The organism is Noviherbaspirillum sp. ST9 (genome assembly GCF_048799745.1).
Lineage (GTDB): Bacteria > Pseudomonadota > Gammaproteobacteria > Burkholderiales > Burkholderiaceae_D > Noviherbaspirillum.
In genome coordinates, this window is record NZ_JBLWFR010000007.1 from 280306 (window position 1) to 337976 (window position 57671).

Genomic DNA, 57671 nt, shown 5'->3' on the forward strand with positions numbered 1-57671 from the left:
ACCTCGTCAACAAGGGATCACGCGAAATCGCGGCCGGCAACTCGGACCTGTCCGCGCGGACCGAATCGCAGGCCAGCTCGCTGGAGGAAACCGCTTCGTCGATGGAAGAGCTGACCAGCACCGTGCGCCAGAATGCCGACAATGCGCATGAGGCGAACCAGCTCGTGATCGCCACATCCACTATCGCAGTCAAGGGTGGAGAGGCCGTCAGCAAGGTGGTCGAGACCATGGCCTCCATCCGCGAAAGCTCCAGCAGGATTTCCGACATCATCAGTGTGATCGACGGCATCGCATTCCAGACGAATATCCTCGCCCTTAACGCCGCCGTGGAAGCTGCGCGCGCCGGGGAACAGGGCCGCGGATTTGCCGTCGTCGCGGCGGAAGTGCGGACGCTCGCCCAGCGTTCGGCGGGCGCGGCGAAGGAAATCAAGGAACTCATCAACGACTCGGTGCAGAAGGTCGAGTCAGGCGGAATCATGGTGGACGACGCCGGCAAGACCATGGCAGAGATCGTCTCGTCCGTGCAGCATGTCACCAGCATCATGAACGAGATTACTTCCGCCAGCCGCGAGCAGAGCGCAGGCATCGAGCAGGTGAACCAGGCCATCACGCAGATGGACGAGATCACGCAGCAAAATGCGGCGCTGGTGGAGCAGTCCGCCGCGGCGGCCGAGACGCTGCGCGAACAGGCGCAGAAGCAGGCCCAGCTGGTCAGCACCTTCAAGCTGGTTTCCGGCGGAGCACCGGCACTGAAGGTCGTGGCGCCGCCCCCCCTGCCCGTGCAGGCAAGGAATGGACGCCAGCGGATCAAGGCTATAGCGAACGCGCGATGATTTCCTTCATGATTTCATTGGCGCCGCCGTAAATCCGCTGGACGCGGGCATCCGCATACATCTGGGCGATCGGATACTCGAGCATGTAGCCGTATCCGCCGAAGAGTTGCAGGCAGTTGTCGATCACCTTGCACTGCAGGTCGGAGATCCAGTATTTCGCCATGGACGCCAGCACGGTGTCCATGCGTCCTTCCAGCATGTCGACCACGCAGCGGTCGACGAAGGTACGCGCAATGGTGGCCTCGGTCTTCGCTTCGGCCAGCACGAAACGCGTGTTCTGCATATCGATGAGTGCCTGTCCGAATGCCTTGCGCTCGCGCGTGTGCTCGATGGTCAGCCGCAGCGCGCGTTCGATGGACGCCACGCCGGAGACGCCGATAATCGTGCGCTCGTAGGGCAGTTCATTCATCAGCTGCGCAAAACCCTTTCCTTCCGCGCCACCCAGCACGCCATCCGGCGCCACTCGCGCGTTGTCGAAGAACAGTTCGCAGGTGTCCTGTCCTTTCTGGCCGATCTTTTCGAGAATGCGGCCGACGCGGAAGCCCTTGCAATCGCGCGTTTCCAGCAGCATCAGCGAAATGCCCTTGGCGCCGGCCTCGGGTTCGGTCTTGGCCACGACCAGGATCAGGTCGGCAAGATAGCCGTTGGAGATGAAGGTCTTGGAACCATTCAGCAGGTACCCGTCGCCGTCCTGCACGGCCGTCGTGCGGATGCTCTTCAGGTCGGAGCCCGCACCCGGCTCGGACATGGCGATGGCCGCGATCATCTCGCCGCTGGCGAGCCTGGGCAGGTATTTTTTCTTCTGTTCTTCGGTCCCCTGGTGCAGCAGGTAGTTGGCGACAATCGCGTGCACATGCAGGCCGAAAGACACGTCGCCGGCATAGGCCAGTTCTTCAAACAGCACGCACTCATGGGCAAAGGTGCCGCCGCTGCCGCCGTACTCTTCGGGGATGTCCGCCAGCAGCATGCCGAGATTGCCAGCCTTGCGCCATACATCGCGATCGACGTGCTGCTGCTTGCGCCACCTTTCCTGCTGGGGAACGATTTCCGCGTCGACGAAGCGGCGCACGGCATCGCGAAATCCTTCGATTTCCGGATTGGTCCAGGGTGAGGTATAGGTCATTGGCAACCTTCCTTAACCGGCACGATACATCGTGACCACACATGCGCCGCCGAGGCCGAGGTTGTGCTGCAGCGCAACCCGCGCGCCGTCGACTTGGCGCGCGTCGGCCGTCCCCCGCAGCTGGTGCGTCAGCTCGTAGCATTGGGCCAAGCCGGTAGCACCGAGTGGATGACCTTTCGACAGGAGCCCGCCGGACGGGTTGGTGACGACCTTGCCGCCGTAAGTGTTGTCGCCATCTTCGACGAACTTCTGCGCGCCACCCTCCGGGCAAAGGCCGAGGGCTTCGTAGGTGATCAGTTCGTTCTGCGCAAAGCAGTCGTGCAACTCGACCACGTCAAGGCCGTCGGGGCCGATGCCAGCCTGTTCGTACACAAGGGATGCCGCCTCCTTCGCCATGTCGAATCCGACCACGCGCATCATGTCGCGCGAATCGAAGGTGCTTGGCTTGTCCGTGGTCATCGCCTGTGCGGCGATGTGAACGCGCATATCCATGCCGCGCGACTTGGCGAACTTTTCGGAAACCAGCACGGCGGCGGCGGCACCACAAGTCGGCGGGCAAGCCATGGAACGCGTCATCGCGCCCGGCCAGATCATCGGCGCGTTCATCACATCCTCCGTGGTCAGCACCTGCCTGAACAGCGCGAGGGGATTGTTGGCCGCGTGCCGGCTGGCCTTGGCGCGGATCTTGGCAAAGGTTTCGAGGCGTGTCCCGTACTTCTCCATGTGGCTCAGACCCGCGCCGCCGAAATATCGCAATGCGAGCGGAATCTCGGGCATGCCCACCAGCTCGTCGGTAATGGCATCGAAGGCGTCGAAGGGCGAAGGCCTGTCCTTGAAGACCGAGCTGAGCGCACCTGGCGTCATCTGCTCGAAGCCCAGCACCAGCACGCAGTCCGCCGCACCGCTGGCGACAGCCTGCCGCGCGAGGAACAAGGCGGTCGAACCGGTCGAGCAGTTATTGTTGACGTTGACGATGGGAATGCCGGTCATGCCGACGGCATACAGCGCCTTCTGGCCGCTGGTCGAGTCGCCGTACACATACCCGGCATACGCCTGCTGCACATCTTCGTACGCGATGCCCGCATCGGCCAAGGCCAGGCGCGCGGCGCTGGCGCCCATCTGGTCATAGGGCGCGCTTGCACCCGGCTTGGCGAAGGGGATCATTCCGACGCCTGAAACGAAGACTTTGCCGCCCATCGTGCACTCCATTGTCATGAAAAACTTTTATTATAGGTCGCATGACCTAAACTTGAAGATTACAGGGCGTGCAATTCTTCTGTCAATGCACGTGCGATAATCCCGCGTCCGTTTTTGGCCTTCCTCCCATGTCACCCGCGCTCAAGACTTCGCTGCAACGCAAAACTTCCAGCACCACGGAAAAGGGCTATGCGCGCGCCAACGACATCCTGCAGGCGGCGCGCGAGATCTTCGCGTCGGAAGGCTATGGCGGGCTCTCCATGCGGCGCGTCGCGGCGCAGGTCGGGGCCAGCCTGAGCAATGTCCAGCATTACTACAAGAGCAAGGACATGCTGGTCGAGGCGCTGCTGCTCGATTCGCTCAACCATTTCCAGGAAAGGATCGACAGCATCGCCGCGGCGATGCAGGACGCGTCGCGCGTCGAGCAGTTGCTGGCGACGGTCGACATGTTCCTCGAAGAACTCGGCAATCCTGTTATCCGGGGCATGTTCTTCGAATTCTGGGCGCTGGCGACGCGCAATACCTTTGCCTCCACGCTGATGGAGCGCATGCAGTCGCGTGAACGGAAGTCGATTTACAAGCTGATCCAGGGCCTGTCGCCGGCCATTTCCGACGAAGAGTACGTCCTGCGCGCGGCGCTGATCGTGGCACAGGTGGAAGGACTGATGCTTTTCCGGGTCCGAAACCGCCCCACACGGCCCGAACTGGAAGGGCTGGAAAACGCAGCAAGACAGGCAATTCTCCGACTCGCAATGCAGCAATAACCGCGTCTCATTTCGGAAAACTTGCTTCACATCAAACGCGGGGCAGCAAGGGGGGCTACACTGCCAAGCATGGCCGGGAGACATCGGCTGTGTTGGAGATGATCATGACCAAACCCGAGACGCTGTTCGAACAGGCAAGCTACGACCTGAACAAATTCCGTGAACGCCGCATGGCCGAACGGCGTGCGGTCGCCAGGGACACCCCGGATCGGCGCCAGCAGGCCAGCGCCCCGCAACCTGATGACACCCAGAACGAGTCCGGCCGGCAGACCTCCTGACGCTCTCCGGTCGGCGCTATCACCGATGCCGATTCTTTCCCGCATTCGCACTGCGTTCCTTGCCGGCCTGCTTGTTGCCGCATCCGCGTTCGCCGCGGACCAACCCGCTCCTCTACGCGTCGAAGCGGAAATGCTCGATGGAAGCCGGTATGTCCTGGACGACAGCCGCGGCTTCATCACGCTGCTGTCGTTCTGGTCACCGGATTCGCTCGCTTCCCGCAAGTGCCTCGGCGAACTGCAACGCTTTCATCAGGACTACGAAAGCCGTGGCGTGAAGGTCGTTGCCATATCCACCGTGAATGATGCCGCCATGCTGCGGGCCTTCACCGCCAAGCGGAAGCTCAGCCTGCCGGTCGCCATGCTCGGCGAAAACAACCTCGGTGCGATCCCCGAAGACCAGTTACCCATCGTGCTTGTCCTTGACCGCGACGGAAAGGTGGTCGCATCGCGCGCCGGCCTCTTCTCGTATCGCATGCTGGAAGTGCTGGCCGTGCCGCCGCTGATGAAGCCGGTATCAGGAACCACGCCGCAATAAAGCCCGCTTCGCCGAGCGCGCTGCCTCGAGTACGCGCACGAAGGCGCGCTCTCCGCCGCTCAGGCTCTCCTCCTTCGACGCCTTCTCGAACAGGGCGGAAACGCGATGCCGCCACGCTGCGGCCGCATTTGACATCGCCAGCCGGGGACGAAGCAGGAAATGCAGCCGGGACCGGTACACGACGACATGGTGCAGGCTGCGCGCGTGCGCGCCGAGCGCGAACTTGTAGTCGTATTCGTTCCACATGAAGTTGTATTCCTTGCAGCCGCGCGCGATGCACTCGCAGATCGTCAGGTAGCAGCACAGGATGCCCGCCGAGTACTCGTTGTAGCGCGGGTCGTGCGAGATCACCTTGAAGAAGTAATGGCTGCCGGCAAAGTAGCCGATGCTGCCGGCCACCACGCGTCCGTCGATTCGCATGGCGAGCACCATTCCGCACTGCCGCACCAGCGCCATGACCTTTTCCACCTCGTCGTCGAGCCCGTACCGCATGTTCTTGCCGGCGATGCGCACGCGGTTCAGATCAATGATCGCACGCATGTCGGCCTCGCTCGCGTCCGCCTTTTCAGCGACTTCCACCTGCAGGGAGGGATGGTCACGTTTGAGCTTGTCCATGTAGCGGCGCAGGTTGCGGCGCATGTTCTTGCCTAGACTGGCGACGTAGTCGTCGGCTGTGGCGGGCAGCGGCAGGACGATGTTCGCCGTGCAGGCGTATTGCTGGAGCGGACGGGGCATGACCCGGACCTGGGAGTCGACGGCGTGCAGGCAAATGGCGCTCACCGAACGCCAGATGGAAAAGAGGTGGCCCGCGAAGCGTTCGAGCTCGGCTTCGTCGACCGTCATGCCTTCATTGATGACGTGCACCGTGTTGCCGTCCCTGCGCAACAGAAAGACAGCCAGCAGGCGATCCTTGCGTCGCGCCAGATAGGTGTGCGTGACATCCCGCAGCCCGCCATAGACCTGCAAATGCGCAAACGTCGAATGGATATTGCTGTAGAGGGATTGCATGGCCGCGTCGACATGCGTCGCCGGCGCGCCGGCATGCACCTCCACAAGGACGTCGTCGCTTTCGCTTGCCTCGCCAAGCAGCGTCCCTGCCGGAAATATCGCCTGCAGCGCGGCGCCTGACTCGTTCAAATCGTTCAACCCGGGAATGACAGCCTCCACCAGTTCGATGACTCGATTCGAGACTAGCATTCCCGCGGCGGGATAGAGATCCTTTTCGCCGCGCCTTTGTGCTGTGCCAATAGCCGGCCTGAACCAGCGCAACAGAATTGCGACCTGACAAGACGCCGAGGGAAATTCAGCGCGACGCGGACGCCGCGTTCGTCAACACGGCACGGCTTTTGAGGAAAGCGGCGACCTGCTCCGGCGGACGCGGTTCGGCGAAGTAAAAGCCCTGCATGATGTCGCAACCGGCATTGCGCAGGAAGACAAGTTGCGCCTCGGTCTCGACCCCTTCGGCGACGACGGACAAACCGAGGCTGTGGGCCATCGCAATGATGGCTGTGGTGATCGCTTCGTCGTCGCCATCGCCGGGGATATCGCGCACGAAGGTGCGGTCGATCTTGACCTGGTCGATGGGGAAGCGCTTGAGGTAGGCCATCGACGAATAACCGGTGCCGAAATCGTCGATCGACAGGCGGATGCCTTCCTTCTGCAGCCGGTTGAGCAGGTCGACGTTGTCATGGACGTTATCCATCAGCACCGTTTCCGTGATCTCCAGTTCCAGCTGGCTGGGTGGAATGTCGACCTCGCGCAACGCGCCGATGATGTCGTGCATCAGGTGCGGATCGCGTGTCTGGCGCGCCGACAGGTTGACCGACACGGGGATAGCGCCGAGGCCGGCGTCGCGCCACGCCGCCACCTGCCGGCAGGCGGTACGCAGCACCCAGCGCCCGATCGGCACGATCAGCCCGCTGTCTTCCGCAATCGGGATAAATTCCGTCGGACTGATGAGGCCAAGCTCGGGATGTTTCCAACGCAGCAGCGCCTCCAGTCCCACGAGCCTGCCATCGCGCAGGTTCACCTGCGGCTGGTAGTACAGCATCAGTTCGTCGCGTTCGATCGCCTTGCGCAGGCTGGTTTCGAGCGACAGGCGTTTCTGCACGCGCTTGTCCAGTTCCGGATGGAACTGCTCGAAGGCGTTCTTGCCGCGCCCCTTGGCCTGGTACATCGCGGTGTCGGCGTTCCGGGTCAGTGTTTCGAGATCCGATGCATCGTCCGGATAGATGCTGATGCCGACGCTCGCGGTAACGTAGATTTCGTGAATGTCCACGTCGAACGGCGCTGCCAGCACATCGAGAATTTTTTCCGCGACGCCGGCGGCGCCGGTCGTCGCCGACGGCTCGAGGATGATCGCGAACTCGTCGCCGCCGATGCGGCAGATCACGTCGCCACCACGCAGGCATTCCATCAGGCGTTTCGCCACCAGCCGGAGCAAGGTGTCGCCGCTGTGGTGTCCAAGCGTGTCGTTGACGATCTTGAAGTTGTCCAGGTCGAGCAGCAGCAAGCCGACGTTGCCGCCGAACTGGTCAACCTTGTCCAGCGCTGTGGCGAGGTATTCATTGAACGCATGCCGATTCGGCAGGCCGGTCACCGAATCGATGTGGGCGAGATAATCGAGGTGCGCTTCCGCACTCTTGACGGCCCGGCGCATGCGCGCGACAAGCAGGTAGGCGACCGCTAGCGAACCCATCGCGATGGCCAGTGTCAGTCCAGCATACCCGACCAGACGGGCATAAAGCTGCTCGAGGCTGGCGCGAATGACGACCAGCCCGATCTCGCGGCCGTCGATCTCCACCTGTCGCACCACTTCAAGATCCTTGACGCCGAAACGATGTCCGTCGTTGACGAGCCGCGGCCACGGCGCGGAAATCTGCGCAACGCCTTCGCGGCGATATGAGGCAAGCAGCTTGCGCTCGTGCGTGAACAGCCCCGCAGCCTCGATGCTGGGTGACGCGCCGAGGACGGCCAACGTTTCATTGCTGGCCTTGCTGTCGTTGAACAGGAGTGCCGCCCCGCTGTTCTCGCCGACGATCCTCGCCTGCACCTTCATGTCCTCGAGCAGATCGCCGCGGAGTGAAAAAAACTGGAACAGGATCAGCAGGAAACTCGCGACCAGCAAGGCGGCGCCGGCCGTCGCCAGGTTGGCCAGGTCCATCCAGCGGCCCAGCCGCGGCGGACGAGAATATTGCGGCACACTCATTGTACGGTCCTTGCCAGCCGCAGCAGCTTGGAACTCAGCGTCAGCCGCGCCTGCCTTGCCGCGCGCGTGTCGACGTCGAACACGATGCGGTTGTTGTCCACAGCCAGGGCAACGATGCTGCCGTCGTGGCCGATCTCTTCATCATCGGAAATCGTCAGCACGCTGGCTTCGCCGAGTCCCTTCTTGATCTGCACCCAGCGTTCGCGGTCGCTGCCGTCGACGAACAGCACATGGCACGTCCGCAGCGAATCGAGCGCCGCGAGATGGCGCACCGCTACGCGCCGCCCCCTGACCGTCTTTTCGCCGAAGCCGCTGAGCGACTGGCGAAGCACACTCGCCGGGTTAATGCAGATGTTCAAGCTTCCTCCCTCGTAGGCGGTGTCGGCCGGCCATTCGGTAAAGAGCGCAAAGTTGTACACGAACGCCGCCTTCAATTCATATTCCGGCACCGGTTGCGCGGCAGCGTCAAGCGGCAACAGGAGTGCCACCGCCAGCAGGCGCAGGGTGGAGCGCAGCATGCGAATCACCAGATCGGACATCAGAACGCGTAACTCAACTTGAGCCTGCCGGTACGCCCGTTTTGCACGATGGCGTCCTGCACATGTTCGGCCGCGCCCGGATCGGCATAGCGGCGGTCGAACAGGTTATAGAGACTGAGCGACAGCTCCAGCCCCGGTGCGAGGCGAATCGCGGACAGGGTGAGGTTGCCGATCCAGTAGCCCGCCGTCTCGGCGCGCAAGGTATTGCGCTGTCCCACATACTGCGCTTCGGCGCCGGCCCGCCAGCCAATGCGCGGCAAGGGTGCGCTGAGGTTGAACTTGGCCAGGTGCCGCGGTGCATTCGCCAGTGTCGCCCCGGTGGCTTCATCCTTCGCCTGTTGCCAGCTATAGCTGGACCGCAGGCGGGCGCCGCCCGTCCATGCTTTCTCCAGTTCGAGTTCGATGCCGCGTGCCACGGCGCGATCGAGGTTCTGGAATATCAGCAAGCCGTCAGACGGATCCAGTGTTTGCGTAATCAGGTGCGAGACCGTGTTGCGGAATACCGATGCCGTGACGCGTGCTTCGGTCGAAAAATGATGCTCGGCACTCAACTCCTCGGTGCGGATGCGTTCTGACCTCAGCGAAGGATTCGACTTCTGCCCTCCCGGCCCGCGCAGGTCATAGTAGAGCTCGTAGGCATTCGGGGCGCGGAAGGCCGTGCCCGCCATCGCCTTCAATGTGGTCGACGCGTTTGCCTTGTAGATCAATGCCACGCGCGGATTGACGCTGCCGTCACCGGTGGAGGAGTCGTGGTCGTAACGGGCGCCGGCATTCAGCAGCATGTCCTGCCGCAGCGTGAACTCGTCCTGCAGGTACAGGCCGAGCCGGTTGCCGGAACGCCGGTCGTCGAGCCTGGACACGAAGGGCGCGGCATCGAAGTTGAACTGCCGGCGGCGGTAATCGCGCTGGACGTCGGCGCCCATCACGAGCTTGTGTCCGTCCGCGCGCGTGGTCACGAGCTTGGTCTCCGCGCCCCACCATGCGGCGCGCGATCCGTCGCGGTTGACGGTCAGCGGCGGATAGTCATAAACATAATCGCCAAGGTAGTCGTAGCGCCCCCAGTACAGCCGCGCGCTCAGTTCCGTATCCGGCGCAAGTTGCGTGCGGTGGGCAGCATCGATATAGCTCTGTGTGTCGACCGTGTGCGACCGCGGGTCGTTGAACACCTGGCGGAAGGAAGCCGTCGGGACGCCCTTCGTCCGCTCGCTGTGCGCGACGGCGACGCTCCACGGTCCGAGAGACGCCTTCATCAGCAGGTTTTGCGCGCGGTCGTGGTCCAGCCTGCGCGCGACGCCATTGTTGGTTGCCGGCGTATCGAAATCCGGAAAATAGAGGTCCGGTCCATCTTCGCGGAAGCTGCTTGCCGAGAACAGCCATTCCACGCCGCTGTCATGCCGCATGCCGTAGCTGGCGCGCGCCTTGCGCATGCCGTGGCTGCCGGTTTCGACGGAGGCCTGTGCGCCGCTCAAGTCGCGCCCTTTCTTCGTGATGATGTTGATCACACCGAAGAACGCATTGGCGCCGTACACCGACGACCCAGGTCCCGGCACAAACTCCACGCGTTCGATCAGGTCCACGTCGAGCACAAACTCCGTGCCGATGGATGCCTGGTCGTACACGGCATCGTTGTTGCGGTTGCCGTCTACCAGCAACAGGAAACGGGAGTTGTAATCGCCGGGCCGCAGGAATCCTCGCGCGCCGAGGTAGGCATAGTTGCGGTCATTGCTCACGTAGAGCCCGCGCATGCTGCGCAGGATGTCGGCCACCGTGCGCCAGCCAAACGCCTTGATGTCAGCGGATGTCACAACGGACACAGCGGACGGCGCCTCGCTGAACTTCTGGACGAACCTGGAAGCGGTGTAAACCTCGAGGGTTAGCAACTGCTCGATGGGCAGGGCCGCGAGATCCACCTCTCCGTTCGCGGCATGGCCGACCGCAGGGATGGAAAAGGCAGACGCAATTGCACAAAGGCATGCAACACGCGATGTTGTGCGTACAAACTGATTGGGCATGGTACTTACCCTGGCTCCGCGGGCCTTTTGTCGAGGCCCTGTAATAATGGAAGCAACCCATCGAGGAGTTGCCCTCATCCCCGGCGTATGTCCCCCCGGCCAGAAGATGATTTAGATCAATATTCTAACTCGTCCGTCTGCTCTGAAGGACAACTAAAAGGCGTATTGACAACGCTTGTATACACCACGCCGGAAAGCGATGACACTTTGCTCACATCTCGTACCCGGGAGGGCAGAGATTCCGTGATGCCTATAAAATAAGATGACCGTCTTGCAATCCGGAACCACGCCAGCGCGGACATCTGCTTCCGGCATTGCGCCCCCGTTTCAAGAATCCGGCTCCTCCAGCGGGTTTCCATTTTTTCATTGCGAGAAAGACATGACCTTTGTTCGTCGATATGCGCCAGTGGCGGCGCTTGTGACCATGCTGCTCGGCGTTGCCAGTTGCGGAGAGAAGAACGCCGCAGCGCAAGCGCCGGCCCCCGGCATGCCGCCGCCCGAAGTGTCTGTCGTTACTGTCGCAACAGAACGCATCGTCATGACAACCGAACTCCCCGGCCGCATTGAGGCGACCCGCGTGGCGCAGGTGCGCGCGCGTGTCCCGGGCATTGTGCAGAAGCGGGTGTTCCAGGAAGGCAGCGAAGTCAAGGCAGGCGACATCCTGTTCCGCATCGACCCTGCCCCATTCCAGGCCACCTTCAGCAGTACGCAGGCGGCGGTCGCGAAAGCAGAGGCCAACCTGGCGCAAGCCAACCTGAAGGCACAGCGCTACAAACCCCTGGTCGAGACCAATGCGATCAGCAAGCAGGAATATGACGACGCACTGACCGCGCAGAAACAGGCGACCGCCGAACTTGCCGCCGCCAAGGCCGCGCAGGAGACAGCGCGCCTGAACCTTGGTTATGCGACCGTCACCGCCCCGATCTCCGGCCGCATCGGCCGTGCGCAGGTTACAGAGGGCGCGCTCGTCGGCCAGGGCGAAGCGACGCCGCTGGCAACGATCCAGCAACTCGATCCGGTCTTCGTGAACCTGACGCAGTCAAGCGCGGAGCTGCTGCAATTGCGTCGTGCACTGGCCAGCGGCCGTCTCAAGAGCGTCGGCAAGGACAAGGCCAAAGTCATGCTGGTGACGGAGGATGGCCGCAGCTATCCGCACGAAGGCAAGCTGCTCTTCTCCGACGTAGCCGTCGACGAGAGCACCGGTGCCGTGACCCTGCGTGCCGAGTTCCCGAATCCCGAACGCATGCTGCTGCCCGGTCTTTATGTGCGCGCGCGGCTGGAACAGGCGGTCAGCGAAAACGCGATCGTCGTCCCGCAACAGGCAGTACAGCGCGACGCCAGCGGCGCATCGGTGCTGCTGGTCGGCACGGACGGCAAGGTGGCATTGCAGCCGGTCAAGGCCGAGAGCGCACATGGCGACAAGTGGGTCATCAGCGAAGGACTCAAGGCCGGCGACAAGGTGATCGCCGAAGGATTCCAGAAGGCCAAGCCCGGCGCAGTCGTCAAGCCGGTGCCCTGGAAGGCCGCCGCCCCCGCCACAGCCGCAGCGCCCGCGCAGCCGGAACAAAAATCCAAGTAAGGACGCTCCCACATGGCCAAGTTCTTCATCGATCGCCCGGTCTTCGCCTGGGTCATCGCGCTCTTCATCCTGCTGGCCGGCACGCTGTCCGTCTTGCGGCTGCCGGTCGCCCAGTATCCGACCATCGCGCCGCCGTCGATCCAGATCAATGCGACCTATCCCGGCGCAACCGCCCAGACGCTGGATGAAAGCATCATCAGCCTGATCGAACAGGAGATGAACGGCGCGGAAGGCCTGCAGTACATGGAGTCGCAAAGCCAGGCGAACGGCTCCGCACAGGTCACCGTGACCTTCCTGCCCGGCACCAACGCCGACCTCGCCGCCGTGGACGTGCAGAACCGCCTGAAACGCGTCGAGCCGCGCCTGCCGCAGGCGGTGACGCAACAGGGTGTGCAGGTGACCAAGGCACGCAGCAACTTCCTGCTCTTCACGACCCTGTCGTCGACCGACGGCCGGCTCGATCCGGTGGCGCTGGGCGACTATCTGTCGCGCAATGTGCTCAATGAGCTAAAGCGCGTGCCGGGCGTCGGCCAGGCGCAGCTGTTCGGTACCGAGCGCGCGATGCGCGTGTGGATCGATCCGGCGAAACTGGTCGGCCTCAAGCTCACGCCGGCCGACGTCACCGCTGCCATCCGCGCACAGAATGCGCAGGTCGCTTCGGGCACGCTCGGCGACCTGCCCAATGCCAACACGCAGCAAATCACTGCGCCGATCGTCGTGACGGGGCAGCTGTCCACGCCCGAGGAATTCGGCAACATCGTGCTGCGCGCAACGCCCGGCGGCGCGACGGTGCGGCTGCGCGACGTGGCACGCATCGAGATTGGCGGCCAGGTGTATGCCACCTCTGCCCGCCTGAACGGCAAGCCGACGGCCGCCGTCGGCGTCCAGCTTTCCCCGACCGCCAATGCACTCGCAACAGCCAAGGCAGTGCGCCAGCGCATGGACGAGCTGTCGAAGTATTTCCCTGCAGGCGTGAAATACGACATCCCCTACGACACCTCGCGCTTCATCCAGATTTCCATCGAGGAAGTGGTGAAGACGCTGCTCGAAGCCATCCTGCTGGTGTTCCTGGTCATGTATCTGTTCCTGCAGAACATCCGCTACACCCTGATCCCGACCATCGTGGTGCCTGTCGCGTTGATGGGCACGTTCGCGACCATGCTGCTGTTCGGCTTCTCGATCAATGTGCTGACCATGTTCGGCATGGTGCTGGCCATCGGCATTCTCGTGGACGATGCGATCGTGGTGGTGGAAAACGTCGAGCGCATCATGAGCGAGGAAGGCTTGTCGCCGCGTGAGGCGACGCGCAAGGCAATGGGACAGATCACCGGCGCCATCATCGGCATCACGCTGGTGCTGATCGCGGTGTTCATCCCGATGGCCTTGTTTGGCGGCGCGGTCGGCGCGATCTACCGCCAGTTCTCGCTGTCCATGGTGTCGTCGATGGTGTTCTCGGCGCTGATGGCGCTGTCGCTGACGCCGGCACTGTGCGCGACCCTGCTCAAGCCGGTGGAAGCCGGCCACCATCATGCGAAGACGGGTTTCTTCGGCGCGTTCAACCGCATCTTCCACAGCACTGCGACCGGCTACCAGGGCTGGGTGGGAAGGATGCTCACGCGCGCCGGCCGCTGGCTGCTGGTGTACGGACTGATCGTCGCCTGCGTCGCCCTGCTCTATGTACGCATGCCGTCCGCCTTCCTGCCGCAAGAAGACCAGGGCTACCTGATCACCAACATCCAGCTGCCGCCGGGCGCCAGCACCAACCGCACGCTGCAGGTGATCGAGCAGATCGAAAACTTCTACCTGCAGCAGCCGAGCGTGGCACGCGTGGTGGCCGTGGCCGGCTTCAGCTTCTCCGGCAGCGGCCAGAACGCAGCACTGGTCTTCACGCCGCTGAAGGACTGGAGCGAGCGCGGCCCGGACCAGTCGGCCACCGCAATCGCGGGCCGGGCCTTCGGCGCCTTCTCGCAGATCAAGGATGCGATCGTGTTCCCGCTGAGCCCGCCGCCGATTCCGGAACTGGGCAACGCAACCGGTTTCACCATGCGCCTGCAGGACCGCGGCGGTGTCGGGCATGACGCATTGCTGGCGGCGCGCAACCAGTTGCTCGGCATGGCCGGCAAGAGCCAGGTGGTCCAGGGCGTGCGTCCGGACGGACTGGAACCGACGCCGCAGCTGCAGCTCTCGATTGATCGCGACAAGGCAAATGCCCTCGGCGTGACCTTCGCCGACATCAACACGACGCTGTCCACCGCACTGGGCTCGGCTTACGTAAACGACTTCCCGAACCAGGGACGGCAGCAGCGCGTCGTCGTGCAGGCCGACATCCCGCAGCGCATGCAGCCGGACGACCTGATGAAGCTGTATGTGCGCAATACCAAGGGCGACATGGTGCCCTTCTCCGCCTTCATGAGTTCGAAGTGGATCGTCGGACCGGTACAGCTGTTCCGCTACAACGGCTATCCATCGATGCGCATTTCCGGCAACGCAGCCCAAGGCCGAAGCACCGGCGAGGCCATGGAAGAAATGGAAAAACTGGTTGCCCAGCTGCCGCAGGGCATCGGCATGGAATGGACCGGCCAGTCGCTGGAGGAAAAGACCTCCGGCGCGCAGGCCCCCGCCCTGTTTGCGCTCTCCTTGCTGGCGGTATTCCTCGTGCTTGCCGCGCTCTACGAGAGTACGACGATCCCGATCGCGGTACTGCTGGTGGTGCCGCTGGGCGTGCTCGGCGCGCTGCTTGGCGCGACAATGCGCGGCATGCCGAACGACGTGTACTTCAAGGTCGGCCTGATCGCCATCATCGGCCTGTCGGCCAAGAACGCGATCCTGATCGTGGAATTCGCGAAGGACCTGCAGGCGCAGGGCAAGGGCCTCGTCGAGGCCACTCTGGAAGCGGTGCATTTGCGCTTCCGCCCGATCATCATGACCTCGCTCGCCTTCATCCTCGGCGTGCTGCCGCTGGTCATCGCTTCCGGTGCGGGGTCCGCAAGCCAGCGCGCGATCGGTACCGGCGTGATGGGCGGCATGATCACCGCTACCGTCCTTGCCGTGTTCCTGGTGCCGGTGTTCTTCGTCGTCATCCGCAACATCTTCAAGGGCAGCGAACGGCAGCAAAAATTCTACAGAGAGCACCTCCAACAGCAAGAGGGAAACAAGGCATGACCAGGAAACGCGTACTCTCCCTGATGAGCGCCGGCCTCCTGTCGGCCTGCTCGCTCGCCCCGACCTACGAGCGCCCGGAAGCGCCGGTGTCAGCGGCATACCCGACGGCGACGGAAGCCGGCAATGCAAGCGCTACCGGCTGGCGCGACTTCTTCCCGGACCAGCGCCTGCAGAGCCTGATCGAAGCGGCACTGGCCAACAACCGCGACCTGCGCATCGCCGCCCTGCGGATCGAGGAAGCGCGCGCGCTGTACAACGTGCAGTCCGCCGACCTGCTGCCGAACTTCAATGTCACGGCCTCCGGCTCCCGCGTTCGCACACCGGGCAGCGTGTCGCCGACGGGTGTGACGTCGGTCAACAGTACCTATCAGATCGGTCTCGGCCTGTCCGCTTTCGAACTGGATTTCTTCGGCCGCGTGCGCAGCCTGAATGATGCCGCGCTGGCGCAATACCTTGCCACCGAAGAGGCAAGCCGCGCGGCGCGGATCTCCCTGGTCGCGGAAGTCGCCAAGGCCTATCTCGCCGAGCGCGCATTCGATGAACAGGTCGACCTTGCCCGCCAGACCTACGAGAGCCGCGAGTCCGCGTACAAGCTCGCGAAGCAGCGCTTCGACGTCGGCGCATCGTCCGCCCTCGACCTGCGCCAGAACGAAACACTGGTGCAGTCCGCGCGCGCCTCCCTGGCCACGTTGACGCGCCAGCGCGCGCAGGCATCGAATGCACTCGCGCTGCTCGTCGGCAAACCTCTCACAGACTTGCCGGCGGCGCACACACTGTCGGAGCAGAACATCGTCACCGAAATCCCCGCCGGCCTGCCCTCCGACCTGCTCGAGCTGCGGCCCGACATCCATGCGGCGGAACAACGCCTGCGCGCGGCGAACGCCAATATCGGCGCCGCACGCGCCGCATTCTTCCCGCGCATCTCGCTGACTGCGGCGACAGGCACGGCGAGCGGCGACCTGTCGGGATTGTTCGAATCGGGATCACGCAGCTGGTCCTTCGTGCCGCAACTGGCGTTGCCCCTCTTCGACGCAGGGCGCAACAGCGCCAGCCTCAGCCTGGCGGAAGTGCGCAAGAATGTGGCAGTGGCGGAATACGAGCGATCCATCCAGAGCGCCTTCCGCGAGGTTGCCGATGCGCTGGCGGGCCGCGCATCACTCGACGAGCAGATCGATGCGCAGCGTGCCGTGCTGGAAGCGCAGGCGGAGCGCCTGAAGCTCGCCGACCTGCGTTACCGGAATGGCGTGGCAAGCTCGCTTGACGTACTGGACGCGCAACGCGAATTGTTTTCCGCGCAGCAGGCGCTGGTGCAGGCGCGCCTGCTGCGCCTGACGAATGCGGTGGACTTGTACCGTGCGCTGGGCGGGGGCTTGGTTGAGGCGTCGACCAAGTAAAGGTTAGCGGATCAGTGGCTTGAGCAAGGCCATGGTCCGCACCGTAGCGCCGCGATGCTGGCGCGCGAATCCTGCCGCCTGCTCGCCCATGCGTTTGCGTTCATCCTCGTGTGTCAGCAGGCGCGAGGCCGCATGAACCATCTCGGCTGCGGTTTCCACGCGCAAGGCTGCGCCGGCAGCAATTGCCTCTTCACTCACCACGCTGAAATTGAAGGTGTGCGGTCCGATCAGCACAGGCTTTCCGACCGCGCAGGCCTCGATCAGGTTTTGGCCGCCCAGGGGCAACAGGCTGCCGCCGATAAATGCAAGATCGCATGCCGTGTAGTAGGCGAACATTTCGCCCATCGAGTCGCCCAGCACCACACGTACATCATCCGGCAATACCGCATTGAGCATGGACCGACGGTGCAATGACAGCCCGCGTGCGGCCACCTTCGCTGCCACTTCGTCAAAGCGTTGCGGATGCCGCGGAACAATGACAACCAGCGCTCGATCGAGCCCGCTGCCGTTCAACGCGTCGAGGATCAGGTCTTCTTCCCCTTCCCGCGTGCTCGCACAAAGCAGGACCGGGCGGCTTCCCATCATCGCGCGCAACGCGGCTCCCGTGGAAAGCGCCTGTTCCGGCGGCGCCACATCGAACTTGATGCTTCCCGTCACGCTGACGTTCGGCGCACCGAAGCGGCGCAGGCGTTCCGCATCCGCTTCCGTCTGCGCAGCGACGCAGGAGAAACCCTCGGCCGCCTCCGACATCAGGGCCGAGAGGCGTTGTGCCTTGGCCAGGGAACGTTCGGAAAGACGGGCATTGACGAGTGCAACCGGCACTTGATGCTTCACGCATTGCGCGATCAGGTTCGGCCACACTTCCGTCTCCATGAGGATGCAGATGCGCGGCTTGAAGTGCCTCAGGAAACGGCCGACCATGAAGCCCGTGTCATAGGGCAGGTAGCACTGCACGAGCCTGTCGCCGTGCTTCTGGAACAGGGACTTTCCGGTCGCCCTCCCCGTTGGCGTCATGTGGGTCAGCAGGATGGCGTGGTCCGGGTATTCGCACAGCAAGGCGTCGACCAACGGCTCCGCGGCACGTGTTTCCCCGACGGATACCGCGTGTAGCCAAAGAACCTTTCTGCCTGGTTTGTTTGAGTAGAAACCGAAACGCTCCGCCATGTGTTGGCGATATCCCGGTTCCATGCGGCCGCGCCACCAGAGGCGACCGAGCACCAGCGGCAAGGCCAGCCACCATGCGAACGAATAGAGAAGTCGGATCATGCGTTCGCCGGTCCGAGCAATTGCCGGATGGCGCCGGCGACATCCTCAACCGACGGAGGAGTACCAAGGTCACCGAGGTTGATGATGTTCGGCGACCAGTTGCCTTCCGTCTTCCAGCGGGGGGAGTCGCAGTACAACTCGATGGTCGGCCGGTTGTAGGCGGCGGCAATGTGCGTGAGCCCGGTATCGACGCCAACGGCCAATGCCGCGCGCTGTGCCAGGAGGACGGCCTCCATCATGGGTAGCCTTGGCAGAACGCGCGCATTCGGCATTTGCGCCGCAAGCGCTTCGGCAGCCTGTTTCTCGGCGTCGCTGCCCCAGGGCAGCAGCACGGCCAGCCCACGCTCCGCCAAGACGCGTGCGAGGGCAACCCAACGTTCGGAAGCCCATTGCTTCGAGGGCCGGGCCGTTGCATGAAAGAATGCCGCATACGGTTCCGCCGGCACCCAGGCGGGAAGCTGTGGCATGTCCGGCGCGCGCAGGCTGAAATCGGCAGGATGGTCGATGGCATAGCCGAGGGCGGCAGCGGCGACGAGGCGTCCGCGAAGCACCGCATGTGTGTGACGGCCGACGGGCACGCTCATGGTATGGAAGATGCGCGATGCGCCTTCGTACCCCGACCCCTCGGTGCCGTTGGCGAGTCCGACGCGCTTGCCCCCAGGTGCAAGCCGCGCCATGCGCATCACGACGCCGGTCTTGAGCAAGCCCTGGGTATCGAACACGACATCATATTCCTCGGCGCGCAGGCGCTGGCGAAAGGTCCGCATTTCCGCGCGCGTCGACGCGGACAGCAGGCTCTTGCGCCAGCGGCGCAGTGCGTAAGGAATGATGTGGCGCACGCCGGCGTTCAGGCGCACCAGGTTCACATACGCTTCCTCGACGACCCAGTCGATCTGTGCGCCCGGGTGGGCGCGCAGGATGTCGGCAACCATCGGCATGTTATGCACGACGTCGCCGAGCGAGGACACGCGTACGATCAGGATTTTCACTGGCAGACCAATCCCTGGTCAGAACGGCAGCGCCGCGTCCGGCTTCGCCGACAGGATGGCGCTGCGGAACTCGTCCTGGATGCGCTTGAGCGCCTCGGCCGATTCACCCTCGAAGCGCATCACGACCACCGGCGTCGTGTTGGACGAACGCGCCAGGCCGAAACCGTCCGCATACTCCACACGCAAACCGTCGATCGTCACGATCTGCTCCGCATCCGGGAACGTCGCTTCCTGCTGCAGCTTGCCGATCAGCTGCACGTTCTCGCCTTCTTCCAGGTGCAGGTGCAGTTCCGGCGTGCTCGATGCCTGCGGCAGCGCATTCAGTTCCGCCGACGGGTCATCCATGCGCGTGAGCAGTTCCAGCAGGCGCGCCCCGGCATACAGTCCGTCGTCGAAGCCGTACCAGCGGTCCTTGAAGAACACATGCCCGCTCATCTCGCCGCCCAGCGGCGCCCCGGTTTCACGCAGCTTGGCCTTCACCAGCGAATGCCCGGTCTTCCACATCAGCGGCACGCCACCATGCTTCTTCACCCACGGCCCGATATGGCGCGTGCATTTGACGTCGTACAGGATTTCCTTGCCCGGATGGCGCGTCAGCACATCCTTGGCAAACAGCATCAGCTGGCGGTCCGGATAGATGATCTGGCCATCCTTGGTCACCACGCCCAGGCGGTCGCCGTCGCCGTCGAAGGCCAGGCCGATTTCGGCGTCGGTTTCCTTCAGGCAGCGGATCAGGTCCTGCAGGTTTTCCGGATGCGCCGGATCGGGATGGTGGTTGGGGAAATTACCGTCGACTTCGCAGAACAGTTCGATCACCTCGCAACCCATGGCGCGGTACAGCTCGGGCGCAAACGCGCCGGCCACGCCATTGCCGCAATCGACCGCGATCTTCATCTTGCGGCTGGTCTTCACGTCGCCTGCGATGCGCTCGATGTAGGCCTGCCTGATGTCATGCGTGCTGTAGCTGCCGTTGCCGGTGGCAAAGTCGCCGCGCACGATGGTCTGGTACAGGCCCTGGATGGCGTCGCCGTAAATCGCTTCGCTGGCCAGCACCATCTTGAAGCCGTTGTAGTCAGGCGGGTTGTGGCTGCCGGTGACCATGATGCCGGAGGTCGCTTCCAGTACCTGGGTGGCGAAATACACCATCGGCGTGGCGACCACGCCGAGGTCGATCACATTGATGCCGGCGCGCTGCAGGCCGGAGGCGAGCGCCGCGGACAGTTCCGGGCCGGACAGGCGGCCGTCGCGGCCGATGACGACGGTTTGCTCGCCCTTGGCGCGGGCGGCTGTGCCGAAGGCCTGGCCGATCTGGCGCGCCACACCGGCGTCGAGGGTCTTGCCGACGATGCCGCGAATGTCATAGGCCTTGAAGATGCTTTGCGAAATGGAGGACATGATCGATCAGGAAATAAGAATGAAAAACGTGACTGAATACGGCGCGGCGTCGACATCCGTGTCGGGCGCGCCGGACCTATTTGATTCTCTTGCCGAAAAACATCCAGCGCGGCGACCGGAAGCGCACGATGCGCGCATACAGCCACACATAACTGATGATGAACAACAGGCTCAGTATCATGAGCACCCAAGTATGGCGCCAGAATACGGTTGCCGGAACGACGGCCATCAGCGACAGCAGCCACAGGTAAGGCGACGTCAAGGCATTGCGCAGGTTCAACGCGCGTGCATCGCGTCCACCGACCGCCCACAATACCACCCTGCGGAAAATCAGGCTGTGCAGGTGGATGCCATCCGGCGTGCCGGGCGATTGTCCACGCAGGAACAGGCGGCGATAGGCTGAAAACAGCGTTTCGAATGCGGGATAGATCAGCAGCAGCACCGCATACCAGGTCGACACCTGGGGATTGCGCATCACCAGCAGTACGGACAATTCAGCGAGCATGAAGCCGAGGAAATAGGCCCCGCCGTCACCCAGGAAGATCAGCCCGACCGGATAGTTCCATACGAGGAAACCTGCTGCGGCACCGGCGACGATCAGCGCCGCCACGAGGACGAAGGTGTCATTCACCTGCAGCGCGACGTAGGCCAGCGACATCAGCATACTGATCGACACCACGGTCGCAAGGCCGTTGAAGCCGTCGATGATGTTGATGGCATTGGCGATGCCGGCGACGGCCAGCACGGTCAATGGCAGTGCGATCCACACCCAGCTGATGGTCCATTGGGAAAAGACCCAGTCGATTCGCTCGATCCTGGCATCGATCAGGAAATAGCCCATGGCCGCCGCCACCATGGTCAGCAGCAGTCGCCGCGCCGGACTGACACGCTTGGTGAAGTCCTCGACCATGCCGCCGAAAAAAGCAACCGCTGAACACAAGAGCAGCAAGAGGACCCCTTGTCCGATGGGCGGCGTACGCCACATTGCAATGGCGGCGCTCAGGATGACGGCAATGAAAATGCTCAGGCCGCCAATGCGCGGCACGGCGCGCGCATGCACCTTCTGCACGCCATCGAGGTCGTTGTCGAGCGCGGCGCGGTGCCGGATCGCGTGCCTGATGACGAACAGGGTCAGTAATGCGGAGGCGATGAAACTGATCAGAAAAGACGACATGACGTGTTGTAACGGGACGCTGCCGGCCGTTCCCGCCTGTGGCGAACCCGGACCGCGCAGGAGGCCGGGAAACGCCGGCAAAAAGAATGTGACAGTCTAAATTATTGACAGATGTTAATCACGCAATTACATGCAATTTTACGAATTTAGGACAAAGAATTACATTTTCGGCAATGCTTTGCGCCTTTCGCGGATCCGGAAGGCTTCGCGCCGGTCATCCGGAGACAGGAATCCGAACCACGAGATCGTGCCGCCGCCAACGACGGCCATTGCACAAAGCACCGCGCGCCATGGCCAACCTATTTCCGGACCGGAGAAAAAGCCTGCAAATGCAATAAAGGTGACACCCGTTAAAACCGGAACCATGACCGGCCGGGCACTGTCCGGCCCGACAAGATGCAGCAATACCAGGCAATCAACGACCACGCGTACAACCCACAGCGATGCCGCACCGACGATGCCCCACTCCACTACTGCGATATACAGGCAGAGGCCGTAAAGTGGCAGTTCCACGAGCTGCATCTTGGCAGTCAGGTGCGCCCGGCCCACGGCTTGCAGCCAAGCCTGAGGCAAGTGCGATATCGCGTACACGAAAATCCCGAGCGCAACGATCTCCACAACGCGATAGGCATTCGCCGCGAAGGCGGCATTCAGCCAGATGCGCAGGCCATCGTACGCTCCGGCGGCCGCAAGCGCGCACAGCGGAAGCATGATCGCGGAGATCAGCCGCACGCCGCGCTGGTAGAGGGCGGCAAGCGGAACGGCGGTGCGCGCATCAAGGTTCCCGGCAAACTTGGGGAACAGCACGCCCGCCAGCGCCGCGGGAATGACCATGGTCCGCAGCAGCACTTCCTGCGAAGTCACATACCAGGCAACCGAAGTGGGCGCCACCAATGCCGCGAGCACGAAACGGTCGGAATACAGCATCAGCGGCCCGATCACATTGGAAATCGTGATCCATCCGCCCTCCTGGAAGAACAGCCCCTGCGCGGCAAGCTTGGGCCGGATCGGCCCCAGCAGGATCCCGCGTTCGGCCTGGAGACAGGCCCACGCGTGAGCTGCCAATGCGAGCACGCGTCCCACGACAATCCCGATGATCATTCCGTCGAGCGTCGGCATCGTGAGTGAAGCCACCGCAGGCGCCGCATAGGTCCACGCTCCAAAAACGGTGCGCATGATGTTGACGCGCGCGAACCGATGCACGCCTTCGAGCGCGCCGCGCAACCAGTTGGTCGCGAGCGTGACAGGAATGCTGAATGAAATCCATGGCCAGCTGGCAGCCAGCTCCCGTCCGAGCACCCCTTCCGGGAGAAAAGCGGAGAACACGCCACGCGCGGCAAGAAGAAGCATCGCCATGACCATGAGCGCAGGGACGGCGCGCCACCAGAAGAAACCGCGCAGGTCCATCAACTCGGTGTCAAGCTGCCCCTGTTCGGCCGCCTGCGCAACGCGACGGGTGACCACCCTGCTTAGGCCGAAATCGAGGAAGCTGAAGTAGCCGACGAGTGCCCAGACGACGCCCAGCGCCCCCAACCGCTCCACGCCGGCAAAATGGGCGACCACCGGCACCGATACCAGCGCCACCGCCATCGGCAGTGTGTGCCCAAGCAGGTTGAAAATGAAAAAGCGCAGGGTGTGCATGTCGCGGCGCCGGCGCGTCCGATCCTACTCGTTCAGATGCCCGAGCCGCGCTGCCACATCGCGCCCTCCGAGCACCTTCCGGTAGAAATCCACGGAGATTGCCGTCATGTTTTCCCATGTGAACGCGCGGCTTTGCGCATGGCCCGCCGCCACTAGACGGCAGCGCGCCTCCGGGTCATCGAGCAGCATGCGCATGGCCTCGACGATCTGCTCCGAATTGTTGGGATCCACCTGCACCGCGCCGCTGCCTGCGACCTCGGGCATGGAGGAGATGTTGCTCGTGATGGTCGGCACGCCCGCCGCCATTCCCTCTAGAACCGGCAGCCCGAAGCCTTCGTAGAACGACACGTAGGCGAACAGCAGCGCCGACTTGAGCAAGGCATGTTTCTCGACCTCGTTCACGTAGCCGGCGAGGACGATGCGGTCGCGTACTTCCGATGCATTGATGTACTGCAGCAAGGAGTCATAGTCCCAGCCGAGCTTGCCCGCAATCACAAGCTTGAGATCGGGATGGGCGGGGGCGCAGCGTTCGAAGGCCTTTACCAGGCCCAGGATGTTCTTGCGCGGTTCGATCGTCCCGACATACAGGATGAAGCGGTCGATGCCGAAGCGACGGCGCAGTTCGCCGACGATGTTTTCATCGGCCGGTGCCTGCAGCCTCGCCAGATCTGTCCCGAGCGGAATCACGCAGCGCTCCGCCTCGCAGCCGGGGAAGAACCGCATGAAATCGTTCATCGTCGATTCCGAGATGAACAGCAGCCCTTCCACCTTGGGAAGGCGGCGGATGAAGAACTGGAAAAACACACGCTTGGCCGGGACATGCAGTTCGGGAAACAGGAAGAATGACATGTCGCACACGGTCACGATGCGCTTGAAACGTCCGAAGGACAAAAGCGGGAAACTGTAGTGCAGCGAGTGCGTGGCATCGATCCCCTTTGCCAGCGCCAGCGCGGGAATGATCACTTGTTCGAGCAAGACCCGGAACAGGAAGCGGCGGAACAGCGATGCTTTCAGCACGATCGCGCTTGCGTTCGGGATTGCCCGGACGTCGCGCAGAAGCTCGACGTCATCGTCCAGCACAAGGAAATGCAGGCGCATCTGTCCGGCCTGCGCCTGCAGGCGACGGACGTAGTTCACCGCATAAATGCCGACGCCGGTCCGCTCAAGCGGAAGCTGGGTCAAATCGATCAGAATACTTTTCATGGACGGCCGCGCGTTTCTATTTCCGATTTGTCAGCGAGGGCGCGTCGGCTGCGGGCTGTGGCGGCCGCGCGAGCGCTTGCAAGGCCTTGGAATTAACCAGCGCGCGTTCCTCGTCGAACAACCACCCCCACTTGTTGAAGTAATGGATCGCCGAGCGGATATGCCGCGACAGCAATACGCTGCTCTTGTAAGACCCCTTGTGATAGTCATGCGTGATGGTCACGGCAGGGAAATACACCGTTCTTGCAACGCGCCCCACGCGGCGGGACAGGTCCACATCCTCGAGGTACATGAAGTAGCGCTCGTCGAAACCGCCGATCTGCTTCAGCACTGACGTGCGCAGGAACATGAAGCACCCCGACAGCGCCGGCACATCCATGATGCGGTCATAGCCGCCGTCGTGCATTTCATACGCATTCAGGCGGCCGCTGAGGCGATAGACCGTGGGCAAGAACCGGCGCAGGAACAGATCGCCCGGATGCGGCAGCAACTTGCAGAGATGCTGCCTGCTGCCGTCGGGATAGCAGATGCCGGGCATGAGCATGCCGATGTCCGGATGCGCCTCCATGTAGGTGCGCAGTGCCGGAAGCACGTCCGGACCGAAGCGCACATCAGGGTTGATCACGGCGTGGTATTCGGTGCCGATCTCCTGCGCATGCGCAATCGCGAGATTATGCGCGGCGCCGAATCCCGGATTGTCAGGACGGTGAATATAGCGTGCGCCAAACTGACGCGCGACGGACAACAGCCTGTCGTCCCGCGAATTGTCGATCAACGTCAGCACCACGCCGGGCAGGGCTGCGGCACTGCCCAGGACATCCGCGATCTGTTCGGGCGGATTGTGATAGCTCACCACTGCGCAGCTAATCGACATGGGCGAGCACCTTCTTGTAAACAGCAACTGTCTCGAGAGCAAACTTCCGCCAGGTAAAGTTCCTGGCGCGATTCAGGCCTGCCTGCCCCAGGCTGGCGTGCATCGCATCATCCTCGATCAAGGCACGCATATGGCCGGCGATCGCCGAATCATCGAGCGGCTCGACGAGAATGCCGGCATGACCGACGACTTCCGGCAGCGAAGCCCGTCGCGATGCGATGACCGGCACACCGCAGGCCATCGCTTCCAATGGAGGAAGACCGAAGCCTTCATACAGGGAAGGATAGACGAACAGCCTCGCCCCCGCATACAGGGCAGGCAACTCGGCCTGGTCGACGTACCCGGGTAACCGCACTTCCCCGCGGCTGATCATGTGCCGCAGCCCTTCGGAAAAGCGTTCCATTCCCCAGCCGCGCATGCCGACGATGACCAGTGGAAAGCGCCGGCGCAGCGGCTCAGGCAACTGCTCGAATGCGGCGATCACGGTCGACAGGTTCTTGCGTGGCTCCAGCGTCCCGACGGCGAGCAGGTACTGGCCATGTGTGAGTTCGAATTTTTCCAGCACCGGCTTGCACACTTCGGCAGGTTGAGGCTGGAATTCCGGCGCCACGCCCAGCAGCACCGTCGTCACCCGGTCGCCATGGACGCCATAGTGCGTCATGACTTCACGCCGGACAAAGTCGGAGTCCACGACAATATGCGTCGCATTCTCAACGGCTTTGGGCATGAAGCGATTCATCTCGCGCAAGCGTTCCAGCGGGTGTGTCTCCGGATGACGGATCCAGGAGAGGTCGTGGACCGTGACAATCGAAGGCCCCTTGAACGGGTACGCAAGGTAGGCCGGTTCGTGGTACAGGTTGATCTTGTGCCGGCGAACGCCGGTGGAAAAGCGTGCCTGCTTGAGCAAGCGCGTGATCACGTGGGGATGCGGCATGAGGCGCTTGATCGCCTTGTTCAGCTCCCGCGCGCCCGCCGGCGCGGCTGTACGTATGGCACGATCCCAGGACGTGCCGTAGAACAGCCAGGGCTTGTTCGGAAGTATCTGCTGCAACTCCGTGATCAACCGATAGGTGTACTGCCCGACCCCGGTCAGGGGGGACAGGATCGGCACGGCATTGATGCCCACCCTTACACGGTTGAAAACGTCCATTTATCGTTCTTGTCGGTACTTGCCGCCGATGGCGACGGCGGTGTTCAGGTGGCGGTTCCGGCCGAATACATCCAGCGCAGTGTCTCTTCCAGAGGAGTGACCTGCAGGTTTGCAACCAGCGAGCGGAGCTTGTCCGGAGAACCGACCAGCGTCTTGACCTCAGATTGCCGCACGAAGGCGGGGTTGACGCGCACGTCGATGTCGTAGCCGGCGATCGTCTGCATCGTATCGAGGATAGCACGCAGGGAAAACGGCCGGCCGCTGCAGATATTCACCGTCTGGCCGGCGCAGTCCTGCTCCAGCAAGCCGCGATAGGCTTGCGCCACCATGCGGACATCGGAGAAATCGCGCTCCACATCGAGGTTGCCCAGCTCGATGACCGGTGCACTTTTCACGAAATGGGACACGATTTTTGGCACCAGGAAATGCGGCTCCTGGCCGACCCCGGTGTAATTGAACGGACGGGTGATGGCAATCGGAAGGCGATCGCTCCAGGTTCTCACCATGAATTCCATTGCCAGCTTGCTGACCGCGTAGTGGTTGACGGGTTGCGGCGGCTGGGATTCGGTGATCACGCCGGCTGTCGCGTTGCCGTAGACGTTGGCGCTGCTGGCGATCACCACGCGCCGCGGCGCAAGGCGGGCGTCCGCCATTGCCTGCAGCAGGTTGATGGTGCCGATCACGTTCACCCGGTAGAACGCGTCCGCATCGGCATGCTGCACGAAACTGATTGCCGCAAGGTGGATCAGGTAGTCGGGACGAACCCGCTCCATCACCCGACGGCAGCTGTCGGGCGACGTAATGTCCAGCGTTACCTCATGCGGACCGCGCGACGCGCCCATCAGCGCGCCGACCACGGTATATCCTGCGGCCTCGAGCTCCGCACGCACGTACTTGCCCGTAAAGCCATTGGCTCCGGTCAACAGGACACAGCCGCGCGATGCGGCATTCGCTTGATCAGAAGGAGAAGCCACGCTCGTTTCTCCGCAGGTCAGCTTGCACCATCATCTGGCACAACTGCTCCAGCGTCGTTTCAGGCGCCCATCCGAGCTTTTCCTTGGCCTTGGCCGGGTTGCCAATCAGGAGATCGACTTCTGCCGGGCGATAGTACTTGGGATTCACGCGCACCAGAGTCTTGCCGGTCGCTGCGTCGACGGCCACTTCGTCTTCGCCACGGCCGCGCCATTCGAGACGGAAGTCCGCTGCCTTGAACGCCATGCTCACGAAATCGCGTACGGTTTCGGTACGGTTAGTCGCCAGGACGAAGGTGTCCGGCTCATCCGCCTGGAGCATACGCCACATGCCTTCCACGTATTCCTTCGCGTAACCCCAGTCGCGCTTGGCATCCATGTTGCCCAGTTCCAGCACATCCATCTTGCCGAGGCGGATCTTGGCAACGGTGTCGGTGATCTTGCGGGTCACGAATTCGCGGCCTCGCAGCGGGGACTCGTGGTTGAACAGGATGCCGCTGCAACCGAAGATGTCGTAGGACTCGCGGTAGTTGACGGTGATCCAGTGGGCGTAGAGCTTCGCGACGCCATACGGGCTGCGCGGGTAGAACGGCGTGGATTCGATCTGGGGAATAGCCTGCACCTTGCCGAACATTTCGGAGGTCGATGCCTGGTAGAAGCGGACCTTCGGATCGACGATGCGGATTGCTTCCAGCAGGTTCAGCGGACCGATGCCGGTGATTTCAGCGGTCGTGACAGGCTGGTCGAAGGACACGCCGACGAAGCTTTGCGCCGCCAGGTTATACACCTCGGAAGCGCCGGTCGTTTGCAGCAGGCGGATGCTTGCACTCAGGTCGGTGAGGTCGTACTCGACCAGGTGCAGGTTCGGATCCTTGTCGATGCCGAGTTCTTCAATGCGCCAGAAATTGACCGAACTGGTGCGGCGATAGGTACCGTAGACCTTGTAGCCCTTCTTCAGCAGGAGCTCGGCAAGATAAGCACCGTCCTGCCCTGTGATTCCAGTGATGATCGCTGTTTTGGATGTAGTCATTTTGAGGAATGGTTAAGGTTGAATCTGTGATGAAATCTGGCGCTCTGAAGCACGATACTTTCCGGAAAGAACGCGGCGTGCGGCATTCGGTCAAGTTAATGGAAATACATCTTCTGGTGATAATTGAAATCAAATTAGTTCAAGAAACAGCACGGGAAGCAACGCCGCGCTGAAACTGCCGTTTAAAGCTCGTCCACGATTTCCCCGACGCGCTTGCGGAACATGCGCATGCCGACCGCACAGAACAGCACCGCCAGTAGTGCGGGACTTGCCATGCTGCCCCAGTCCGGCAATTTGGCGTGCACGAAAATGTCCTGATACGCCGTGACCACGGGCACCATCGGGTTGAGGTTGAAATAGGGAAGAATGGGTGCCGGCAGGATCGAGGCCGGGTACACCACCGGTGTCAGCCAGAACCAGAATTGCAGCAACACCGCGAAGAACTGACCTACATCACGAAAGAAAACATTCAGTACACCCACAATGATACCAAGGCCAATTGCGAACGCGACCTGTATAAGCAACACAGGAAAAACGGCCAGGAAGCTTACGCCGGGGAAGTTGCCACTGACCAGCAGGAACAGGACGAACAGCCCGAAGATGATCGCGAAATTGATCCCGGCGTTGAACACGACAATCACCGGCAGGCAGATGCGCGGGAAACTGATCTTCTTGATCAGGTTGGCATTCTCCAGGAAGACGTTTTGCGCCCGGCCGACGATCTCGGCGAACAGTCCCCACGTCAGCACCCCCGCGCACAGGTAGATGCTGTACGCGAAGCCGCTGTCCACGCCCGGCAGGCGTGCCCGCATCACCTGCGAGAAGATGACCGTGTAGACCACGATCATCGCCAGCGGATTAAGGACCGTCCATGCTGCGCCCAACAGCGAATTCCGGTAGCGCGACTGGAATTCGCGCTTGACGCTGCCTGATATGAAGCCGCGATAGCTCCACATCGAGCGCAACATGCCAACTGCCATTATTTGACCCTGCCGTAGATATCTTCGAAGCGGACGATGTCATCCTCGCCCAGATAGGAGCCGCATTGTACCTCTATCAATGCCAGCTCCGCCTCGCCCACATTGGTGAGGCGGTGCTTGTTGCCGGCGGGGATGTAGGTGGACTGATTGGCTTCCAGCTGGATGGTCTGCTCGCCATTGACGACCTCGGCCTTGCCCGACACGACAACCCAGTGTTCGCTGCGATGGTGATGCATCTGCAGGGACAGGGATGCGCCCGGCTTGACGGAAATGCGCTTGATTTTGTAGCCCGGGCAATCCTGCAGCACCGTGTACGTTCCCCACGGACGCGCCACCGTGCGATGTGTCTTGTGCGCTTCATGGCCGGAAGCCTTCAGGCGTGCCACGACTTCGCGCACTTCCTGGCTCTTGGACTTGTCGGCCACCAGCAGGGCGTCCGGCGTATCGACGACGAGGATGTTGTCCAGGCCGATGACCGCGACCAGGCGGTCTTTCGTTTCGATATGGGTATTCCGGCTGTCGATGACGATCGACTGGCAATTGTTGTTGGTGTTGCCGTGCTCGTCGGCGGGAATGGCTTCGGCAACCGCCTTCCAGGCACCGATATCGCTCCAGTCGAAATCGCCGGGGATGACGGCGATGTTCTGCGCCTTTTCCATCACCGCATAGTCGATCGAGATATTTTCCAGCGCAGTGAACGAGGCCGGCAATTCCATCTTGTCGCCGTCGGGCTTCGTGCTGTTCCAGGTCTGGCGTGCGGCTTCCAGCAGCTTCGGGTTGTAGGCCTCGAACGCCGCGAGAATGGCGCTGGCCTTGAAGCAGAACATGCCGCTGTTCCACACGTAGTTGCCCTGCTCGATGTACTTGCCCGCGGTGACGGCGTCCGGCTTTTCCACGAAGCGCTTCACGAACTGTGCCTCGGCACTCACCTTGTCACCCATTTCGATATAACCGAAACCGGTTTCCGGACCGGTCGGCTTGATGCCAAAGAGGACCAGGAAGCCGTCGTTGGCAAGGTTTTCCGCGTGGCGCACGGCGGTATAGAAGGAGGGAGTGTCCTTGATCAGATGATCCGCGGGCAGCACCAGCATGCAGGCGTCGTTTCCCTGTTCCAACGCCCACATGGCGGCCAGTGCGATCGCCGGCGCCGTATTGCGGCCGCTCGGCTCGAGCAGGTAGGTGGGCTTGATGTCCTGATCCGCCAGTTCATCGCGCGAGAGGAAGTAATAGTCCCGGTTGGTGACAATCAGCGGCGCCGTATTCCCCGATACGGCAAGTGCGCGCTCATGCGTCTGCGTCAGCAGGCTCTTGCCGTCGCCGATGCGCATGAACGGCTTCGGGTACGCCTCACGCGACACCGGCCACAAACGTGTACCCGCGCCACCGGAAAGAATAATAGGGATCAACATGATGTTTTCTCGCTTTTCTGGATGTATTGGATCTTTGGAATACTTGTTTTCTGATCAGCCTTGCCTTCTCGTCCCTTACTCGAGACACAGGCCCAAGGCACTGTCCCACCGCGGGAGCTGACAGAAGGTTTCCATCAGCTTCTGGCAGGACAGGACCGAATTCGCCGGTCTTCGCGCCGGCGTCGGATAGTCCTTCGTTGCGATCGGGATGACTGCCGGTTTTCGCTCGGTGGACCAGTGCGCCACGATGGTCTGGGCAAAGCCGTGCCAGCTCGTCTGTCCCTGGGCAGTCAGGTGATAAAGGCCTGATTTCGATTGCCACAGGTCGTGATCAATCCCCGCACCGTGCTGCCCCGCCCCCAGCATGGCGACAATATGGGCGGTCGTATCGGCAATGGTACGGCACCAGGTAGGGGCGCCGTATTGATCATTGACAATACGAAGCTCGTCACGGTCTTCGGCCAGACGCTTTACTGTGCGCAGGAAATTACGGCCGCGCGAGCCGTAGACCCAGCTCGTGCGCAGGATCATGTGCGGCGCTCCGCTCGCCTGCACTGCCTGCTCCCCGGCCAGTTTCGTCCTGCCGTAGACGTTCAGCGGCATCGCGACGTCATCTTCGCTGTAAGCGCCCGCCTTGTTGCCGTCGAACACATAATCGGTTGAATAATGGATCACCGCGGCGCCCAGCTTCCGGGCTTCCTCGGCAATGACGCCGGGAGCTTCGCCGTTAATGCGCATGGCCAGTTCCGGTTCTCTTTCAGCCAGGTCGACGGCTGTATAAGCAGCCGGATTGACGACCAGCGTCGGCTTCACTTCTCGCATGAAGGCGCGGATGGCGTCGAAGTCGGCGAGATCCATTTCTTCCGAATCGATCGCAATCACTTCTCCCAGGCCTTGCAGGCTGCGCTCCAGTTCGTATCCGACCTGGCCGTTACGCCCCGTTACCAGGATTCTCATGCGTACACCTCCGCATCCGCGAGCAAGCCTGCCGCGCTGTCTTTCGCTGAAAGAACGGGTGCTCCGGTCAACGGCCACTCGATCCCGATGGCAGGATCGTTCCAGGCGATGCTGCGCTCGTACTCGGGCGCGTAGTAATCCGTGGTCTTGTACAGGAATTCGGCGACGTCACTGGTGACGACGAAACCGTGCGCGAACCCGGCCGGCACCCATAGCTGGCGCTTGTTCTCGGCCGACAGGACGATGCCGAACCATTTCCCGAAGGTCGGCGAACTGCGCCGAAGGTCCACGGCAACATCGTACACCTCGCCCGCGATGACACGCACCAGTTTTCCTTGCGGTTGCCGGACCTGGTAGTGCAGGCCGCGCAGCACATTCTTCGCCGAGCGGGAATGGTTGTCCTGGACGAAGTGAATCGGCTCTGCCGCACCGATCGCTTCCTGGAAGCGGCGCTCGTTAAAACTCTCGTAAAAGAAACCGCGCTCGTCGCCGAATACGCGAGGTTCGACAATGAGGAGGTTGGCAATGGAAGTACGGACGATATGCATGGTCAGAACACGCTGTCGGTGAGAATGCGCAGCAGGTACTGGCCGTAGCCGCTCTTCTTGAGCGGCTGTGCGAGCTTCTCTAGTTGCTCGGAGCAAATGTACTTCTTCCGAAAGGCAATCTCTTCCGGGCAGGCGACCTTCAGGCCCTGTCGCCGTTCAATGGTGGCGATGAACTGCGATGCATCGACGAGGGATTCGTGCGTGCCGGTATCGAGCCACGCCATGCCCCGGCCCATCACCTCGACATTCAGGGTCCCGCACTCCAGGTAAGCCTGGTTGACGTCGGTGATTTCCAGCTCGCCGCGTGCCGAAGGCTTGATTGCAGCGGCAATATCGCACACCTGCCGGTCATAGAAATACAGTCCCGTGACCGCGTAGCTGGATTTCGGCACCGCCGGCTTTTCGATGATGCTGACAGCGCGCCTGTCCTTGTCGAATTCGACGACGCCGTATCGTTCGGGATCGTTGACGTGGTAGGCAAACACGGTTGCCCCCTCGTCGCACGACTGCGCCTTGCGCAATTGAGCATCAAAGTCGTGACCGTAATAGATGTTGTCGCCGAGAATGAGTGCCGACGGTCCGCCGGCGATGAATTCGCGCCCGATGATGAACGCCTGCGCCAGCCCGTCTGGAGATTGTTGCACGGCGTAACGGATACTGATGCCCCACTGGCTTCCGTCACCGAGCAGCTCGGCGAACCGGGGCGTGTCCTGCGGCGTCGAAATCAGGAGGATGTCGCGGATCCCGGCCAGCATCAGCGTGGTCAACGGGTAGTAGATCATCGGCTTGTCGTACACCGGCAGCAATTGCTTGGAGACGGCCATGGTGACCGGGTACAGCCGCGTTCCCGATCCGCCGGCGAGGATGATGCCCTTGCGTTGCGCCGTCATGCTGTCCGCTCCTGCGTCGTGTTGCGGGCAGCGTAATTCTTCTCTACCCACTTGAGATATTCCCCGGACTGCACGTCGCTTACCCAGCCCTGATGGTTGAGATACCACTGCACGGTCTGCCGGATGCCGGTCGCAAACGTCTCCGCCGGCTTCCAGCCGAGCTCGCGCTCAATTTTCCGCGCGTCGATCGCGTATCGGCGGTCGTGACCGGGGCGGTCCGCGACGAACGTTATCTGGTCGCGATAGCTGCCACGCTTCGGCACAAGTTCGTCGAGGATGTCGCACAGCGTGTGAACGACATCAACGTTGGTCATTTCATTCCAGCCGCCGATGTTGTACGTCTCGCCCGGCCGGCCATCCTGCAGCACCCTTCGTACCGCCGTGCAATGGTCGCCGACATACAGCCAGTCGCGCACGTTCTGGCCGTCTCCATAGACAGGCAGCGGTTTGGCGGCGAGGGCATTGGCGATCATCAGTGGAATGAGCTTTTCGGGAAACTGGTATGGGCCGTAATTGTTGGAACAGTTGGTCGTCAGCGTCGGCAGTCCGTAGGTGTGGCGGTACGCGCGCACCAGATGATCCGAAGCTGCCTTCGATGCGGAATATGGGCTGTTCGGGGCATAAGCGGTCGTTTCGGCAAACGGCGCATCGTCGGGGCCCAACGATCCGTACACCTCATCCGTCGATACATGCAGGAACCGGAATGACTTCCTTTCGTCCTCCCGCAGGCCGGCATAATAGGCACGGGCGGCCTCAAGCAAAACGAAGGTACCGGTAACGTTGGTGGTCACGAATTCACCGGGGCCATGGATGGACCGGTCGACGTGGCTCTCCGCAGCGAAATGGACGATGGCGCGAGGCTTGTGCTTTTCCAGCAGGCTGCCAACCAATGCGGCATCGCAAATGTCGCCATGCACGAACAAGTGGCGTGCATCCTGCTGAACCGCTTCCAGGTTCTTCAGGTTGCCCGCATAGGTCAGCTTGTCCAGGTTGATGACGGGTTCGTCAATTCCTGCCAGCCAGCCGAGCACGAAGTTAGAACCGATAAATCCGGCTCCTCCCGTCACTAAAATCATCCAGATACCCTGCCCGACGTCATAATCTTGCTAAACCCATGATTTTACATCGAAAAAGTTGATGGATTTGTACGCGTCTTCAGCGGATGTGTATTTAATCAGGTCTCGCTGTCCGGTGCCGTAAGGATTTGTTACCTGCAGCAGTGCGACGGCGAAGTTACCTATAATGCCGGGTCGGCCGAAGTATCTTGCTTCGGAGAAAACAGTTATCGTTTCAGCATGTCTACTTATGTCATCGGCGACTTGCAGGGTTGCCAGCCAAAACTCTCGGAACTCCTTGACCGCATCCGTGCAGCCTGCCCCCGCCCCCGTTTCATTTTTGTGGGCGACCTGGTCAACCGCGGCCCACGATCGCTCGCCACTTTAAGGGAAGTGCGCGCGCTCGGCGATACCGCAAATATGGTATTGGGCAACCACGACCTGCATTTGCTGGCCGTCGCGCACGGCATCCGCAAGCCCCACCCCTCGGACACCCTCGGCGACGTTCTCGAAGCGCACGATCGCGATGACCTGCTCGACTGGCTCCGCCGCCAGCCGATGGCACTGTTCGAAAACGGGCATCTTCTTGTGCATGCCGGCGTGGTGCCGCAGTGGACAGCTGAGCAGACGATGTCGCTTGCCCGTGAAGTCGAGAGCGTCCTGCGCGGCCCTGACTGGGTCGGCTTCCTACGCCAGATGTACGGGAATGAACCGGGACGCTGGGACAACGGGCTGGAAGGCATGGACCGGCTGCGCTGCGTCGTGAATGCGCTGACCCGGATCCGCTTCTGTACTCCCGACGGGACCATGGATCTGGCCGCTTCGAAAGGCGTTGAAACCGCCCTGCCCGGCTACATGCCCTGGTTCGACGTTCCTAGCCGCAAGACGGAAGATGTCACTGTCGTTTTTGGCCACTGGTCGACGCTCGGATTGACGTTACGCCCCAACCTGATCAGCCTCGACACCGGCTGCCTGTGGGGCGGCAAACTCACGGCGGTCTGCCTGGAAGACCGCTCCGTCATCCAGGTCGATTGTCCGCAGTATCAGCGGCCCGGTTCAATCTGATCGTTGACCAGCGCATCGCCAAGGACTGTACCAATCACCGCGCGCGCGGCATCCGCCAGCTCCCGCCGATGGGATGCCTCGCTCGTATCGATCACGGGCAAAACGGTCAGTTCGGCCGTCATGCCGCCAGCCTTGAGGACGGCAATCATGCTTTGCACGAAGGTCATGTCGCCGACGAAGTCGGCCGCCGGGTGCAGGCGGCCGTTGCAGTCGAGGTAACGCACGGCGTACGGCTGGACCGGCACGCCGGCCTCGATGGCCGCCTCGAAAAGGTTGGCATGGAAAGGCAGCAGCGTCCCCTGCGGGGCCGTCGTCCCCTCGGGAAAGAACGCAACGTGCTCCCCTGCATGCAGGCTGGCCACCAGCCCCTGATAGATCCGCCGCACATCGCGCAGCTTGCCGCGCGCGATGAAAATCGTCCCCGTCTTCTCGCACAGCCACCCGATCAGCGGCCAGTTCCTGATATCGGACTTGGCCACGAAACGCGTGGGATACAGCGAATTGATGACAAAGATATCGAGCCAGGACACGTGGTTGGACACCATCAGTGCACGCGGCGCCGATTGCGCCTCCCTGTGATGCGCGATCCGCACGCTGACTCCACAGAGCTCGACGAGGCGGATGGACCATGCCTTGATACGCGCCCGGCGCCCCGCGTCGTCAACCAGCGGGAACACCAGGGCGCAGGTTGTGAGCCCTCGAAAGAGATGGATCAGGACGCGCAGCAGCCGGACCGCGACCACGATGCTCAACGCTCGAATGCGATGTGTCCCGAGACGATCGTCATCTTGACCTGGCCTGTTACCTCATAACCGAGGAAGGGCGTGTGCTTGCCCTGGCTGGCTAGCGCCTTCGCCTCCACCTTCCAGCGTGCCGTTGGATCAAAGATGCAGACGTCGGCGACGCTGCCGGGAGAGAGCCTTCCCGTCGCCAGGCCTGCAACGCGCGCGGCGTCCGAGGTCACCTTTGCAATCGCCTTGCCAAGCAGTTCCTTGTCTTTCGTATCGTCCGCCCAGCGCAAGACGAGGGGCAGGAGCAGTTCCAGGCCGGTTGCACCCGGTGAAGCTTCCCCGAAGGGCAGCAGCTTTTCGTCATCGTCGACCGGCGTGTGGTCCGAGCAGATGACATCGATGGTGCCGTCCAGCAGGGCCTGCCGAATGGCATCGCGGTCGCGCTGCGCGCGCAACGGCGGCGTCATTCGTGCGTTGGGGTCGAAGAAGCCGATATCGACATCGGTCAGGTGCACGTGGTGTGCGCCGACGTCGCAGGTAACCGGCAAGCCTTCTTTCTTCGCGGCCCGAATCAGATCGAGTCCGGCTGCCGACGAGATGCGGCACAGGTGCACGCGGGCGCCTGTATTGCGCACGAGTTCGAAGATCGTGTGCAGCGCGATCGTTTCCGCCGCCACCGGCACGCCGGACAGGCCAAGTCGCGACGCAATCGGTCCGCTGTGCGCAATCCCGCCTCGGCCAAGATGCGGATCCTGCGGACGCAGCCAGACGGTGTAGCCGAAGGTGTTTGCGTATTGCAGTGCGCGCATCAGGACGTTGGTGTCGACGACCGCCTCTTCCGCCTGCGAAAAGCCGATGCATCCCGCCTCGGTCAATTCCGCCATTTCGGTCAGCGCCTCGCCCTTCAATCCCATAGTCAATGCGCCGAGGGGATACACGTGCGCCTGGTTGAGTCCCTTCGCGCGATGCTTGAGCATTTCGACCAGCCCGGGTTCATCCAGCACCGGATCCGTATCCGGCGGGCAGACCAGGCTGGTGACGCCGCCCTGCATCGCGGCCTGCATTTCCGACTCCAGCGTGGCCTTGTATTCGTAGCCCGGTTCCCGCAGGCGTGCGCTCAGGTCGACCAGCCCGGGGATTACCACCATGCCGCTTGCATCGACGGTCTTGCTGGCATTGAAACCGTCGGGCGCGGCGCCCACTGCGACGACCTTCCCTGCCGCGATGAACAAATCCTGTTGCGCGTCGATCCCGCTGACCGGATTGATGAGCCGGCCATTCTTGATATGGAGTTTCATTGATTAGTTTCCCGCCAAAATGCTCATCACCGCCATGCGTACCGCAATGCCGAAGGTCACCTGCGGCAGGATCACTGCCTGTGCGCCGTCCGCCACCGCCGAATCGATTTCCACGCCGCGGTTCATGGGACCGGGGTGCATCACGATGGCATCGGGCTTGGCCAGTGCCAGGCGTTCCGGCGTCAGGCCGTAGCTCTTGAAGAATTCCTGTGCGGACGGCAGCAACGCGCCGGACATGCGCTCGTTCTGCAGGCGCAGCATGATGATCACGTCGACGCCCTTGAGACCTTCATTCATGTCGTGGAAGACACGCACGCCCATCTGTTCCAGTCCGCCGGGCAACAGGGTGCGCGGACCGATGGCGCGCACTTCCGGCACGCCGAGCGTGGTCATCGCATGGATGTCGGAGCGAGCTACGCGGCTGTGCAGGATGTCGCCGACAATCGCCACCGTCAGGTTGGTGAAATCCTTCTTGTAGTGGCGGATGGTGTACATGTCCAGCAGCCCCTGCGTCGGGTGCGCATGGCGTCCGTCGCCTGCATTCACGACGTGGACGTGCGGCTGGTTGGTGTCGATCAGGTGCTTGGCGATCAGGTAGGGCGCACCGGACTGTGCATGGCGCACGACGAACATGTCGGCATGCATGGCCGCCAGGTTGTCGATGGTGTCGAGCAGCGACTCGCCCTTCGAGGTGCTCGAGGCCGAGATATTCAGGTTGATCACGTCCGCCGACAGTCGCTTGGACGCGATCTCGAACGTCGTGCGGGTGCGCGTGGAATTCTCGAAGAACAGGTTGAACACGCTCTTGCCGCGCATCAGCGGCACTTTCTTCACTTCGCGGTCGCTCACGCTGACGAAGGAGGATGCGGTATCGAGGATATGGTTGATGACCGCTTTCGGCAGGCCTTCGATGGTGAGCAAGTGCTGCAGCTCGCCGTTCTTGTTCAGTTGCGGGTTATGCATGGTCCACCGTGAGGGAGAATTTGCCGTCGTCGGCGCGTTGCAGCACAAGCTGCTGGTCATCGGACAGGGTCGCCGTGTCGGCGACGAAATCGGCGGCAATCGGCAGCTCGCGTCCGCCACGGTCGACGAGGGCCGCCAGCATGATCTTCGCCGGGCGGCCGTAGTCGAACAGTTCGTTGATCGCGGCGCGGGTGGTGCGTCCGGTGTACAGCACGTCGTCTACCAGGAGGATGGTCGCGCCTTCGACTTCGAACGGAATCTGCGTGGGTTTGACCTCGGCATGCAGGCCGCGCTCGGCGTAGTCGTCGCGATAGAAGGAAACATCGATATAGCCCAGGCGATCGGTGAGCTGCATCTCGGCAGCCAGGCGCTCTGCCAGCCAGGCGCCGCCGGAATAGATGCCGACGATGGCAACCTGTTCAGCGTTCGCGAGGCCAGCCTTGACACGGTCCGCGAGCGCACGGTATAGCGCCTCGGCGTCGAAGTTAGGATTCGGCATAGTCATTGAAGTATTGTTGCAAAATTATTGCCGCGGATTGCGCATCGACCGCTTCGCCGCGCTTCTGCGCAATCACTGCTGAGGAATAGCGCTCGTCCACCAGTGCCGTCGCCACGCCGAACCTGCCGTTCAGCTGGTTGGCAAACCGGCGGCAGCGCACGGTCATTTCGTGCTCCGCGCCATCGGGATGGAGCGGCAATCCCACCACGCACAGCCGAGGCTGCCACTCCTTGATCAAGTCTCCGATTTCAGCGAACTTCGCGTCGTTGGTCGCCGCCGAGATGACGGAGAGCGGTTGGGCATGCCGGATCAGGGTATTGCCGATCGCCACGCCAATGCGTTTCAGACCGAAGTCGAAACAAAGGACCGTTTCCACGTCTTATGCATGCCCCGCTTCGCCTGCCAGCATCATGGGATCGATGCCGAGCAGCTTCATGGCGGCCGCAAAACGTTCCTCGATAGGCAGGTCGAAAATAATCGCCGGATCGGCACGCACCGTCAGCCAGCCATTGCGTGCGATCTCATCCTCCAGTTGCCCGGCACTCCAACCGGAGCAGCCGAGACTGACGAGAAGGCGGCGCGGCCCGTTTCCGACCGCGACAGCCTCAAGAACATCCTTGGAGGTGGTCAGCGCGATGTCGTCGGTGACTTTCATCATGGATGTATAGGCACCGTGCGGCGCATGGAGGACGAAGCCGCGCTCGACCTGAACGGGACCGCCGAACATGACCGGGCTCTTGTCGCCGGGAATCCGGCCGGCTTCGATTTCCAGCGACAGGTCGATGCGCTCGAACAGCACATCCATCGTCATGTCGGTTGCTTTGTTGATGATCACGCCGAGGGCACCTTCGTCGTTGTGCTCGCACATGTACACCACCGTGCCGCCGAACACCGGATCGAGCATGGAAGGCATGGCAATCAGGAAGTGATCGACCAGATTCAACTGGGGCAATGCCGACTTGGCAGGAGATTCGGAAATATCGGGAGTATCCTGGGTCGCGCCAGGGTGTGCGGAAAACGTGCGGGTCTTGCTGGGTTTCACCATAATGAGCATTTTAGCAGTTTTGACAGGATTCCCACCCCGGAAAGCGCATCAAATACGGAATTCCCCTCACGAATCAAAGGCCTCGCATGCACCGTTTCGACAAGTCCCTCGTCTGGTTTCGCCGTGATTTGCGCGATTTCGACCATGCCGCGCTGCACGCTGCACTTGCGAGGAGTGCGGCGGTCTACTGTACTTTCGTTTTTGACAAGGAAATCCTCGATCCCCTCCCGCGGCAGGACAGGCGCGTGGCGTTTATCTGGGCGGCGGTTGCCGAACTGGATGCGGCGCTTCGTGCGGCAGGCGGCGGCCTTATCGTACGCCATGCCAGCGCGGCGAGCGAAATTCCGCGGTTGGCCGCAGAACTTGGGGTGGATGCTGTCTTTGCCAATCATGACTACGAGCCCGCGGCGGTGGCCAGGGACGCGGCAGTTGCCGGACAATTGATTGCGGATGGACGCGCATGGCTGAGTTTCAAGGATCAGGTGATCTTTGAAAGGGAAGAAGTGCTTTCTCAGTCCGAAAAGCCGTTTTCAGTCTTCACGCCCTACAAGAACGCCTGGCTGAAAACACTGCATGCGACGGAAGAATCGAGCCTGGCGCCGCATGCTGTGGCCCCAGCACAATCCCAGCTTGTCCCGCCGATGGACAACGACCACCTACCGACACTGACCGACCTCGGCTTTAAGGAGGTGCCTTTGCCAGTGCCGGCCGGCATGTCTGGCGGGCAGGCGTTGTTCGACGAATTCACGGCGCGGCTGGCCCAGTACGACCGTACGCGGGACTTCCCCGCTGTCAAGGGCCCGTCCTATCTCTCAGCGCACCTGCGCTTCGGTACCGTTTCGATTCGCGGACTGGTAAGGCATGCACTGGCGGCAACGCGTAACGGGGAGAGCGGTGCCGCCACCTGGCTAAGCGAACTCATCTGGCGCGACTTCTACTTCATGATCCTGCACCACCACCCGCATGTTGTCAGCCAGGCATTCAAACCGGAATACGATGCGGTCGCATGGGAATCCGGCCGCCATGCCGACGCCCTGTTCGAGGCCTGGTGCGAAGGTCGAACCGGTTACCCGCTGGTTGACGCCGGCATGCTTCAACTCAATCAGACGGGCTACATGCATAACCGGCTCCGCATGGTCACGGCAAGTTTCCTGGTCAAAGACCTGGGCATCGACTGGCGGCGTGGGGAACGGTATTTCGCTGAAAAACTCACGGACTACGACCTCGCGGCGAACAATGGCGGGTGGCAGTGGGCCGCGTCGACCGGGTGCGACGCGCAGCCCTATTTCAGGATATTCAACCCGGTCACGCAGTCGGAAAAGTTCGACCCGGAGGGCAAGTTCATCAAGCGCTATCTGCCCGCACTTGCCCAGCTGCCGGCAAAGAACGTGCATGCCCCCTGGCTATCCTCGCCGGAAGCGCTGCGCCTTGCGGGAATCACGCTCGGGAAAGACTATCCGCCACCGATCATTCAGCATGACGAGGCCCGCAAGCAGACACTGGAACGCTTTGCCGTGGCGAAGAGATCGAAGGCCGTTGCCGCGGACGAGGACGGATAGCCGGCGACAAACAAAAAGGCCTGCACTGATTGTGCAGGCCTTTTTCGACGCTTGAACCGAGGTCAGTTCGAACGCACTTCCCTCCCGACAAATCCCGCGATCAGCTTCAGCAAAAGATCTTCCTGATAGGGTTTGCCGAGATACTCGTTGACGCCGATTTCCATCGCATAGTTGCGGTGCTTTGCGGCCGTTCGCGAAGTGATCATGATGATGGGAATATGCCGCGTCCGTTCGTCATCACGTACGTTGCGGGTCAGGTCGAAGCCATCCATGCGCGGCATTTCAATGTCCACCAGCATCACCGACGGCGTCACCGATTGCAGCTGTTCGAGCGCATCCACGCCATCCTTTGCCAGCACAACCTGATAGCCCTCGCGCGCGAGAAGGCGCTGGGTGACGCGACGCACGGTCAACGAGTCGTCGACCACCATGACGATATCCTGCATGCGCAATCCCTGGACTGGCGGCGACGTCGGCGCTTCTGGATCTCGCGGCGTCATTTCTGCCACTGCCCCCATCGAGGCCGGGACATCGGACGCCGTGATGCGAGGCGCACGAATGTTTTCCTGCGCAGCACGCTGCGCCAGTGGGACAGGATTCAGGATCAGGACGATATCACCGGAGCCGAGCACGGTTGCACCGGCGACACCGATGAGACGGGCCAATTGCGGTCCGATGTTCTTCACCACCACTTCGCGGTTGCCGATCACTTCATCCACGTGCACCGCCACGCGCTCGCTGCCGCTTTTGAGGATAAGCAGCGGGGAATATTGTTGCGACACCGGCGATGCCGACATGTCGCCAAGCAGCGCAGACAGGTAATGCATGGGCACGCGCTGCCCCTGCCAGACCACTGCGCCATCGTTGTAGGCGGAAGCAAGTGCATTCGTCTTGAGCTGCTGCACCTGCTCGACGAGGACCGAGGGAACCGCATAGGTGCGGCCACCAGTAGACAACAGGACAACCTGCGTGACGGCCAGCGTCAATGGCAGATGGATCGTGAAATGCGTTCCCTTGCCGGTCTCGCTGCTCGTGGACACCCGGCCACCGAGGGCCGCAGCCTCCGACCGGACCACGTCCATCCCGACGCCGCGGCCAGCGAGTTCGGTGATTTCATCCGCCGTGGAGAAGCCCGGGTGGAAAATCATGTCCGTCACTTCTTCATCCGACATCTCGCCATCGTTCGTCAACAAGCCGATACGCTTGGCCTTGTCTCGAATGCGGCCGATGTTCAGACCCTGGCCGTCATCCGAAAACTGGATCACGACCTCATTGCCTTCCTGTCGTATCTCGACCAAGAGCTCGCCGATGTCGCTCTTTCCCGCCGCACGCCTTGCCTCACGGGATTCAATGCCGTGGACGATGGCATTGCGGAGCAAATGCTCGAATGGCCCGGTCATGCGCTCCAGCACGCCGCGGTCGATTTCCACGGCGCTGCCGCGGATGTCCAGGTTGACACGCTTGTCGACTTCCTTCGCAGCCTGCCGCGTCACGCGAAAAAGGCGTTCCGCAATACTCGCGAATTGCACCATGCGTACGCGCATCAGGTCTTGCTGCAGTTCGCGCGTCAAGCGGGCTTGCTGCGACAGGTCGGTCACGGCGCTTTCCAGCGTCCGGCTCAGGTTCTGATGGACGGAACCGACGTCATTGACGCTTTCGGCCATCATCCGGGTGAGTTCCTGCAATCGGGTAAAACGGTCGAACTCAAGCGGATCGAATTCCCGTTCCCCGGCGTGGCTCATGCGCGATGCAATTTGCGTCTCCGCCTGCATCTCGATTTCACGCAACTGATCGCGCAGGCGCGTGACGTTTTCGGTGAGTTCGGTCAGCGATTGCTTGAGCGTACCGACTTCCGTCTCGAGCTTGGAACGCGAGATGGAAACCTCGCCGGCCTGGTTGACCAGGCGGTCGAGGATGTCGGCGCGTACCCGGACCATCGGAGCCGGTCCGGCCGGGGACGCGAGGCTGCGTCCGTGAGCCGGCTGCGGCGCCAATGCGGTCTGCTCAGGCAGCGGCACCAGGGGCGACAGTTCGACTGGCTGGGCCGCCTGCGCTGCCGCATCGGCTGCGGAAGCGGCCGCAGGTGCGGATTGAGCCGGCTGTTCCGCCTGGGGATTCTGCAGTTGCTCGAACATCTGCAACGCCTGGTCGTAGCGAATCAATAGGTCTTCGATCGCCAGCGGTGAAGAAGCGCCGAGGTGCGTGATGTTCTCGACACGCGTTTCCATGTCGTGCAGGTGCTGGCCAAGGTTCATTGCGCCGGCCATGCGCGCACTTCCTTTAAGCGTGTGCAGCGAGCGCAGCAGGGATTGCGGCGCAACCGTATCTGCCGGAGCCTCCTGCCAGCCGCGCAGCACGCCGGCCATTTGCGGAAGGATGTCCCTGCCTTCCTCGAGGAAGACCGGCATCAGGTCGGGATCGAGGTCGTCCTTGAGCACCAGTGCTGGATCAATGGCCGGCTCGGCATGACCCGCATTTGCCTGGTCAGGATAAGGAACGGCGTTTGTGCTTTCAGTTGCGGTGAAATCCGGTACGGATACCGGGTCCGTTATCGCGCATTCCTCGACGGCGCCCAAAGCCCCCGGTTCTTCGGGAAGCGGGGCGAGCACCGGTTCGAGTGCCAGTTCGAAAGGCGACTCATCCGGCATCGCTACCGCAGGCACGGCTGCAATGGTTTCCTCGGCAAAGGACGAATCGAGCCCCAAGTCCTGCTGCACCGTGTCGAATTCGTGTACGCCAGGCGCCTCGGACTGCGGTTGCGCAAGCTCCTGCGCCCGAAGCTCGACGTCCTGCCGCAGTGCGGTGAGGATACGTACAAACTCTGGCTGGAATACCGGCATCTCGCCAAGCGCAAACTTTTGCAGCATCAGCTTGATGCGCTCGACGCTTTGCTCCAGTACGTCGAATTCATGCACTTCCAGACGCGCCGGTTTGCGGTTGAGCGACTGCAGGAACAACTCGAGCGCATGCGCGACTTCCTGGAGCCCCTTGAAGCCAACCGTGGCAGAACTTCCGGCGAGCGAATGTGCGGCATGGACGGCGTGGATGTCGACCTGCCGTTCAGGTTCGTGGCGCCACTCGGAAAAGTCCTGGGCAAGCACGCGGACAAGCTCGTCCGTCTCCGCCAGATAGATGTTGTGAAGCGGAACGCTTATCTCAATGTCGCCGATGCGTTTCACATTGTCATCGCGTCGCGGTTCCATCGGATGCATGGTCGGGAATTCAATGACTTCCGCGATCTTGAGGACGGGCTCGGAGGTTTCCTCCTGCTGCACGACGGCCGGCGCTTCCTGCTCGACATCCAGAGAGATGACCTCGGCAGGGTGTGCATCCCGCACCTGTTCAAACATCGCAAAGTCGTCGTCGCCCGGACCGACTTCCTCTACCTGCGGCAAATTAGCGATCAGTTCATCCAAGCCATCTTCGCCATCGGCTGCGACCAGGGGAACATCGTCAGCGACTGCCGGAGTTGCATGCGCATCGATTACTTCTCCGGAGGCTTCCGGTAACTCGGTCTCGCTGCCATCCTCTTCCAGCGGCGACGGCGACTCAATCACGATCGTCGCCGCAGGCTCCAGTGCAGAAGCATCCGTAGCTGGTGCCGTGGATTCCTCGTAAGAAAACTGTCCGCCGGCCTTGATCCGCTCGGCAGCACGGACAAGGGCGTCTGGGGTGTGGGAGGAAGTTCCAGTGTTCTTCAGGTCCTGCACCCAGGCGCCAAGCACGTCCGCGGCCTTTTCAAGGAGCGCGTAGAGCTCCGCATCGCCGCTTCGCGATTCCGACAGGCGCAGATTAAGTACCTGCTCAATGCTCCAGGCCGCTTCGCCGAATGCGACGAGGCCGACCATCCTGCTGCTGCCCTTCAGGGTGTGAAAACAGCGTCGCAAGGTGGTGAGATGCTCCTGGTTATGCGGCTGCATGCGGGACTCGGGGAGCGTCTTCCTGACCGCATCGAGCACCTCTTCTGCTTCCGACAGAAAAATCTCGAGAAGTTCTGCGTCGATGGCTTCATCGGTCTCAGGCGCGACAACGGGCGGCAAGGGTTCGGCAACCTGGACTGCTGGCACGGTTGCCGTAATGATTTGTGCAAGCGCCTCGCTTGATCCGGAAAAATCAGCGCGCTTCAGGATATCGATGCCGGCGCGTGCCAGGTCATTCAGTTCCGGATTGTCGATGAGCGTCGCATCAAGGCGAATTTTTTCAAGTGATTCCTTCAGCTGCTCTTGCAGAACCTGATTGTCCGGCTCCACACTGAGCGACATCGCCAGTTCTGCCGATTGCTGCTGGTGGAATGCCAGCTCGTCCTCGACCGTGGGCACGGTCGAGGCGGACTCAGTCTGCTCAAACAGACTGCTCTCCGCCGGCTCACCCGCGTCGTCCACCGGGACGTCGAGCGCGGCATCCTCCTGTGCCCCATTTTCGATCAGGTGAGCGTGAAAGGTGCCGGTATCGTCATCAAACGTGAAGCGCTTGGTTGCTGCCCCTGTGGGCAGCTGCAGGGACTCGATGAAGAAGCTGAGGGCGCCCACGTTCTGCGCGACCTTCTGGAATTCGCTGTGCTCCGGGGTCTCCTCCTCTTCGGCAAGGACGAAACGCTGGACGGCCGCGCGCGTATGCTGAATGGTGCGCATCGCGTCGTCCTGGTCGAGGACCGCCATCGCGCCTTCGATCTGGTGCAGGATGCCGTCGAGCTGGCCAAGCGCGCCGCGCTGCGAAGGGTCGCGGAAATATTCGTCGAGCATCTTCTCGACCTGGCGCAGGCTGGACTGCATCTCGCCTGCCAGGGCCGTCATGGTCTGGCGCTGCTGCGCTTCGCGAGACATGTCGTCCAGCCACGGCGCAGTGTGTTCCGGCGTCTCGCCGGACACCACTGCCAACAGGCGTGCCGTCATAGCGTCGGCGCGTTCCGAGAAATTCTCTGGCAAACGTGCAATGCTGGCCAGTGCATTTTCGACAAACAGTAAGCCGGTCGCCACCTCAAGGCCGAGGGTATCGCCGGCTTTGGCGTGGGCAGCGTGTCGCGCAATGCCCTTCAGTTCACGCAGCAGTTTCGACAAGGATGCCGAATTGAGCTTGGACCCGGCATCGGCAAGCATGTGCATCTCATGTTCGAACGAGTCGGCAAAGCTTGCATCTCCGCCGGCAATGCGATTCCAGATGCTCTTGGCCTGGGACAGGCGCTCCTTTGCCACTGCCAGGGCGTCAACGTCGATCTGGCCGTAGCGCCTTGTATCGTAGTCACTCGGAACAAGGCCATCAAGCTGGTAAACCTGTCTGATCTGCTTGGCGCGCGGCGAAGGATCGGCAGTTCGCGCAATGAAGAACAACGCATCGCGCAACAAGCGCTCGGCAATACTTGGCGATCCTTGCGACAGTCGACGAATCTGGAGATTGATGCGCGCAAAGAGTTGCTTGACGTAGATTTCGTTCGGTATATGCCCTGCCGCGACCTCATCAGCAAGACCGTGCATTACCCACCAGAACGCTCTTGCCTGCTGGCTGCCCTGAAGGCGTTCGATCTCGCCGATGATGTCGCGCATGGCGGCTGCGTTGGCAAGTTCAGCGCCGCGATCGGAGCTGCGCAGGAACGGCAGCAGCGCTTTTTCAAAATGCTGCCGCATGACCATGAACTTCGACGGCCTCGCCGCCCTATCCTGCTCAATCGGGGGCAGCTGCGGGCGGATGGCGAGATTCGGGAAAAACAGATCGGCGGGGTGGATGCGTTCGGCGCCGCGCGCTTCCAGCAATGAGCGGTAGTAGGGGAACAACCTGACGGGCTGATGAGGCACGCCGGACAGCAGTTCATCCAGGTATTCGACAAGTGCCTGGTAGCTGCCATCGATGGCGACAGCCAATTCTTTCGTCATCGCGATCTGACCGCCGTCGACGCGCTCAAGCAAATCTTCAACCGTTTCGGTGATGATCGCGATACCGTCGACGTCGACAATCTGCAGCGCGCCATGTGCCTGGTGCAGGTAGGTCTTCGCCAGGCGCAGAGACGTGAGCTGTGCGTCGGCGTCTTGAGAGGCAGCGTCGTGGAGTGCGGATTTGGAGCGGTTGAGCGCTTCGCGTATTTCGCCGATCACCCAGGAAAGCGGCCCGGTATCGAATTGATCCTGAGCAGCCGTGGGCTGGGCGGGAGGGGAGGTGGTCATGACTGCCTCGCGGTCAAATGGCGGAACACCGTCACTACGGTGCCCCGCCGTGCATTACTACTGGTAGGCCTTCGGGTTGAACGTCGGCAATAAGCTCTCTCAGGCAGTGACGCGGAAACGGGACACGGAATTCTTGAGTTCCTCCGCCAGCTTGGACAGTTCGCGAATCGAGTTCGCCGTCTGCTGCGTACCGATCTGCGTCTGCTCCGTTACCGTCAAGATGTTCTGGATGCTCTGCGCGACGCCGTTTGCCGACGTTGCCTGTTGCTCTGTCGATGCGGAAATGCTCTGAATCAGTTCGGCGAGGCGGTTCGAAACACTGCGGATTTCCGCCAGTGCGGCGCCGGCGGCGTCGGACAACTTGGCACCTTCAACCACACCCTGCGTCGATTTTTCCATTGCGGCGACCGCGTCATGCGTGTCGGTCTGAATGGTGCGTACCAGTGCGCCGATCTGCTTGGTCGCTTCGCCGGAGCGTTCTGCCAGCCGCTGCACTTCCTCCGCAACCACCGAGAAGCCGCGACCCGCTTCACCGGCGGACGCCGCCTGGATTGCCGCGTTCAGCGCGAGCACGTTGGTCTGTTCGGTAATATCGGAAATCAGTTCAGTGATTTCGCCGATCTCCTGCGAGGATTCGCCGAGGCGTTTGATGCGCTTCGAGGTTTCCTGGATCTGCTCGCGGATTTCGTTCATGCCCTTGATGGCGTCTTCCACCGCCCTTGCACCCTGCTCCGCTGCGGCCACCGACTGGCGCGCCACCTCGGCGGATTCATTCGCGGACTTCGATACGTCGGTAATCTGCACCGCCATGTCGAGTACGGCCTGGCCGGTTTCCTGAATCTCGCGGGATTGCTTCTGCGATGCTTCGAGGAGTTCGTTGGAAATATCCTGCGCCTGGTTGGATGCGGCGGTCACCTGCTCTGCGGTCAGTGTCACGCGGCTCACCAGCCCGCGGAGCTCTTCCACCGTATAGTTCACCGAGTCGGCGATCGCGCCGGTGATGTCCTCCGACACCGTTGCCTGGACGGTCAAGTCGCCGTCCGCAACCTCCTGCAATTCGTTCATCAGGCGCAGAATCGCGGCCTGGTTCTGGTCATTCGCGCGTTTCGCTTCTTCTTCCTTCTGCAAGGCGAGAAGGCGCTGTTCTTCCGCCTCCTGACGACGCTGGTCCGCTTCCTTCGTGCGATTGCGGCTGTCCTGCAGCAGGACGAGCGCAATGCCGACCGCCGCCACCAGTGCCGCAACGGTACTCAACAGCATCAGCCAGAAGGTCCAGTGCAGCGAGTCTTCATCGGCGCGGTAGGATTTTTGCAGGGCCGTGATGCGCTGCTTCAGCGTTTCGTTCTCCGCAAAGATGAGCTGCTCGGACTGCTTGGCGGCAATAAAATTCTGGAGGTTGCCGAGAATCGTCGCCACGGACTGCTGGTACTCTGCGAAGACGCTCTGCAGTTCGGTCAGTTTTTCGCGGGTGTCCGCGTCCTTGGTGGCCGACAGTCGCAAGACGTCGCTGCCGGTCAGGAAGCCTTCGGTAATGTCGCGGAAGGTGTTGGTGTCCTTGCCGAGCAAGAACGCGGTTTCGGGGTTGACGCCTTCGGAAGTGAGGAATTCGTTGGCGCTTCGGCCGAGGCGCTGCGTCAGCATGACCAGCTGTCCGGCGGCGGAAATCTCGCGCGGCGAGGCGCCACCCTGTGCCTTCAGCGTGGCGATCTGCTCGGTCAACTCAAGGAGGACCGGGGAAAGCGTGTTCAGTTTTTGCAGGGTCGTACCAAAGCCGGTCAATTCCTTTTTCAGCTTCAGGATGGTATCCGCGGCCTTGTCCGAATTTGCCCAGACCTTCTGCGTATCGTTCAGCATCGCGGACATCTGGTCGGACGGCGGGGAAATTTCACGTCCCTGGTAATCACCGCCCTTGGATAGCACGGTCAGGTCGCGGTTGAATTCCTTGCGGCTTTCCTCGAGCTGTTTGAATGCCTCGAGGTTGCCCTGAATCGCGTTTGGCGCCGCCTTACCGATACGCTGCGAGTGCATCAGCGCGTCACCTGCGATCTGGGTCTGCGTGGAAGCAAGCGTAGAGTGACTGGTGTTAAGCGTCACGCCAATCACGCCGAAGCCGATGGCGCCCAGGAGGGTGAACAGGAGGATTCGGACCTGCTGCTGGAGCGGGAGGTGTCCGATGAGCGGGAGTTTGATGTCGCCGGTTTTCTCGAGCGCGTCGCCGATGAAGGTTGCGTTCAGGGTAGAGTTCATCGACGATGCCGCCGCGCTTTCCCTTGAAAGCGCCGGATGTTCGGCAATGACTGCGGTGGCCTTCGGCATGGCGGCAGAAGCAGCTACATCCAGATCGACCGCTCCGGCACCTTCAGCCAGTCCGTCGGTTTTTTCCTTGGACAAAAAGGGCAATTTGAACGCCATTACTGACTCTCCTGGTTATTCTGTTTGTGTCGCGGGCATGAAGTCGTCACTGCACGCTATATGCCCACGTGCAGGAACCGCGGGTCCTGCACGATTAAAGATAGGTCGAGCTCCGTCCACACCTGGGAATCCCGATCGCGATACTGCTTCGCCGCCCACGGTGCGCGCGCGCCCTCGTCCTGCTGAAGCTCCATTTCCGCCACATTGCGCAGGCCCATGACGCGCGAAACGAGCAGGCCGCTGTTGAATGAAAGCGAAGGAGCAAAGGCAACGATGCGGCTTTCCTTGTCGACCGGCGTCCGCGTCATGCCGCTGAAGTGCGCAAGGTCGATCACACTGACGAGGTTGCCCCGAATGTTGGTCACGCCGAGGAACCACTCCTGGGTGAGCGGCACCTTTGTAATCTGGCCGACCGAGACAATTTCCCCGGCTTCCTGAAGACTCAGCAGCCACCGCGTCTGACCGATCATGACGCCAAGCTTGCTGGCCTGGACCGCGACGCCGCTTGTCGCCGCTTGCATGCGCTCGACCAGCTTCGTCTGGAATTCGCGCAGGCGCGTGCGGCGGCCGACATTGTCGGATTCAGTCAGTGCGGTACCGGATGGGAGGTCCATGGGTTGCCGGGTCATGTGGGCCGATTAGCCAAGTGCCGCGATCTTGGAAAGCAATTCCTGGGGATCGACCGGCTTGACGATATAGTCGCGGGCGCCTTGGCGCAGGCCCCAGATACGGTCGGTTTCCTGTCCCTTGCTGGTGCAGATGATGATGGGGACGTCCTGCGTGTCGGGATCGCGTGCAATGGCGCGCGTAATCTGAAATCCGTTCTGGCCCGGCATGACGACGTCCATCAAAATGAGCTGAGGCTTGTCGGCCTTGACCTTCAGGAGGGCTTCCTCGCCGCTCTCGGCAGTGGAAACGGAGAAACCGTTCTTGACCAAAATATCCGTGAGGAAATATCGCTCGGTGGGAGAATCGTCCACCACAAGAACTTTTTGTATGGGCATCTTGGACTTTCCAGTTCAGAAAAATTACTTGGTAAGCAGGGCGGCAGTGTATTCGCGGACAGTCTTCAGGAGGCTGTCCTTCGTGAATGGTTTGGTGAGGTAGGCGTCGGAACCGACCATCGCGCCCCTTGCCCTGTCGAAAAGGCCGTCTTTGGAAGACAGCATGATGACGGGAGTGGAATGAAACTTCGCGCTCTTCTTGATCAGGGCGCAGGTTTGGTAGCCGTCCAGCCGAGGCATCAAGATGTCGCAGAAGATCAGTGCCGGCCGATGGTCATTCATCTTGGCCAACGCATCGAAGCCGTCGTCAGCCAGGACGACCTGGTAGCCCGCCTGTCCAAGGAAAATCTCGGCGGATCGACGAATCGTACTGCTGTCGTCGATCACCATGATCTTGAGGCTGGCGCTATCCGGGGATGTTGTCATAAAGCTAATCTCAGTAACCTTCCGCCCAATATACGACCCTACTCTAACAAAAAGCAAGATGCTTTATAACAAGCTTATGCCTTAAGGAAACTAGCCGTGGTTTTTCTGCGAAAATTACAAAAACTATAACATTGACGTATGGAATCTCGCCAGCCGGTTTTAGATATTTCTTACTAGAATCAAATAGCTACCATCTCGAAGTCTTCTTTCCGGGCACCGCATTCCGGGCACGTCCAGTTCATCGGCACGTCCTCCCAGCGCGTTCCCGGGGCGATGCCTTCTTCCGGCAAACCGGCTGCTTCGTCGTAGACCCAACCGCAAATCAGGCACATCCAAGTCTTGAATTCCTCGTTATTACTCACGTTTCCCTGCCCTTCAATCAAGTAAAATGCAAAGTCGACTATCTTAATCTACCCGCCGTGCAAAACCAAAATTCCCCCCTGATCCTGACTTTCGGGGCGGCAGATCCCATTGGCGCAGTCGGCATTCAGGCCGACCTTGCTTCGTTCGCCGCCATGGGATGCCACGGGCTGTCTGTCATTACATCGATCCTCATCGCCGATACAGCGCGCGTGGAAGACATGCAGGTGATCGATGCGGACTGGGTTGCCGACCAGGCCCGCGTGGTGCTGGAAGATATGCCGGTCGCCGCCCTCAAGATTGGCGCCGCCGGCAGCATCGAAAACATCTCGGCCATTGCGGAAATCGTTTCGGACTACGCGGAAATCCCGCTGATCCTCGACCCCTTCCAGTCCGCCCTGCCCGACCAGGGACCGGACAGCGAGGACATGCTGCTCGCCGTCCGGGAATTGCTTGTTCCGCAAACCACCCTTTTGCTCATTTCGGCCGTCGAACTGGCACGGCTGGCGGAGACCTGGCGCGAACCGTCCACTGACGACACGCTCCCAATGGATGCGATGCACCTGATTGACATGGGCTGCGAATATGTCTTTGTCACCGGGACGCCCGGCGATGTGCATGGCGTCACCAACGCGCTGTTTGATGAATCCGGCATGGTGCGCAAGGACAGCTGGCAGCGGCTGCCTGGCTCGTTCAGTGGTGCCGGCACAACCTTGTCCGCAACCATCGCGGCACTGCTGGCCAACGGCATGGACGTGCCGGAGGCGGTCTTCGAGGCGCAGGAATTCACGCACGCCGCACTGACAAACGCTCACCGACTCGGGATGGGGAAACTGACCCCGGACCGCTATTTCTGGGCCAGGGAACCCGACCCGGCCTCCGATCAATAACCGTTTTTTCTATTCTGGTATGACATCCAAGAACGATACTCTGTTTGCCCGCGCCCAGGTCAGCACGCCGGGCGGCGTCAACTCTCCGGTCCGCGCTTTCCGCTCCGTCGGCGGCACGCCCCGCTTCATTACGCGCGCCGAGGGCGCCTGTTTCTGGGACGCGGACGACAAACGCTATATCGATTACATCGGCTCCTGGGGCCCGGCCATCGTCGGCCACGCGCATCCGAACGTCATCAAGGCAGTACAGGACGCGGCAGTGCGCGGCCTGAGTTTCGGTGCCCCGACCGAAGCCGAAATCGAGATGGCGGAAGAAATCTGCCGCATCCTGCCCTCCGTCGAACAAGTTCGACTGGTGTCGAGCGGCACCGAAGCGGGCATGAGTGCCCTGCGCCTGGCGCGCGGCGCCACCGGGCGCGACAAGATCATCAAGTTCGAAGGCTGCTACCACGGCCACGCTGATTCCTTGCTGGTCAAGGCGGGCAGCGGCCTGCTGACCTTCGGCAATCCGACTTCGGCCGGCGTGCCTGAGGACTTTGCAAAGCACACCCTCGTCCTCGACTACAACAATCCCCAGCAGCTCGAAGACACCTTCGCAAAGCTGGGTAACGAGATCGCCTGCGTCATCGTCGAACCGGTTGCGGGAAACATGAATCTCGTGCGCGCCACGCCGGAGTTCCTGCAAACCATGCGCCGTCTCTGCACGCAGCACGGTGCGGTGCTGATTTTCGACGAAGTAATGTGCGGCTTCCGCGTTGGCCTTGGCGGCGCGCAGAAGCTGTACGGCATTACGCCTGACCTGACGGTGATGGGCAAGGTGATCGGCGGCGGCATGCCGGTCGCGGCATTCGGCGGACGCAAGGACCTGATGAAATTCCTGGCGCCGCTCGGGCCGGTCTACCAGGCTGGCACGCTGTCAGGAAATCCGGTCGCCGTGGCTGCGGGCATGGCAACGCTCAAGCTGATCCAGCAGCCCGGCTTCTACGAGAACCTGACGGCGCAGACCGCCAAGCTAGCAGAGGGTCTGACGGCAGCGGCAAAGGATGCAGGCGTTACCTTCTGCGCGGATTCGGTGGGCGGCATGTTCGGCCTGTATTTCGCCGATCGCGTGCCGGGCAGCTACGCGGAAATCATGGCCGGCAACAAGGAAAAGTTCAACGTATTCTTCCACGCGATGCTCGACCTGGGCGTGTATCTTGCGCCGTCCGCTTTCGAAGCGGGCTTCGTGTCGGCGGCGCATGACGATGACGTGATCAACGCGACAGTCGAGGCAGCGCGCAAGGCGTTCACTACGGTACGCTGATAAGGAACGCTGTAAAAGCAAAGGCCAGGTGACATCCACCTGGCCTTTTTCTATTCCTTCAGCCAGCCGCGTTTGCGGAAGTAAATCAAGGGTGCGACCGCGCTTACGATCATGAGTCCGATGGAGAATGGGTAGCCGAAAGACCACTTCAACTCCGGCAGGATATCGAAGTTCATACCGTAGATACTGGCGATCAAGGTCGGCGGCAGGAAGGCAACCGACGCCACCGAGAAGATCTTGATGATCTTGTTCTGGTTGATGTTGATGAAGCCGACGGTGGCATCCATCAAGAAGTTGATCTTGTCGAACAAGAAGGCGGTGTGTCCATCGAGTGATTCGATGTCGCGCAAAATCTGCCGCGCCTCTTCGAATTGCTCCGCATTGAGCAGACGGCCGCGCATCAGGAAGCTCACCGCGCGGCGGGTATCCATCATGTTGCGGCGGATTCGACCGTTCAAGTCTTCCTCGTGCGCGATGGCATTCAGCGCGTCGGCGGCGTCCTGGTCGGTGAGTTCCTTCTGCAGCACGCTGCGGCTGACGTCCTCCAGGCTTTGATAAATGCCTTCGAGCGCATCCGCCGAATACTCCGCATCGGTCGCGTACAGGTCCAGCAGCACGTCCTTGTAGTCGGCGATCGAACCAGGCCGCGAACGCGCGCGCATACGCACCAGGCGGAATACCGGCAGGTCGTCGTTATGAACGGAGAACAGCATGTTTTTCGCCAGGATGAACGCCACCGTCACGACGCGCGATGGGCCGTCATCCTCTTCCAGCAGGAAGTCGGTACGCAGGTGCAGGTCGCCGTTTTCCGCTTCGTAGTAACGCGCGGATGCCTCGATGTCCTTGACCTCGTCCTCGCCGGGCAGCGTGACGCCGTAAATGCTCTTGACCCAGGCGCGCTCGTCATCGTTCGGATCGGTCAGGTCGACCCAGACCGGCGCAACATTTTCCAGGTCATTCCTGGTCTCGATGTTGACCTGGTTCAGGCGGCCATTCTGCAAGACGAAAACATTAATCATGAGCTCTCCCGGCTGCATTCATGTTGTAAATGCAGCCACCCCATTGCAGATGGCAACGGGTTGATTCAATTAAGGGAACGCGGCCATGGATTCGGCCTGGTCGCGCCCGCCCACCAATGCATATGGCGAGGGGCGCAGGAGGGTGGTTGCCGTCGCAGCGCTATCTCGCCGATCGACCGTTCGAAGACGGTTGACTGTGTGTACTAGGACTACCCAAGACGGGTCTCCGATAACGAAAACAGCGCAAGTGTACTGAGTTCGATGGCCGCAGGCAAGCACGGGAACTGCCTGAAATCAACGGTTGACGGCCTTGTCGATCAGCTTGTCACGCATGCTCGGCGCGCCCTCTCCTTCGGGCGCCGAAGCCACCGGCACTTTCGGCGCCTCAAAGCCCTTAGTGTCGTGGATCTGCACCTTCTGGCTCGTCGGGTTGGCCTTGTCGCACTCGACATTGGAATAGACGGTCTTGCCGTCGATGACGCATTTCTTGATCTGTGCCGCTTCGGTTCTGGCGACATTCTGCTGCGTCTGCTGGACTGCCTGGCCGACGTCGGTCTTCGTCAGCTTTTTCCAGCCCTCGGCAAAATAGTTGCGTTCGTAGCGGGCGGACATCAGTGCGGTCATTCCTGCCAGTGCGACGATTCCCACGACAACCGCGGTCCACAGCAAGCTCAGTCCCTTTTGGTATTTCAAGCGCATGACTCCCCCCCCCTTGTTATTGATGTTTATGGCAAATCAGCCGCCCCCATGCGGCGAAGGATCAAATCGGTACGTCGCGCCAGATAGGCCGATCCCCGATTCTTGTCGTAGAAACGCGGCCGGGGCAGCATGACGGCCAGTCTCGCTGCCTGCGCTGGGCCGAGCTGCGCCGCTGAAATGCCGTAATAGTGCTGGGCCGCCGCTTCCGCTCCGAACACGCCGACGCCCCATTCGACGACGTTCAAGTAGATCTCGAAGATGCGCTCCTTGTCCATCATGTATTCGAGCATGTAGGTGATAGCGACTTCCTGCGCCTTGCGCAAATAGCTGCGTTCGCCGGACAGGAACAGGTTCTTTGCGAGCTGCTGCGTGATGGTGGAACCGCCGGCGACGACCTTGCCTTTCTTCAGGTTCTTTTCGTAGGCTCTTTGCATCGCTTCCCAGTCCACGCCTTCGTGTTCCGAGAAGTTGGCATCCTCGGCAGCGATGATGGCGCGCTTGAGATGATTCGATATGCGGTTGTACGGCACCCACTTGTGCTTGAGCTGCGCCTTCGGGTCCTTCTCGCGGAGGATCGACAGCTGCCGGTCCATGAAACTGGTCGAGCTCGGATTATGGTCTTTCCACCACCAGATTTGCACGACGAAATACAGCTGCATCGCCAGGACGATGGCGATGGGGGCGAGCACAAGCCAGAGGATTAACTTGCGCAGGAACTTCATCAGAGCCCGGCGCGCAATTCCGCGTAAACGGGCGCCGTATCGGGACGCACGCTGCGCCACACGAAGAACGCCTCGGCAGCCTGTTCGACCAGCATGCCCAGCCCGTCGCGCACCGTTGCGCCATGCGCCGCCGCAAACCGCATGAACACCGTCGGCTCCTTCCCGTACATCATGTCGTACGCGAATGCGCCGTCGCCGAAAACCGTCGTCGGCACAGGCGGCAGGTCGGCCGACAAACTGGCGGACGTCGCGTTGATGATGATGTCGAAGCGGCCACGGAGGGTGTCGAAACTGCTTGCGGAAACGCTCCCATGCCGTGAGAACTGGGCGGCCAGTTCCGCCGCCTTCGATTCGGTGCGGTTGGCGATGACCAGTTCGGCCGGATGCTCGTCAAGGACAGGCAGGATGACTCCGCGCGCCGCGCCACCTGCCCCCAGTAGCAAGATCTTCTTGCTGTGCATGGGGACGTTCGCAGTGCGAACGATATCGGTCACCATGCCGATGCCGTCGGTGTTGTCACCCAGGATCACGCCGTTTCCGAACTTCAGCGTGTTGACCGCGCCCGCAGCTTGCGCGCGTGCAGTCAGTTCTGTGGCAAGCGCATGGGCTTCGAGTTTGAAGGGAACGGTGACGTTAGCCCCCTTGCCTCCTTCGCGGATGAATTCACGCACAGACTGCGCGAAACCCTCGAGCGGCGCCAGCATGCGTTCGTACACGAGTTGTTGTCCGGTCTGCGCGGCAAAGCGCGCATGGATGTCCGGCGATTTGCTGTGCGAGATCGGGTTGCCGATGACGACGTAGCGATCCGGTTTGGTGCTCACTCAGCCCCCTCCCTGAAGAACAGCTTCCACACCCTCGTCGCGCGTGAACTTGAAGCGCGTCGTCATGACCCATACGTCGTCCCGGTCGGAGGAACGCATCTTCTTGTCGAATGCACCGAAGGGGGCGGCGCGGCGCACGATACGACGTGCTGCTTCATCCAGTGCGGAGTTGCCGGAGCTGCGTTCGATCACGATGCCATCGTCACGGTCCCGCGTGTAAATTTTTCCATCCTGGAAAATCGAGATCGACATGGTCAGCTCGCCGTAGAGCTTCCTGCCATCCTTCTGGGGAAAGTTGAGCGTGCCGACGTCTTCGATCTTCTTGCGCACGGTGTCGAAATACATCGCATAACCAACCTCGCGCGTGCTCGGCGAGATGAAGGTTTTCTTCGGGCGCTTGTTTTCGTCTTCGATGCGCTTGGAAATCTCGGCTTCGCGGCGGAGGATTTCCCGCGCGTTTTCAAGCGCATCGCCCATGTCGGCCTGCGTCGGTGTTTCCTTCGGCTTGACCTGGTCTTTGACGGGCGGCGCGGCCTGTGCCGAT

The 57671-nt window shown here is 61.7% G+C and carries 50 protein-coding genes (2 of these 50 only partly in view); 11 read left to right on the forward strand and 39 right to left on the reverse strand.

Features of this window, described 5'->3' with window-relative positions:
- On the forward strand, nt 1-833 hold the 3' portion of the coding sequence (locus ACNOHI_RS17970) for a methyl-accepting chemotaxis protein (protein ID WP_420476051.1). Its footprint begins 796 nt before the window's first position; the window shows 833 of its 1629 coding nt (coding positions 797-1629); the start codon falls outside the window, past its left edge; its stop codon occupies nt 831-833.
- On the opposite strand, the gene ACNOHI_RS17975 is transcribed toward ACNOHI_RS17970, so the two are convergent.
- Both ACNOHI_RS17975 and ACNOHI_RS17980 read right to left on the reverse strand, forming a co-directional pair.
- A complete protein-coding gene (locus ACNOHI_RS17975; protein WP_420476052.1) occupies nt 814-1956 on the reverse strand; it encodes an acyl-CoA dehydrogenase family protein in 1143 nt (380 codons plus the stop codon). The two genes, ACNOHI_RS17970 and ACNOHI_RS17975, sit on opposite strands and share 20 nt — an antisense overlap.
- A gap of 12 nt (nt 1957-1968) precedes the next feature.
- Nucleotides 1969-3153, reverse strand: coding sequence for a lipid-transfer protein (locus ACNOHI_RS17980; RefSeq protein ID WP_420476053.1), 1185 nt, complete (start codon nt 3151-3153; stop codon nt 1969-1971).
- Between the two features lie 128 nt (nt 3154-3281).
- On the opposite strand from ACNOHI_RS17980, the gene ACNOHI_RS17985 reads away from it, so the two are divergent.
- The 3 genes from ACNOHI_RS17985 to ACNOHI_RS17995 all read left to right on the forward strand — a co-directional run bounded on the left by ACNOHI_RS17985 (nt 3282) and on the right by ACNOHI_RS17995 (nt 4730).
- The gene (locus tag ACNOHI_RS17985) at nt 3282-3917 is read left to right on the forward strand and encodes a TetR/AcrR family transcriptional regulator (RefSeq protein WP_420476054.1); all 636 of its coding nucleotides are present in this window, start codon (nt 3282-3284) and stop codon (nt 3915-3917) included.
- Between the two features lie 104 nt (nt 3918-4021).
- Nucleotides 4022-4195, forward strand: coding sequence for a hypothetical protein (locus tag ACNOHI_RS17990; RefSeq protein ID WP_420476055.1), 174 nt, complete (start codon nt 4022-4024; stop codon nt 4193-4195).
- 25 nt (nt 4196-4220) lie between these two features.
- The gene (locus ACNOHI_RS17995; RefSeq protein ID WP_420476056.1) at nt 4221-4730 is read left to right on the forward strand and encodes a TlpA disulfide reductase family protein; all 510 of its coding nucleotides are present in this window, start codon (nt 4221-4223) and stop codon (nt 4728-4730) included.
- Here ACNOHI_RS17995 and ACNOHI_RS18000 read toward each other — a convergent pair.
- From ACNOHI_RS18000 to ACNOHI_RS18015, 4 genes are all read right to left on the reverse strand, one after another.
- On the reverse strand, nt 4710-5927 hold the full coding sequence (locus ACNOHI_RS18000) for a GNAT family N-acetyltransferase (protein ID WP_420476057.1): 1218 nt from the start codon (nt 5925-5927) through the stop codon (nt 4710-4712). The genes ACNOHI_RS17995 and ACNOHI_RS18000 overlap by 21 nt on opposite strands.
- 106 nt (nt 5928-6033) lie before the next feature.
- On the reverse strand, nt 6034-7938 hold the full coding sequence (locus tag ACNOHI_RS18005) for a putative bifunctional diguanylate cyclase/phosphodiesterase (RefSeq protein WP_420476058.1): 1905 nt from the start codon (nt 7936-7938) through the stop codon (nt 6034-6036).
- The gene (locus ACNOHI_RS18010) at nt 7935-8477 is read right to left on the reverse strand and encodes a YfiR family protein (protein ID WP_420476059.1); all 543 of its coding nucleotides are present in this window, start codon (nt 8475-8477) and stop codon (nt 7935-7937) included. Before ACNOHI_RS18010 ends, ACNOHI_RS18005 begins: the two co-directional genes overlap by 4 nt.
- Nucleotides 8477-10387: a TonB-dependent receptor plug domain-containing protein gene (locus tag ACNOHI_RS18015; protein ID WP_420476060.1), complete on the reverse strand. Its 1911-nt coding sequence runs from the start codon at nt 10385-10387 to the stop codon at nt 8477-8479. Before ACNOHI_RS18015 ends, ACNOHI_RS18010 begins: the two co-directional genes overlap by 1 nt.
- 481 nt (nt 10388-10868) lie before the next feature.
- Here ACNOHI_RS18015 and ACNOHI_RS18020 point away from each other — a divergent pair, with 481 nt between their 5' ends.
- The 3 genes from ACNOHI_RS18020 to adeC are packed head-to-tail and all read left to right on the forward strand — an operon-like array spanning nt 10869 to nt 16624.
- A complete protein-coding gene (locus ACNOHI_RS18020) occupies nt 10869-12068 on the forward strand; it encodes an efflux RND transporter periplasmic adaptor subunit (protein ID WP_420476061.1) in 1200 nt (399 codons plus the stop codon).
- Nucleotides 12069-12080: 12 nt separating this feature from the next.
- A complete protein-coding gene (locus ACNOHI_RS18025) occupies nt 12081-15230 on the forward strand; it encodes an efflux RND transporter permease subunit (RefSeq protein ID WP_420476062.1) in 3150 nt (1049 codons plus the stop codon).
- On the forward strand, nt 15227-16624 hold the full coding sequence (adeC, locus tag ACNOHI_RS18030; protein ID WP_420476063.1) for an AdeC/AdeK/OprM family multidrug efflux complex outer membrane factor: 1398 nt from the start codon (nt 15227-15229) through the stop codon (nt 16622-16624). Before ACNOHI_RS18025 ends, adeC begins: the two co-directional genes overlap by 4 nt.
- A 3-nt stretch (nt 16625-16627) precedes the next feature.
- Here the strand turns inward: adeC and waaA are convergent, their stop codons facing one another.
- The 16 genes from waaA to rfbB form a co-directional block, all read right to left on the reverse strand.
- Nucleotides 16628-17887: a lipid IV(A) 3-deoxy-D-manno-octulosonic acid transferase gene (waaA, locus tag ACNOHI_RS18035; protein WP_420476181.1), complete on the reverse strand. Its 1260-nt coding sequence runs from the start codon at nt 17885-17887 to the stop codon at nt 16628-16630.
- Nucleotides 17887-18879: a lipopolysaccharide heptosyltransferase I gene (waaC, locus tag ACNOHI_RS18040; RefSeq protein WP_420476064.1), complete on the reverse strand. Its 993-nt coding sequence runs from the start codon at nt 18877-18879 to the stop codon at nt 17887-17889. Before waaC ends, waaA begins: the two co-directional genes overlap by 1 nt.
- 18 nt (nt 18880-18897) lie before the next feature.
- The gene (locus ACNOHI_RS18045; protein WP_420476065.1) at nt 18898-20274 is read right to left on the reverse strand and encodes a phosphomannomutase/phosphoglucomutase; all 1377 of its coding nucleotides are present in this window, start codon (nt 20272-20274) and stop codon (nt 18898-18900) included.
- Between the two features lie 76 nt (nt 20275-20350).
- The gene (locus ACNOHI_RS18050; RefSeq protein ID WP_420476066.1) at nt 20351-21448 is read right to left on the reverse strand and encodes an MraY family glycosyltransferase; all 1098 of its coding nucleotides are present in this window, start codon (nt 21446-21448) and stop codon (nt 20351-20353) included.
- 159 nt (nt 21449-21607) lie between these two features.
- Nucleotides 21608-23089: an oligosaccharide flippase family protein gene (locus ACNOHI_RS18055; protein ID WP_420476067.1), complete on the reverse strand. Its 1482-nt coding sequence runs from the start codon at nt 23087-23089 to the stop codon at nt 21608-21610.
- A gap of 24 nt (nt 23090-23113) precedes the next feature.
- Complete coding sequence (locus ACNOHI_RS18060) at nt 23114-24292, reverse strand: glycosyltransferase family 4 protein (RefSeq protein ID WP_420476068.1); 1179 nt, start codon at nt 24290-24292, stop codon at nt 23114-23116.
- Nucleotides 24293-24308: 16 nt separating this feature from the next.
- Nucleotides 24309-25166 carry a glycosyltransferase family 2 protein gene (locus ACNOHI_RS18065; RefSeq protein ID WP_420476069.1) on the reverse strand — a complete coding sequence of 286 codons (858 nt, stop codon included), beginning with the start codon at nt 25164-25166 and terminating at the stop codon, nt 24309-24311.
- Nucleotides 25156-26316 carry a glycosyltransferase family 4 protein gene (locus ACNOHI_RS18070; RefSeq protein ID WP_420476070.1) on the reverse strand — a complete coding sequence of 387 codons (1161 nt, stop codon included), beginning with the start codon at nt 26314-26316 and terminating at the stop codon, nt 25156-25158. Before ACNOHI_RS18070 ends, ACNOHI_RS18065 begins: the two co-directional genes overlap by 11 nt.
- A 44-nt stretch (nt 26317-26360) precedes the next feature.
- Complete coding sequence (locus ACNOHI_RS18075) at nt 26361-27290, reverse strand: NAD-dependent epimerase/dehydratase family protein (RefSeq protein WP_420476071.1); 930 nt, start codon at nt 27288-27290, stop codon at nt 26361-26363.
- Entirely contained in the window at nt 27274-28317 is a 1044-nt protein-coding gene (gene gmd, locus ACNOHI_RS18080) for a GDP-mannose 4,6-dehydratase (RefSeq protein WP_420476072.1), read from the reverse strand. Before gmd ends, ACNOHI_RS18075 begins: the two co-directional genes overlap by 17 nt.
- Nucleotides 28318-28499: 182 nt before the next feature.
- Nucleotides 28500-29297 carry an ABC transporter permease gene (locus ACNOHI_RS18085; RefSeq protein WP_420476073.1) on the reverse strand — a complete coding sequence of 266 codons (798 nt, stop codon included), beginning with the start codon at nt 29295-29297 and terminating at the stop codon, nt 28500-28502.
- Nucleotides 29297-30706, reverse strand: coding sequence for a mannose-1-phosphate guanylyltransferase/mannose-6-phosphate isomerase (locus ACNOHI_RS18090; protein WP_420476074.1), 1410 nt, complete (start codon nt 30704-30706; stop codon nt 29297-29299). The genes ACNOHI_RS18085 and ACNOHI_RS18090 overlap by 1 nt, the downstream gene beginning before the upstream one ends.
- Nucleotides 30707-30781: 75 nt before the next feature.
- The gene (gene rfbD / locus ACNOHI_RS18095) at nt 30782-31663 is read right to left on the reverse strand and encodes a dTDP-4-dehydrorhamnose reductase (RefSeq protein ID WP_420476075.1); all 882 of its coding nucleotides are present in this window, start codon (nt 31661-31663) and stop codon (nt 30782-30784) included.
- Nucleotides 31660-32211: a dTDP-4-dehydrorhamnose 3,5-epimerase gene (rfbC, locus tag ACNOHI_RS18100; RefSeq protein ID WP_420476076.1), complete on the reverse strand. Its 552-nt coding sequence runs from the start codon at nt 32209-32211 to the stop codon at nt 31660-31662. The genes rfbD and rfbC overlap by 4 nt, the downstream gene beginning before the upstream one ends.
- Before the next feature lie 2 nt (nt 32212-32213).
- Nucleotides 32214-33101 (reverse strand): glucose-1-phosphate thymidylyltransferase RfbA, encoded by an 888-nt coding sequence (rfbA, locus tag ACNOHI_RS18105; protein WP_420476077.1) that lies wholly within the window; start codon nt 33099-33101, stop codon nt 32214-32216.
- Nucleotides 33098-34177, reverse strand: a complete 1080-nt coding sequence (rfbB, locus tag ACNOHI_RS18110) for a dTDP-glucose 4,6-dehydratase (RefSeq protein WP_420476078.1) — start codon at nt 34175-34177, stop codon at nt 33098-33100. The genes rfbA and rfbB overlap by 4 nt, the downstream gene beginning before the upstream one ends.
- A 219-nt stretch (nt 34178-34396) precedes the next feature.
- On the opposite strand from rfbB, the gene ACNOHI_RS18115 reads away from it, so the two are divergent.
- Entirely contained in the window at nt 34397-35221 is an 825-nt protein-coding gene (locus ACNOHI_RS18115; protein WP_420476079.1) for a symmetrical bis(5'-nucleosyl)-tetraphosphatase, read from the forward strand.
- On the opposite strand, the gene ACNOHI_RS18120 is transcribed toward ACNOHI_RS18115, so the two are convergent.
- Genes ACNOHI_RS18120 through ACNOHI_RS18145 form a run of 6 tightly spaced genes read right to left on the reverse strand, consistent with a single transcriptional unit; the run spans nt 35200 to nt 39757 of the window.
- Nucleotides 35200-35964: a lysophospholipid acyltransferase family protein gene (locus ACNOHI_RS18120; protein ID WP_420476182.1), complete on the reverse strand. Its 765-nt coding sequence runs from the start codon at nt 35962-35964 to the stop codon at nt 35200-35202. The genes ACNOHI_RS18115 and ACNOHI_RS18120 overlap by 22 nt on opposite strands.
- Nucleotides 35965-35969: 5 nt before the next feature.
- Entirely contained in the window at nt 35970-37250 is a 1281-nt protein-coding gene (locus tag ACNOHI_RS18125; protein ID WP_420476080.1) for a dihydroorotase, read from the reverse strand.
- 3 nt (nt 37251-37253) lie between these two features.
- The gene (locus ACNOHI_RS18130) at nt 37254-38213 is read right to left on the reverse strand and encodes an aspartate carbamoyltransferase catalytic subunit (protein WP_420476081.1); all 960 of its coding nucleotides are present in this window, start codon (nt 38211-38213) and stop codon (nt 37254-37256) included.
- The gene (pyrR, locus tag ACNOHI_RS18135) at nt 38206-38712 is read right to left on the reverse strand and encodes a bifunctional pyr operon transcriptional regulator/uracil phosphoribosyltransferase PyrR (RefSeq protein WP_420476183.1); all 507 of its coding nucleotides are present in this window, start codon (nt 38710-38712) and stop codon (nt 38206-38208) included. Before pyrR ends, ACNOHI_RS18130 begins: the two co-directional genes overlap by 8 nt.
- Nucleotides 38699-39088: a Holliday junction resolvase RuvX gene (gene ruvX / locus ACNOHI_RS18140; protein ID WP_420476082.1), complete on the reverse strand. Its 390-nt coding sequence runs from the start codon at nt 39086-39088 to the stop codon at nt 38699-38701. The genes pyrR and ruvX overlap by 14 nt, the downstream gene beginning before the upstream one ends.
- Nucleotides 39089-39091: 3 nt before the next feature.
- Nucleotides 39092-39757: a YqgE/AlgH family protein gene (locus ACNOHI_RS18145; protein WP_420476083.1), complete on the reverse strand. Its 666-nt coding sequence runs from the start codon at nt 39755-39757 to the stop codon at nt 39092-39094.
- Between the two features lie 86 nt (nt 39758-39843).
- Between ACNOHI_RS18145 and ACNOHI_RS18150 the strand changes: the two genes are divergently transcribed.
- A complete protein-coding gene (locus ACNOHI_RS18150) occupies nt 39844-41316 on the forward strand; it encodes a cryptochrome/photolyase family protein (RefSeq protein ID WP_420476084.1) in 1473 nt (490 codons plus the stop codon).
- A gap of 62 nt (nt 41317-41378) precedes the next feature.
- On the opposite strand, the gene ACNOHI_RS18155 is transcribed toward ACNOHI_RS18150, so the two are convergent.
- The 6 genes from ACNOHI_RS18155 to ACNOHI_RS18180 all read right to left on the reverse strand — a co-directional run bounded on the left by ACNOHI_RS18155 (nt 41379) and on the right by ACNOHI_RS18180 (nt 51645).
- On the reverse strand, nt 41379-47471 hold the full coding sequence (locus ACNOHI_RS18155) for an Hpt domain-containing protein (RefSeq protein WP_420476085.1): 6093 nt from the start codon (nt 47469-47471) through the stop codon (nt 41379-41381).
- 99 nt (nt 47472-47570) lie between these two features.
- Nucleotides 47571-49883 carry a methyl-accepting chemotaxis protein gene (locus ACNOHI_RS18160; protein ID WP_420476086.1) on the reverse strand — a complete coding sequence of 771 codons (2313 nt, stop codon included), beginning with the start codon at nt 49881-49883 and terminating at the stop codon, nt 47571-47573.
- Nucleotides 49884-49939: 56 nt separating this feature from the next.
- Nucleotides 49940-50497 carry a chemotaxis protein CheW gene (locus ACNOHI_RS18165; RefSeq protein WP_420476087.1) on the reverse strand — a complete coding sequence of 186 codons (558 nt, stop codon included), beginning with the start codon at nt 50495-50497 and terminating at the stop codon, nt 49940-49942.
- A 24-nt stretch (nt 50498-50521) separates the two neighbouring features.
- Complete coding sequence (locus ACNOHI_RS18170; RefSeq protein WP_420476088.1) at nt 50522-50887, reverse strand: response regulator transcription factor; 366 nt, start codon at nt 50885-50887, stop codon at nt 50522-50524.
- A gap of 24 nt (nt 50888-50911) precedes the next feature.
- Nucleotides 50912-51313 carry a response regulator gene (locus ACNOHI_RS18175; protein ID WP_420476089.1) on the reverse strand — a complete coding sequence of 134 codons (402 nt, stop codon included), beginning with the start codon at nt 51311-51313 and terminating at the stop codon, nt 50912-50914.
- A gap of 179 nt (nt 51314-51492) precedes the next feature.
- Nucleotides 51493-51645, reverse strand: coding sequence for a rubredoxin (locus ACNOHI_RS18180; RefSeq protein ID WP_040042419.1), 153 nt, complete (start codon nt 51643-51645; stop codon nt 51493-51495).
- An 87-nt stretch (nt 51646-51732) separates the two neighbouring features.
- Between ACNOHI_RS18180 and thiD the strand changes: the two genes are divergently transcribed.
- Both thiD and hemL read left to right on the forward strand, forming a co-directional pair.
- Nucleotides 51733-52563, forward strand: coding sequence for a bifunctional hydroxymethylpyrimidine kinase/phosphomethylpyrimidine kinase (gene thiD, locus ACNOHI_RS18185; RefSeq protein ID WP_420476090.1), 831 nt, complete (start codon nt 51733-51735; stop codon nt 52561-52563).
- 19 nt (nt 52564-52582) lie between these two features.
- Nucleotides 52583-53866 carry a glutamate-1-semialdehyde 2,1-aminomutase gene (gene hemL, locus ACNOHI_RS18190; RefSeq protein WP_420476091.1) on the forward strand — a complete coding sequence of 428 codons (1284 nt, stop codon included), beginning with the start codon at nt 52583-52585 and terminating at the stop codon, nt 53864-53866.
- A gap of 50 nt (nt 53867-53916) precedes the next feature.
- Here hemL and corA read toward each other — a convergent pair whose 3' ends face one another.
- From corA to ACNOHI_RS18215, 5 genes are all read right to left on the reverse strand, one after another.
- Nucleotides 53917-54885, reverse strand: a complete 969-nt coding sequence (corA, locus tag ACNOHI_RS18195; protein WP_420476092.1) for a magnesium/cobalt transporter CorA — start codon at nt 54883-54885, stop codon at nt 53917-53919.
- Nucleotides 54886-55179: 294 nt separating this feature from the next.
- A complete protein-coding gene (locus ACNOHI_RS18200) occupies nt 55180-55578 on the reverse strand; it encodes a hypothetical protein (protein WP_420476093.1) in 399 nt (132 codons plus the stop codon).
- Nucleotides 55579-55610: 32 nt separating this feature from the next.
- The gene (mtgA, locus tag ACNOHI_RS18205; RefSeq protein ID WP_420476094.1) at nt 55611-56306 is read right to left on the reverse strand and encodes a monofunctional biosynthetic peptidoglycan transglycosylase; all 696 of its coding nucleotides are present in this window, start codon (nt 56304-56306) and stop codon (nt 55611-55613) included.
- On the reverse strand, nt 56306-57127 hold the full coding sequence (aroE, locus tag ACNOHI_RS18210; RefSeq protein WP_420476095.1) for a shikimate dehydrogenase: 822 nt from the start codon (nt 57125-57127) through the stop codon (nt 56306-56308). The genes mtgA and aroE overlap by 1 nt, the downstream gene beginning before the upstream one ends.
- On the reverse strand, nt 57128-57671 hold the 3' portion of the coding sequence (locus ACNOHI_RS18215) for a cell envelope integrity protein TolA (protein ID WP_420476096.1). It continues 350 nt past the right edge of the window; only the last 544 of its 894 coding nucleotides appear in the window; its start codon lies beyond the right edge, outside the window; its stop codon occupies nt 57128-57130.

Coding starts and splice junctions, on each gene's coding strand:
- mtgA (WP_420476094.1), bottom strand. CDS start 56,306: ATGAAGTTCCTGCGCAAGTTAATCCTCTGGCTTGTGCTCGCCCCCATC.
- ACNOHI_RS18150 (WP_420476084.1), top strand. CDS start 39,844: ATGCACCGTTTCGACAAGTCCCTCGTCTGGTTTCGCCGTGATTTGCGC.
- ACNOHI_RS17990 (WP_420476055.1), top strand. CDS start 4,022: ATGACCAAACCCGAGACGCTGTTCGAACAGGCAAGCTACGACCTGAAC.
- ACNOHI_RS18125 (WP_420476080.1), bottom strand. CDS start 37,250: ATGAAACTCCATATCAAGAATGGCCGGCTCATCAATCCGGTCAGCGGG.
- ACNOHI_RS18170 (WP_420476088.1), bottom strand. CDS start 50,887: ATGCCCATACAAAAAGTTCTTGTGGTGGACGATTCTCCCACCGAGCGA.
- ACNOHI_RS18070 (WP_420476070.1), bottom strand. CDS start 26,316: ATGGACGTTTTCAACCGTGTAAGGGTGGGCATCAATGCCGTGCCGATC.
- ACNOHI_RS17975 (WP_420476052.1), bottom strand. CDS start 1,956: ATGACCTATACCTCACCCTGGACCAATCCGGAAATCGAAGGATTTCGC.
- ACNOHI_RS18020 (WP_420476061.1), top strand. CDS start 10,869: ATGACCTTTGTTCGTCGATATGCGCCAGTGGCGGCGCTTGTGACCATG.
- ACNOHI_RS18155 (WP_420476085.1), bottom strand. CDS start 47,471: ATGACCACCTCCCCTCCCGCCCAGCCCACGGCTGCTCAGGATCAATTC.
- ACNOHI_RS18090 (WP_420476074.1), bottom strand. CDS start 30,706: ATGTTGATCCCTATTATTCTTTCCGGTGGCGCGGGTACACGTTTGTGG.
- rfbD (WP_420476075.1), bottom strand. CDS start 31,663: ATGAGAATCCTGGTAACGGGGCGTAACGGCCAGGTCGGATACGAACTG.
- adeC (WP_420476063.1), top strand. CDS start 15,227: ATGACCAGGAAACGCGTACTCTCCCTGATGAGCGCCGGCCTCCTGTCG.
- pyrR (WP_420476183.1), bottom strand. CDS start 38,712: ATGCCGAATCCTAACTTCGACGCCGAGGCGCTATACCGTGCGCTCGCG.
- rfbB (WP_420476078.1), bottom strand. CDS start 34,177: ATGATTTTAGTGACGGGAGGAGCCGGATTTATCGGTTCTAACTTCGTG.
- ACNOHI_RS18050 (WP_420476066.1), bottom strand. CDS start 21,448: ATGTCGTCTTTTCTGATCAGTTTCATCGCCTCCGCATTACTGACCCTG.
- ACNOHI_RS18165 (WP_420476087.1), bottom strand. CDS start 50,497: ATGGACCTCCCATCCGGTACCGCACTGACTGAATCCGACAATGTCGGC.
- ACNOHI_RS18000 (WP_420476057.1), bottom strand. CDS start 5,927: ATGCTAGTCTCGAATCGAGTCATCGAACTGGTGGAGGCTGTCATTCCC.
- ACNOHI_RS18085 (WP_420476073.1), bottom strand. CDS start 29,297: ATGGCAGTTGGCATGTTGCGCTCGATGTGGAGCTATCGCGGCTTCATA.
- ACNOHI_RS18010 (WP_420476059.1), bottom strand. CDS start 8,477: ATGTCCGATCTGGTGATTCGCATGCTGCGCTCCACCCTGCGCCTGCTG.
- ACNOHI_RS17995 (WP_420476056.1), top strand. CDS start 4,221: ATGCCGATTCTTTCCCGCATTCGCACTGCGTTCCTTGCCGGCCTGCTT.
- ACNOHI_RS18145 (WP_420476083.1), bottom strand. CDS start 39,757: ATGGTGAAACCCAGCAAGACCCGCACGTTTTCCGCACACCCTGGCGCG.
- ACNOHI_RS18065 (WP_420476069.1), bottom strand. CDS start 25,166: ATGTCGATTAGCTGCGCAGTGGTGAGCTATCACAATCCGCCCGAACAG.
- ACNOHI_RS18055 (WP_420476067.1), bottom strand. CDS start 23,089: ATGCACACCCTGCGCTTTTTCATTTTCAACCTGCTTGGGCACACACTG.
- ACNOHI_RS17980 (WP_420476053.1), bottom strand. CDS start 3,153: ATGGGCGGCAAAGTCTTCGTTTCAGGCGTCGGAATGATCCCCTTCGCC.
- gmd (WP_420476072.1), bottom strand. CDS start 28,317: ATGACTACATCCAAAACAGCGATCATCACTGGAATCACAGGGCAGGAC.
- ACNOHI_RS18160 (WP_420476086.1), bottom strand. CDS start 49,883: ATGGCGTTCAAATTGCCCTTTTTGTCCAAGGAAAAAACCGACGGACTG.
- ACNOHI_RS18005 (WP_420476058.1), bottom strand. CDS start 7,938: ATGAGTGTGCCGCAATATTCTCGTCCGCCGCGGCTGGGCCGCTGGATG.
- ACNOHI_RS18180 (WP_040042419.1), bottom strand. CDS start 51,645: ATGTGCCTGATTTGCGGTTGGGTCTACGACGAAGCAGCCGGTTTGCCG.
- corA (WP_420476092.1), bottom strand. CDS start 54,885: ATGATTAATGTTTTCGTCTTGCAGAATGGCCGCCTGAACCAGGTCAAC.
- ACNOHI_RS18045 (WP_420476065.1), bottom strand. CDS start 20,274: ATGTCCTCCATTTCGCAAAGCATCTTCAAGGCCTATGACATTCGCGGC.
- ACNOHI_RS18130 (WP_420476081.1), bottom strand. CDS start 38,213: ATGCATAACCCGCAACTGAACAAGAACGGCGAGCTGCAGCACTTGCTC.
- ACNOHI_RS18175 (WP_420476089.1), bottom strand. CDS start 51,313: ATGACAACATCCCCGGATAGCGCCAGCCTCAAGATCATGGTGATCGAC.
- ACNOHI_RS17985 (WP_420476054.1), top strand. CDS start 3,282: ATGTCACCCGCGCTCAAGACTTCGCTGCAACGCAAAACTTCCAGCACC.
- hemL (WP_420476091.1), top strand. CDS start 52,583: ATGACATCCAAGAACGATACTCTGTTTGCCCGCGCCCAGGTCAGCACG.
- ACNOHI_RS18115 (WP_420476079.1), top strand. CDS start 34,397: ATGTCTACTTATGTCATCGGCGACTTGCAGGGTTGCCAGCCAAAACTC.
- rfbA (WP_420476077.1), bottom strand. CDS start 33,101: ATGACGGCGCAACGCAAGGGCATCATCCTCGCCGGCGGATCGGGAACG.
- rfbC (WP_420476076.1), bottom strand. CDS start 32,211: ATGCATATCGTCCGTACTTCCATTGCCAACCTCCTCATTGTCGAACCT.
- ACNOHI_RS18060 (WP_420476068.1), bottom strand. CDS start 24,292: ATGAAAAGTATTCTGATCGATTTGACCCAGCTTCCGCTTGAGCGGACC.
- ACNOHI_RS18025 (WP_420476062.1), top strand. CDS start 12,081: ATGGCCAAGTTCTTCATCGATCGCCCGGTCTTCGCCTGGGTCATCGCG.